Genomic DNA, 57,640 nt, shown 5'->3' with positions numbered 1-57,640 from the left:
GACCTTTATAAGTCTGGATTGCAGTATAGTTCACCCCTGCTTTTAAGGTTTCCGAATCAAAATTATCTCTTTTAAATAAAATTGAACAAACCTAAGGGATTGCAGTGGAAATACTTTTGAAATTCAGCTACCCTGAATAAGCTGTCATTCTGAGGTACTGCCTGTCCCGAAAATTCGGGAAAGAATCTGCTGCCTATGAAACAGATTCTTTCTTCCTCAGAAAAACAGAAGTTATTGAAAAAGATTGGAACAAAAAGCGGGGCTGCTGTTTCCGAAGAAATGCAAGCCCCGCTTTTCAAATTATTTAGTTTTTCTATTTGATGGAAGAAAATCAGAATCCAATGTTTTAAACCCCGATGCGTTGCTCTATTTTTTTCACGCATTTGTACGCTTCTTCCAAAATCACATCGTTTTCAATGGCTTTATCTGCATTTAGTGCATTCAACATTGAAATGGTTAAACAAGCAATAATGCCGTTGTTGTTGGCAATGCCGATGGGCACAGAAATATCGGTAACGCCAGAAACCGAATCACTATTTTTGAAATATGAACCCGTTTGCTGAATATCGGTTAGCGATGTTAAAAAATCTTCTTGTTGAGGCTTAGGATATTTCTTAAAAATGGCGTTATTTTTTAATACCGTACTACGCTCGTTCTCGGGCATGTAGGCCAATAAAACCTTTCCAGATGCCGTTAAAGGTAGTGGGAATAAATTTCCTTCTTCGATGGAAAGCGCAATTGGCCCAGGGCTTTTTGCGTGGATAATCACCATAACCTGGTTCATGTACAAAATACTCACATGGCAAGACTGCCGAATGGTATTAGCCAGTTCCTCCAACGGAAATTGTGCTGCTTTTCTAAGTTCGTCCATCGGAGAGTGGCGATGAGAAAGATAAAATAACTTTAGCGAGAGACGGTATTTTCCAGAAACTTCATCACGTAAAATGTAACCACGGCTCTCCAAGCTCATTAACATGCGATAAATTTCGTTCGGTGTTTTTTCGATACCTGTTGCAATTTCGGTTTGCGATAATGGCACCGATTGAGCAGATAAGTATTCAAGTATATCCAAGCCCTTATCTAAAGCGGGTGCCTGGTATTTCGATTCGTTATTCATTGATTAGAATTTAAACAAACTTAATGATTTGGATGAAAAAAAATAATTTATATATAAATAGAAATTTCATGGTAAAAGTTACATTCATATATGAAATATATATTTATATTTGAGATAGTCAGATGCTAGGGAAAAATTATGAGAATTTTATTCATCCTAACCAATGAATGATTTCGGGCACCTGAAAACAAAAACCAAATATTCACCCTTTAAAAAATCATTATCTATTCTTCATTACAACTCAGGTAATCAACATTGATTATCTATAATTAACCTAACCAAATAAAATTCGATTATGAACCCAATTAAATGCAAAAGCTATTGCCGATTTAGGCTACGCAATGTTTTAATCGCAAAACTCATTACTATAATGCTGTTTACTGCGATTACAGGATTTGCCCAGACTTTACCAAGTACATTTATTATTAAGGGGGAGGTAACAGCACAAACCGGAGAACCTATAGCCGGTGTAAGTGTTAAAGTGAAAGGCACAAATACTGGTGCAACAACCGATAACGATGGAAAATATTCAATTTCGACTACATCAGGAAATGTAACTCTTGTGTTTTCATTTGTTGGATATGCCAATCAGGAAATAGCAGTAGGTAATAGAAATACCATAAATGTTAAGTTAGCCGAAGAACAAAATGACCTAAATGAGGTAATTGTTGTTGGTTATGGCACACAAAAGAAAATAAATTTAACAGGTGCAGTTGCAACAGTAAGTGGTGCAACCTTGACCGAAAGACCAGCGCCAAACGCCGCAAACTTAATTCAAGGTCGTATAACAGGTGTGCAGGTAACACAGCCATCTGGCGAACCTGGCAGAGATAATCCAAATTTTTTAATTAGAGGACGTTCAACCTATGGCGGCAGTACCGACCCACTTATCTTAATCGATGGTGTTGCGGGCTCATTCAATAATTTATCACCAGATGATATTGAAAATGTAACAGTTTTAAAAGATGCTTCATCTGCATCAATATACGGCGCAAGGGCTGCAAATGGGGTAATTTTGGTTACAACAAAAAAAGGTAAAAGGGGCGAAACTGTTTTTAGTTATCGTACAAATTTTGCCCGCCATACGCCAACAGCATTACCAGATTTAATCACAAATTCGGCTCAGTACATGGAAATGTACAATACCGCTGCGGCACGTTCTGGAATCGCTTTTAGATATCCTCAAGCCGATATAGATTTATATAGAAATTCACCAAATAAGGCTCAGTATCCAGATTTTAACAGCATGGATTATTACATCAATCCGGCTAATGTGATGCAGCATAACCTTTCTATTTCTGGTGGAAGTGATAAAAGTACGTTCAATCTTTCTGCTGGTTATTTAGACCAAAATGCGGTTTTTAAAGGCTACAAATTTAAACGCTATAACGCTTTATTAAATTATAACAACAACTTAACGAAAAGTATCAGCGTGGGTACAATCATCAACATGACTTATAAGGATCGTAAGGAACCGCCTTTTACAGGTGAAAATATGGCTTTATTGGTTTATGCTGCCGGACCACTTTATGGTCCATTTCTACCCGACGGAAGCGGTAGAATCGTATCACGAGCTTACGCAAATGAAGGTAGAAATCGTAATCCTCAGGAAGCTTACGCAATGGGTGAGCAAACCACTAAGGAATACAATATTAATGCTCAGGCTTACATCGATATAAAACCATTTAAAGGCTTTACTTGGAGCTCAAAAGTTGCCATAAATTATGTTGATGAGTACTATAAAATGTATCAGCATCCATATTCAGCTTACTTATTGCAAGATAGAGCTGCAGGAACAAATGAATATGTGGCGAACTCTTTCGGTCCGGATATTTTGGGCGTTACAGACCAATATTCAAAGGTTTTAAATCCTACCGTTTACTCTACATTTACTTACGAAAAAACTTTAGGCACAAATCATAACCTTAAAGCATTGGCTGGTTTTGAGCAGCTATCTTACAAAAATCAAAATTTGAGAGGTAGGAGAATAAATACAGTTGCACCAATTTTAGAAGATTTAACTGGTTATTCGGCTTCTGGAGAATCATTGTATTTCACTCATCCACGTTTACCTTCATTAGCAGGTCCTTCAGAATGGGGTATGCGTTCCTTGTTTGGTAGACTTAACTACGATTTTAAAGGAAAATATCTATTAGAAGCCAATATTCGTTATGATGGAACTTCGAAAGTTTCTCCCGATTACAGATGGGGTGTATTTCCATCTTTCTCTGCTGGTTGGCTAGTTTCTGAAGAAAGCTTTTTGAAAGATAAATTAAGCTGGTTGAGTAGCTTTAAAGTTAGAGCATCTTATGGTACTTTGGGAAATCAGGATATTGGAACTTATTTATACCAGGATAACATCATCATTAATAACGTAAATTATCCATTTGGCAATGGCGCTTTGCAACAGGGCGGTGTAATTAACGATTTTAAAGATGTGAGTTTGAGATGGGAATCGACCAGAAGTATTGATGTTGGTTTTGATTTGAATATTAAAAATGGCCTATTTGGCGCTACTTTCGATTGGTTCAGACGTTCTACTTTTGATATTCTGGCAAGACCAACGGTGCCTTTGAGTTTAGGTTTAGGCGCTTCAACAGTGAATGATGGAAAAATGAGAAGTCAGGGTGTTGAATTAGCCTTGACACACCAAAATAAAATTGGCGAATTTACTTATGGCCTAAATGCATTAATATCTACCGCAAAAAATAAAGTTATTGAGCTTAGAACACCGGCAAAAGGTAGTACTATAAACGAAGTTGGTTTGCCATATTCTTCTTTTTATTTGTATGAGTGGGATGGTATTTTTCAGGTTGAAGATATCGGCAATCCAAATGTACCGGTACATGAGTTAAATCGCAACCCAAAAGCTGGCGATTTAAAAATGAAAGATGTTAACGGCGATGGTATTGTAAACGCAAACGATAGAGTAGTAGTTGATGGAGCATATCCGGATTTTAATTACTCTTTCGGCTTAAACATGGGTTACAAGAGATTTAGTTTCAGTGCATTTTTTCAAGGTGTTGAAGGCATTAAAAACCGCGTAAACAACTGGGGGATTGACCCTTTTATGCAAGGAACAGCTCCATCTACAAAATTCTTAAACGCCTGGACACCTGAAAATAGGAGTAACACTGTTCCGGCACTTTATGTAGCTGGTTATAGTGGCGTTGCACCTTACACGGCATCAACTTACTATTTACAAGATGCATCTTACTTAAGGTTGAAAAATGTAATGTTAGGCTATGATGTTCCGGTTGGGGCAATTTCAAAAATTGGCATTAAAAATCTGAATGTTTACGTATCGGCAGATAACCTTTTTACCATTACTAAGTACGAAGGAGGCGACCCAGAGCGAGCAAGTTCTACAGGTAACCTTGCGCAATATCCGCAAACCAAAATTTTTAATGTTGGTCTAAATGTTAAATTCTAAGCTGTATCTAATGAAAAATAAAAACATATTATTGTGTGCTGTATTCGGATTATTAACATTCGGATCATGCAAGAAAGATTTTTTAGATAAAAATCCATTAAATAGTGTTTCATCGCAAATTTTCTGGGCATCAGAAACTGATGTTCAAACCGCTTTAGCTGGTGTATATTCTCGATTGCAACAAAACTATTTAGGTTACGAGAGAGTGTACATGGATGCATTGAGCGATAATGCTTTTCCTTATCAAAATACCAATCAGGCAAATCTACTAGAAATGACAACCGGAAGTATTTCGCCAGCCTTAGGTGGTGTTTTGCCAAATCTTTATTCATCTCCATACAGAGCAATAACCTCTTGTAATTACTTTTTAGATAATGTTGATAGAGCACCAATAACCGATGCAAAGAAAAACCTTTACAAAGGAGAGGTTCGTTTCATCAGAGCATTAGCTTACTTTGATCTGGTTCAAAATTTTGGTGGTGTTCCCATTAATACAACCTACCCAAAAACGGTTGATGAAGTTAAAGTTCCTAAAAGCACCAAAGAACAGGTTTATGCTTTAATTCAGCAAGATTTAGATTTTGCAATTGCCAATCTTCCAAACGAAAAATATACCGGACATGCAGTAAAAGGCAGTGCTCAAGGTATTAAAGCTAGGGTTTTAATTACGCAGCAGAAATGGGGAGAAGCGGTTCCGGTTTTAAGAGAAATTATGACTGATGCCAAATTTGCATTATCAAACAACTATGCAGCTTTGTTTAGAACAAGCGGCCAAGCAACGGCTGCGGTGAACACCGAAATTATGTTTTCAACGCAATATCTTGCACCAACAAATCCGCAAAGAACTTCTCCAGGCGCAGGTGGTATGGATATCGAATTAGGCTGGTTTTCATTAATTCAGCCTTACAAAGATTTAGCTGATGATTATGAAATGACTGATGGAAAACCAAGCGCAGAATCTCCGCTGTTCAGTGCTGCGAATCCATACGCAAACCGCGACCCTCGTTTAGATCTAACAATGAAATTACCCAACGAAGTTTGGAGAAATTCTACAAATGTAGTATGGAGTGGTTTCATACAATCTTTTACAGGTTTTTTGATGGAAAAATATGTTGATTTATCTCGTGCACCGATAACTGCGGGTACAGCAACATTAACCGATCAGGATTATATTCATTTACGTTATGCAGATATTTTATTAATGTATGCAGAAGCTCAGAATGAAGTAAGCGGTCCTGATGCAACTGTTTACAAGGCGATTGATGATGTTAGACAACGTACCGGAATTGCAATGCCTGTAACTGACAGGACAAGATACAACACGCAAACGACTCTTAGAAATTATATTCGCCATGAAAGAAGGATTGAATTTGCGCTAGAAGGTCAGCGTTATAATGACTTAAAACGTTGGAATATTGCGCATATAAAATTGCCAACGTTAAAAACTCCTGCAGGTGTAGCCTTAATTTTTGAAACTAAAAATTATGTTTTGCCGTTCCCGGCTTCTGAGTTAGATAATAATCCGCAGTTGGTGCAAAATCCTAATTATTAAAAAAATAACTGTAGCGCTAGTAGCGTTACAGTTATTTTACAGTTCAATGTAAGTTAGTTTGAGTTCATATTTAAAAAAATAATTTATATTTGAATTTATTGAGGTAATTTTATTATTTCATAAAATGTCTACAATTGATATTTTTACAATCAAGATGTTAACCAAATTATAAACCTAAACAAGCATCAATAACGGTGTAGAACTTTTAATGAGCAAAATCGTATTTTTTTCTTGTCTGTTATTAATTAGCATTTCGCTGTTTGGGCAAAATATAAATGTTGCTGAAGTTCACTGTAATTATCGCGAAAATCCGATTGGTGTGGATATCACCACACCAAATTTGAGTTGGAAATTAAAATCTTCGAAACAAAATGTGATGCAAACAGCCTATCAAATTTTAGTTTCGAGCAGTGCGGTTAATTTAGAGAAGAATATTGGTGATGTTTGGGATAGTAAAAAAGTAAATTCAGCACAATCTATTCAAATACAATACAAAGGCGTAAAACTTTTATCAACCAAAACTTATTATTGGAAAGTTCGTGTTTGGGATAATTCTGGCAATCAATCCAGTTGGAGCAAACCTGCCTTTTGGCAAATGGGTTTATTAAATGCAGAAGATTGGAAAGGGGCAAAATGGATTGCTTATGAAAAATTGGCCGATTCTAATTTAAATATTCTCCCAACCGATGGTAAAAAGGATAAATACAATACAAACAATGTGTTGCCAATGTTTCGCAAAGGATTTTCGGTGGCAAAGCCGATAAAAAAAGCATCTGTCTTTATTTCTGGATTGGGTCATTTTGAAATGAGTTTAAACGGCGAAAAAGTTGGTGACGATTTCCTGGCGCCAGGCTGGACTAAATACGATAAAGAAGCCTTGTATGTAACCTATGATGTAACCAAGCAAATTAAAAAAGGCGCAAATGCCATTGGTGTAATGCTGGGCAACGGCTTTTATTATGTTCCTCCTGTAAAAAATAGATATAGAAAATTAAAGGTGGCTTATGGATATCCAAAAATGATATGCCGTTTGCAAATCGAATATATGGACGGAACTTTTGAAAATATCATCAGTAATCAAACTTGGAAAACGGATAAATCGCCGGTTGTTTTTTCGAGTATTTATGGTGGCGAAGATTACGATGCAAACCTGGAGCAAAAAGGTTGGAATGTTGCAGGTTTTAATGATGGCAAATGGAAATCGCCTATACTTGTTGATGGACCAAAATTAAGCGCACAAAAAGAAGAACCTGTTAAAGTTTTTGAAAATTTTTCTGCTCAAAAAATAAGTCAAGTCGGTAACGGAGAATGGGTTTACGATTTAGGTCAAAATTCTTCTGCTATTATCGAATTAAAAGTTCGCGGTAAAAAAGGCGATACCATTCGCATTACACCTGCCGAATTGATTAAGGAAGATGGTGCTGTAACGCAGAAAAATATCGGCGGTCCATCGTACTTTAGTTATATTTTAAAAGGTGATGGTTTAGAAACCTGGCAACCAAAATTCTTTTACACAGGATTTCGCTATTTGCAAGTAAAAGGGGGTGTTCCGGTAGGGAAAGAAAATTCATCCGGCAAAGCCGAAATAGAGAATTTGAAAGCCTTGCACGTTAGAAATGCAGCCCAAAAAGTAGGCGAATTTTCAACTTCCAACGATTTGTTTAATAAAACTTTTAACCTGATTGATTGGTCGATTAAGAGCAATATGGTTAGCGTTTTTACCGATTGTCCGCACCGCGAAAAATTGGGTTGGTTAGAACAATTACATTTAATGGGCAATTCTGTTGGCTACAATTACGATGCTGCGCCAATTTTCAAAAAGGCATTGCAGGATATGAAAAACTCGCAGTTGCCAAATGGATTAATCCCCGAAATTGCACCAGAGTATGTAAAATTTGAATGGGGCGGCGATATGTTTCGCGATTCGCCTGAGTGGGGAAGCAGCGGTATTTTATTGCCTTGGTATTTGTATCAATGGTATGGCGATAAGCAGGCCATGGTTGATTATTACCCGATGATGCAGCGTTATATAAATTATTTGGCCACCAAAGCCGATAACCACATTTTATCACAAGGTTTGGGCGATTGGTACGATTTGGGTCCAAAACCTCCGGGCGTTTCTCAACTTACGCCAATGGGTGTTACCGGAACAGCAATTTATCATTACGATTTACAAATCCTTGGAAAAATGGCAACCTTATTAGGTAAAAATGCTGATGCTTTGAAATATGAAAAGCTTGCCGCTGAAGTAAGAAAATCATTTAACAATAAATTTTTTGATGCGAAAACCAAGCAATATGCTACAGGTTCGCAGGCTGCAGATGCCATTGCAGTTTACATGGACTTGGTAGAAGATGCAGATAAAAATGCAGTTATCGATAATTTGGTAAAAGATATCAGAGATAGAAAAAATAGTTTAACTGCTGGTGACATTGGTTACAGATATGTGCTACGGGTTCTTGAAGATGCTGGTAAATCGGATGTGATTTTCGATATGAATAGTCGCTCGGATGTACCTGGATACGGAATGCAAATTGCCAAAGGCGCTACAGCGCTAACCGAAAGTTGGGCGGCTTTGCCAACGGTTTCCAATAATCATTTTATGCTTGGGCATTTAATGGAGTGGTTGTATAGCGGCGTTGGCGGCATTCGTCAGGCAGAAAATTCAATTGCTTTTAACCACATTAAAATTGAACCCGAAGTAGTTGGCGATTTGACTTTTGCCAATGTGAGCTACAACTCTCCTTACGGCAAAATATCTTCCTCATGGGAAAAAACAGATAAAAATTTTACGCTGGAACTTCATATTCCAGTAAATACAAAAGCGGATGTTTATTTCCCGGGCAGAATTCAGCAAACAGTATCTGATGAATTGAACCAAAAATTTGGTGCCTTGAGTATTGAAAATGGGAAGTTAAAAACTACCATTGGTTCAGGCCATTATAAATTTATATGCACAAATGAATAAGATGAAGTATATCATATTTCTAATGTTTTGTGCGATGAATTTGCAGGCTCAAAACACAAATCAAGTTTCTGTTGAAACGATGGAAAAGATTTATCAGGAAGTTAAAACGCCTTATAAATATGGTTTGGCTATGGTTCCGGGCGATAAAGACCATAAAATGGATTGCCCGACTATTTTTAGAAAAGGCAAAGACTGGTACATGACTTACCTGATTTTTAGCGGTCTTGGTTATGAAACCTGGATGGCGAAAAGTAAGGATTTGCTGCACTGGGAAAATCTGGGCAAATTAATGTCGTTCGAAGATTCTGGCAAATGGGATGATAACCAAAAAGCAGGTTACAATGCACTTTTAGATACGAAATGGGGCGGAAGTTACGCGGCGAAATCTTTCAATGGGAAATATTGGATGTCTTACTTCGGCGGAAAAGAAAAAGGTTACGAAGTAGAACCGTTGTCAATCGGAATGGCTTATACAAGTAAACATCCGTCAATTGTACAAGAATGGAATAGGTTTGATAAACCAGTTTTAAGTTCGCTGGATAAAGATGTACGCTGGTGGGAAAATCGCCATAAATTATTTAAAAGCACAGTAGTTGAAGATAAAAAAAGATTAACCGGACATCGTTTTGTAATGTATTACAATGCCGTAGGCGATTCGTTAGCAAATAACAAGAAAACCCGTTGGTACGAGCGCATTGGCATGGCAGTTTCTGATGATATGATTAACTGGCAGCGATTTAATAAAAATCCTGTGGTTCATCATCCGGTTGGGATTACTGGTGATGGCGTGATTCAGCAAATTGGCGACAATTATGTGATGTTTTATTTTGGTGCTTTTTGGCAGGATAGGAAGGGTTCGTTCAATCGCTTTGCGGTATCAAAAGATTTAATAAACTGGACCGATTGGACCGGCGATAATTTGATTGAATCATCTGAAAAATACGATGAATTGTATGCACATAAATCATTTGTGGTAAAATATAAAGGTGTGGTTTATCATTTCTATTGTGCGGTTAACAAGCAAGACCAACGCGGAATTGCTGTGGCAACATCAAAAGATTTAGGTACAAGTAAAGTGAATTTTGTGGAATGATTAGATATGAAGATGCAAGGTTATTTTAAGGTTTTAGTTCTTGTGATTGCTGCATTATCGGCTTCACGTCATTGCGAGGCACGAAGCAATCTTAATGCTTTCGCTAATGAAACCTATAGTGGTGAGATTGCTTCTTGCCTCGCAATGACGCACCCTTTATCGTCATTGCGAGGCACGAAGCAATCTGTTTCAGGTACTCGCACCCGAACCAGCTTCAACAAAGACTGGAAATTCTTTTTAGGTGATGAACCTGGTGCAAAATCGCCTGCTTTTATCGATACAAAATGGCGTAAACTAACCTTGCCTCACGATTGGAGCATTGAAGGGAAATTCGATGAGAAAAATCCTGCAAAACCAGAGGGTGGTGGTTTGCCAACGGGAATTGGTTGGTATAGAAAGGAATTTACAGCGCCCGCAAATTTTGCATCAAGATTAATCACCATCGAATTTGATGGTGTTTATAAAAACTCAGAAGTTTGGGTAAATGGCAAATATTTAGGCAAACGCCCGTATGGTTATATTTCTTTTGCTTACGAGATAAGCAAATACCTAAAAGCCGGAAAAAACATCATTGCGGTTAAAGTTGATAATTCACTACAACCAGATTCTCGCTGGTATTCTGGTTCGGGGATATATAGAAATGTGTGGTTAACATCAACAGCAAAAGTTGGAGTAGCAAATTGGGGAACTTTTGTTACATCTGATAAGTCTGGAAAAGTTCAGATTCAAACTCAGATTCATAACAAAACCCTGAAAACGCAAACTGTTTCTTTGGTAAATTCAATCTACGGTGGTGATGGAAAATTAATAGTTAAAAGTGCTCCACAATCATCGAAAATAGATGCTTCAGGCAAAACATTAAATGAAACTTTAGACATTAAAAATCCAATACTTTGGTCTGTAAAAAATCCTAATCAATACAAATTAGTTACGCAAGTTCTTCAAAACGGGAAAGTAATCGATTCTTACGAAACCAAATTTGGTATCCGTTCGTTTGATTTCGATGCTGCCAAAGGCTTCTCGTTAAACGGAAAACCAATGAAGATTTTAGGCGTTTGCCTACACCACGATTTAGGTGCTTTAGGCGCTGCGGTAAACACCAGAGCTATAGAACGCCAGCTGGAAATTATGAAAGAAATGGGCGTTAACGCCATTCGTACTGCTCATAATCCGCCATCGCCTGAGTTTTTAGATTTATGCGATAAAATGGGTTTTCTAGTGATGGATGAGGCTTTTGACATGTGGGCGAAGAAGAAAAATAAAAATGATTACCACCTGAATTTCCCTGAATGGCATAAACGTGATTTGCAAGATATGATTCTTCGCGATAGAAATCATCCATCAATCATTTTATGGAGTATCGGCAACGAAATTCGGGAGCAGTTCGATAGCACAGGTATTGCGCTTACAAAAGAATTGGTATCAATAGTTAAAAATTTAGATAAAACCCGTCCGGTTATCTCTGCTTTAACAGAAACCGATTCTACTAAAAACTTTATGTATCAGGCGAAAGCCCTGGATATGTATGCGCTGAATTATAACCACAAGAAGTACGCTGATTTTCCGAAAAATTACCCCGGCGTTAAATTTATTGCAGCTGAAACTACATCAGCATTAGAAACAAGGGGATATTACGATACCGCAGATACCATTCGCCGCTGGCCTAGAGATGGTAAAACAAAATTTACTGAGGGTAATAAAGAATGGTCGGCTTCATCTTACGATAATGTTTCTGCTTATTGGGGTTCTACACACGAAGAAACCTGGAAGGAAGCTAAAAAATACGACCATGTTTCGGGTTTATTCGTTTGGACAGGATTTGATTATTTAGGTGAGCCTTTACCTTACCCTTGGCCAGCCAGAAGTTCCTATTTCGGCATTGTAGATTTAGCAGGTTTCCCAAAAGATTCATATTACATGTACCAAAGTGAGTGGACAAACCAACCTGTGTTGCATATTTTACCACATTGGAACTGGGAGCAAGGTAAATCGGTTGAAGTTTGGGCCTATTATAACAATGCTGATGAAGTTGAACTATACCTAAACGGAAAATCCTTAGGCAAAAAATCCAAGCAAAATGATGATTTGCATATCCAATGGAACGTAAAATTTGAACCCGGAACCTTAAAAGCGGTTTCCCGCAATAATGGTCAAGATGTTTTGGTCCGCGAAATAAAAACCGCAGGTAAGCCTGCAAAAATTGAACTAATTGCCGATAGAAAAAACATTAAAGCCGATGGTAAAGATTTATCATTTGTAACCGTTCGTATTTTGGATTCAGCTGGTAATGTTGTGCCAAATTCGGATAATTTGGTTGATTTTAAAGTTGAAGGTGAAGGATTTGTCGCGGGTGTAGATAATGGTTTTCAGGCTAGTGTTGAGCCTTTTAAAGCAAATTACCGTAAAGCATTTCACGGTTTGTGTTTAGCCATTCTTCAATCAACAGAAAAAAATGGCACTATTAAATTAACCGCAACATCGACCGGTTTGGCTGCTTCATCAATTACGATTAATACTAGTAAATGATGAGAAAACTTAATTATAAAGAGATTGCTTTCCCGAAAAAACGGGACAGGCTGTGCCTTGCAATGACGTTCAAATTGTCGTCGTTGCAAAGCTGGGATTGAGCGAACTGAAGAAATCTAAAGAATGAAGATTAAAAATTGCCGTTTACTTCAGTCAACGGTTAAAAAATAAGATATATAAGTGGAAAATATCATAAATTTAAAAGGAATAAGCTGGAACCATAGTCGTGGATTATTGCCGATGCAGGCAACTGCACAGCGATTTTCTGAATTAAACCCAAATGTGAATATCACTTGGGAGAAAAGAAGTTTGCAACAGTTTGCCGATTTCTCCATCCAGGAATTAGCAGAGCAATTCGATTTATTGGTTATCGACCATCCTTGGGCAGGTTTCGCAGCCAAAACAAAATCAATTGTGCCTTTGGATTTTTACCTGTCGGATGAATATTTAAAAGACCAGCAAGAAAATTCAGTCGGTCAATCTTATGAAAGTTACTTTTACAATGAACATTTATGGGCTTTGCCGATTGATGCGGCGACACCTGTAGCCGCTTCTCGACCAGATTTACTTGCCGAAAAAGGATTAAACCTACCAAAGTCTTTTGAAAATTTATTAGCCCTAGCCGACAAAGGATTGGTTGCTTTTGCAGGCATCCCGATTGATGTTTTGATGAATTTTTACACGCTTTGTTGTTCTTTAGGTGAAGACCCTTGCCAAAATGATGAGGAAGTAATTTCGGCCGAAATTGGTGTAAAAGCTTTGCAAATGTATCGCGAATTGGCTTCGAAAATGGATAAAGCAAACTTTAACAGAAATCCGATTCAGATTTATGAAGCCATGACGCAAAGCGATGAAATTGCTTATTGTCCTTTTGCTTATGGTTACTCGAATTATTCAAGAAATGGTTATGCCCGCAAGGCATTACATTTTCACGATATGATTTCCTTAGATGGAAAAACCAATTTGAGAAGCACTTTGGGCGGAACTGGTTTGGCTATTTCTTCGAAATGCGAAGAATTGGAAATCGCAGCAAAATATGTAGAATTTGTTGGCGCTCCATCTTGCCAATCAACTTTGTTCTTCGAAAGTGGAGGCCAGCCGGGGCATTTAGCCGCCTGGAACAACGAAGAAGTGAATCGCCAAAGTCAAAATTACTTTTCGAATACACTACCTGCTTTACAAAGAGCTTTTCTTCGTCCGCGTTATCACGGTTCCATGTATTTTCAAGACCATGCAGGAGATGTGGTGAGAGATTATTTAATGAATGGTGGAGATGAAATGCAGGTTTTATCGAAAATGAATGAATTATATCAAAAATCTAAAACTTTGGTTTTATCATGAACAGACCATTAGAAGGACTTTTGGTTTTAGAGTTTTGCCAATTCCTGGCAGGACCATCGGCTGGATTAAAACTGGCTGATTTAGGTGCCCGTGTAATCAAAATCGAGCGACCAAATACTGGTGATGCTTGCCGACAATTATCCATTAAAAACCTATTTGTTGATGAAGATAGTTTGCTTTTTCATACAATAAACCGCAATAAGGAAAGTTACGCAGCCGATTTAAAAAATCCAGAAGATTTAGCAAAGCTGAAACAATTAATCGGCAAAGCGGATGTGATGACACATAATTTCCGCCCGGGTGTGATGGAGAAAATCGGATTGGATTATGCGAATGTTCAAAACATCAACCCAAAAATTATTTACGGAATGGTTACAGGTTATGGTAATGATGGACCATGGCGAAACAAACCGGGTCAGGATTTATTGGTGCAGGCCGTTTCTGGTTTAACGTTTTTATCTGGTTTAGATACCGATGGACCCATTCCTTTTGGTTTATCAGTTTCTGATATCATGTGTGGAAATCACTTGGCGCAAGGTATTATGGCTGCTTTAATCAAACGGGCAAAAACCAATAAAAGCGTTTTGGTTGAGGTAAGTTTGCTGGAATCTATTTTGGATGTTCAGTTCGAAGTAATTACCACTTACTTAAATGATGGCGGAAAACTGCCCGATAGAAGTGGGGCAAAAGGTAGTGCACATGCTTATTTAAGTGCGCCTTACGGTATGTATGAAACCCGTGATGGCTACATCGCAATGGCCATGGGTAACCTTCCAAATATTTGCAATATCATAAAATGTGATATAAGCGATTTGTATGTGGAAGCAGGCTCAGCTTTTGATAATCGGGATAAATTAATTGTGCGTTTGGCCGAAAGATTTTTGCAAGATGATACCAATAATTGGGTTAATCTTTTAGAAAGTAATGGGGTTTGGTGCGCCGAAGTGTTAAATTACAAAACTGCAACAGAACTGAATACTTATAAAAAATTGCAAATAGAGCAAGAATTGGATTTAGGTAATGATGTGAAAATTAAGACAACCGTAAGCCCGATTCGTTTGGATAATGAAAAGTTATTTGCGGCAAAACCAGCGCCGAAGTTGGGTTTTAATACGGAGCAAATTAATAAAGAGTTTGAAATAAGTTAATAAACAGTTCTCGTCATTGCTAGGCACCAAGCAATCTTTTTTGCTGAAAATTGCTTCTTGCCTCGCAATGACGGAATGCTTAAAGAAATAAATGTCACATTGAGCCTGTAGAAACGTTTAAAAAGTTCTTCGCTGCGCTCAGAATGACAAAATGAAATATAATATTGGTTCGTGGAGACACGAAACAAGACTAGATGCCAAGGTACGTGTCTTCACGTACCTCAAAAAAAAAATAAAACTATGCGACCGCTTGAAGATTATTTAGTCATCGATTTCAGTCAGTTCCTTTCGGGGCCATCGGCAAGTTTGCGCTTGGCCGATATGGGTGCTCGTGTAATCAAAATCGAGCGTTTAGGTGTTGGCGATATTTGCCGAACACTTTACACCTCTAATTTGATTATGAATGGCGAATCATCGGTTTTTCATGCCATAAACAGAAATAAAGAGAGCTTTGAAGTCGATTTAAAAAGTGAGGAAGATTGCGAAATGGTTCGCGAACTGCTTAAAAAAGCAGACGTCATGATTCATAATTTCCGCCCTGGCGTAATGGAACGTTTGGGTTTCGATTACAAATCAGTTACCGCTTTAAATCCAACCATTATTTATGGCGAAATTTCTGGTTATGGAGCTGAAACAGAGTGGAAAAATAAACCTGGTCAGGATTTACTGCTGCAATCGGTTACCGGACTTACTTCCTTAACTGGAAATGCGGATAGCGGACCTGTAGCTATGGGTTTATCTATTGTAGATATGCTTGCAGGCGCACATTTGGCGCAAGGTCTTTTAGCTTGTTTGTATCGCAAAGCGATAAAAAATGAGGGCGGTTTTGTGCAGGTAAGTATGATGGAATCTGCTTATGATTTTCAGTTTGAAACCATTACCACTTTTATGAATGATGGCGGAAGCTTGCCAGAGCGTTCAAAAAAGAACAATGCCAATGCTTATCTGGGTGCGCCTTATGGTATTTATCAAACAGAAAATGGATATTTAGCTTTAGCAATGGGGTCAATTCCCCAACTGGGAAATTTGCTTGGATGCGATAAACTTCTAGATTATATCGCCATTGAAGAAGCCTTTGATAAACGCGATGAAATTAAAACCATTTTAGCTGAACATTTGCTAACTGAAAGCACCGAGAAATGGCTTTCCAAATTAGAACCAGCAGATATTTGGTGTTCTGATGTATTGAATTGGAATGCTTTGATGGCTCATGATGGCTTTAAGGTTTTGAAAATGATACAAGAAGTAGAAATGGTTGATGGCTATAAGTATGAAACCACGCGTTGCCCGATTCGTATTGATGGAGAATTATTAACTTCACCAAAAGGTTCGCCAAAATTAGGGCAGGACAACGAGAAAATCATCAAAGAATTTATTACTCAGAATACAACCGCAAATGCATAATCAAGCCGATACTTTCAGAATAGCCGTACGCAAATTTGCCCCTTTTGAGTCTGCAATGCAGAAATTTTGGGACAAATTTTGTGCATTTTCTGACTGTAAGCTGAAACTCGAAATGGTTGTGATGGATTTGCATGAACTTTACGAAAGCACCATTACTAGTAGAGGCTTAGAGAATGGTGATTTTGATATAGCCCACATCAATACCGATTGGATTTATGAAGGTTATTTAAGCAATGCTTTCGAAGTTTTAAATCCATATATCAATAATAATAAGCCAGTTGATTTTCCAAAAGGATGGAGTAAATCGCTATTAGGTTTACAGGGTTTTGGATGGGAAGTGGTAGGTTTACCTTTCCACGATGGACCAGAATGTTTCATTTACAGAAAAGATTTATTTGAAAGCGAAGCAGAGCAGGCCAGCTATTTAAAGCAATTCGGAAAAGCTTTAGAGGTGCCAAAAACCTGGGAAGATTTTCATCAGGTTGCGCAATTTTTTAATCGCCCTGCGGATAATTTATATGGAAGTATTTTCGCTTGCTATCCTGATGGACATAATACGGTTTTCGATTTTTGCCTGCAACTTTGGACCAGAGGTGGAACTTTAGTCGATAAGGATGGAAACATTCAAATCAATACTAAAGCCGCAATTGATGGCTTGGATTTTTACCGCAACATCGTAAATGATGAGTCTGCGATTCATCCAAAATCTGCCGAATTCGAATCTGTAGCCGCAGGAATTGCCTTCTCACAAGGTGAAGCGGCGATGATGATAAATTGGTTTGGCTTTGCCGCCATGTGTGAAGTAGATTCCAACTCAAAAGTTAAAGGCAAAGTCGCAGTAGATTTATTGCCGGCAGCATTAGGAAAGGAGTCCGCATCTTTGAACGTATATTGGCTTTATACCATCGCCAAAGGCAGTAAAAATAAAAATCTGGCTTACGATTTTTTAAGGTTTGTAACAGATGTAGAACAGGATAAAATGCTAACGCTGGAGGGTGGAATTGGCTGCCGAATTTCGACCTGGAAAGATGCAGAGGTGAACGAAATTATTCCATATTACCATAAATTGGAACAGTTGCATGAGGTGGCAAACATGCTGCCACAGCATAAAAACTGGACTTCGATAGCCAAAATAATTGATGAAATGGTTTTGAAAGCGATGAATACAGATGAGCAATCAGTAATTTTAATTGAAGAAGCACAAAGCCAAATTAACAAATTGAATTAAATGAGTATCGACATTAAATATAAACCAGAATTACCCGAAACCAAGCAGCCCATCATTATTATTGGTGCTGGCGGAATTGTTGCAGATGCACACTTGCCAGCTTACAAAATAGCAGGTTTTGAGGTTTTTGGAATCGTAAACAGAACAAAAGAAAGGGCACAAAAATTAGCTGATGCTTTTGGTATTCCGAATGTATTTAATACGGTTGCAGAAGCTGTAGCAAATGCGCCAGAAAATGCCATTTACGATTTAACCACCATGCCTGCGCAATATATCGATGCTTTAAATCAATTGCCAGATGGAAGTGCGGTTTTGATTCAGAAGCCAATGGGCGATGATTTTGAACAGGCTAATGAGATTTTAGCACTTTGTAAATCCAAAAATTTAAAAGCAGCAATTAACTTTCAACTGCGTTTTGCACCATTTGTAAGTGCGGCCAGGTTTTTAATTAATAAGGGCCTAATTGGCGAGTTGTATGATATGGAAGTTCGGGTGACAATTAAAACACCTTGGGAGATTTTTCCGCATGTAATCATTCATCCGCGTTTGGAAATTCAGTACCACAGCATCCATTATGTTGACTTAATTCGTTCATTTTTAGGTAATCCACAAAGCGTTTTGGCAAAAACTTTAAAGCATCCTGCCAAAACTTTATCCTCATCTCGTTCTACAATTTTATTCGATTACGGCGATACGATGCATGCAGTAATCAATACCAACCACGACCATGATTTTGGACCAAATCACCAGGAAAGTTACATCAAATGGGAGGGAACCAAAGGCGCAATTGTGGCGAAGATTGGTTTGCTAATGGATTATCCTCATGGTGTACCTGATGTTTTTGAATATTGCATTGTTGAAGAAGGGAAATCGCCAGAATGGCAAACGGTAAAATTGGATGGTTCTTGGTTTCCAGAGGCTTTTATTGGTACGATGGCAAATTTAATGCGCTATAATGAGGGAAGTGACCAAGTATTGCATACGAGTGTGGAGGATGTGATTCAGACGATGGCGGTTGTGGAAAGTGCGTATAAATCGAGTGATATTGGAGGGGTTAAGGTTGAATAGGAATATCGTCATTGCGAAGTACGAAGCAATCTTTTTAATTTGTCTTGGCCAGACGGGCTTTTTTCTTTTGACCGCAAAAGAAACAAAACTCCTGGCTTAAAATTTTTCTTTTGAAGTTTCTGCTTTGGCTTGGAAACTACATTCCGAAAAATTTGTTAGGCCAGATTTGAGTAGAACGAAGATGTAGTGAGCTGGCTTAGTTGGGCGGCATTTCAAATTAGAAAATAGCGCATGATTTTAATCATGGCAATAAAATTTAAAAAATAATTAAAATGTATTTCAAATCAACATTTTTTGAAGATTATCAATTACAAGATAAACGTGTAACCTTAGGTCGCACGATAACGGAAACAGATTTTGTGGTTCACGCTGGTCATACGGGCGATTTCTTTCCGCACCATATGGATGCAGAATGGTGTGCAACGCAACCTTTTAAACAGCGTATCGCCCACGGAACCATGATTTTTAGCATTGGGATTGGATTAACAGCATCAGAAATTAATCCAGAAGCAATGTCGAAAGGTTATGATAAATTGCGTTTTGTAAAGCCTGTTTTCATTGGCGATACCATTCATTCAGAAATTACCATATCTGAAAAAGGAGAAAGCAAAAGACCAGAATACGGAACCGTTACCGAACATGTAGAAATAATTAACCAGCATAAAGAAGTGGTTCTAGTTTGCGACCATTTACTTGTAGTGAAGAAGAAATAGTTCACTCGTTCATTGGTTCACTCGTTCATTAGTCAAAACGCCTAATAAACTTCTGAACTAAACCACTATCTAATACAATTGCTAACCAATGAACTAATGACTAATGAACCATTGAACCAATAAAACCAAATATAATGAACCACAACACACAACCCGAAATCATCACAGAGAGCGACCCGGCCTCAGAAAAGAAGTATTTATTGCCATTTATCTTGGTGGTAAGTCTGTTTTTTCTTTGGGGGATGGCACATAACTTAGATTCTATTTTAATCCCACATTTAAAAAAGGCATGTAATTTAAGCAATAGCCAATCTACGCTGATTGATACCTCTGTATTTCTTGCATACTTTTTAATGGCAATTCCTGCGGGAATTCTATTAAAGCGTTTCGGCTATAAATCAACCATGATTACAGGTTTACTTGCGTTTGCGTTTGGGGCATTTTTATTTGTTCCAGCGGCTAATAATTTATCTTATATTACTTTTTTGGTGGCTCTATTCATAATTGGTTGTGGTTTAACCTTGCTCGAAACATCTGCAAATCCTTATGCAACTATTTTAGGAAGCCCGGATAAAGCGGCTTGGAGAATTAACTTAGCGGCTACTTTCAATGGTTTGGCAGCTCCGTTGGCTACAGTTGTTGGTCGGTTTATTCTTTCAGGTAAATCTCACACACAAGAAGAATTAGCTGCAATGACGGAAACGGTTAGGAACAATTACTTTTTAACAGAAGCATCAACAGTAAAAACACCATACATCATTTTAGGAACGGTACTGGTTTTAGTGGCGATTCTATTTTACTTTATGAAACTGCCCGAAGTTAAAACAGCCAGTAAAGATGGGATTTCGCAAGGCAGTTTTTTGGGTGCTTTAAAACATAAACATTTACGCTGGGCAGTAATTGCGCAATTCTTCTATGTAGGTGCACAGGTTTGTGTGACGAGTTTCTTCATCAGGGCAGCGCAACAGGCAGGCGGTTTTGACGAATATACAGCACTCTATTATTTGGGTTTATACGGTACATTATTTTTAGTAGGGCGTTTTGTGGGTACAGCCTTACTTCGTTACATCGCCTCAAATAAACTCTTGGCTATTTACGCTGTGGTTTGTGTGCTCTTGAGCATCGTTGCCATTACTTCAACAGGTGTAATCGTAGTTTATGCGCTCGGCGGATTAGGTTTTTTTATGTCAATTATGTTTCCAACCATTTTTGCTTTAGGTATTGATGGAATTGGCGATGACACCAAACCAGGTTCATCGTGGTTAATCATGTCGATAGTTGGTGGCGCAATTTTGCCTTATGCAATGGGCAGTTTGATCGATGCTTATGGAGATAACATTCAAATCGGTTATAGCATTCCCTTCGTTTGCTATTTGATTATTTTATTCTTCGGATTGCGAGGATATAAAATCGTTCATAATTAATAAAAAATGGCCGTCATTGCGAGGTACGAAGCAATCTTACAACTCTAGTTTATAGCGAGTACTTTAGGATTGCTTCGTACCTCGCAATGACGAAAAAGAATAATAATGAAACCAATACTTAAAAAAATCTTCTTGTTTTTTCTGCTTTCTGCTTTCTGCTTTGAGCTTCATGCTCAAAAAAATGATAGTGCGAAGCCTTGGGTTTTCTGGTATTGGGTGAAAGGTGCCGTTTCGAAAGAAGGAATTACCTCAGATTTGGAAGCCATGAAAACCAACGGAATTGCAGGGGCTTACTTAATGAGTATTCAAGGGCCAGACAAAACACCAGTTTACAGTCCGCCCGCGGTGCAACTTACGCCAGAATGGTGGAAGTTGGTTGAGTTCGCCATGAACGAAGCAAAGCGTTTGGATTTGAAAATAGGCATGCATGTTAGCGATGGTTTTGCTTTGGCTGGTGGTCCGTGGATTACTCCAGAACTATCAATGCAAAAGGTAGTTTGGTCTAAAATAAATATCAGTAAATCAGCTACTAAAATAAATTTACCTAAACCAAAACATAAAGAAAATTATTACAAAGATATCGCGGTTTATGCTTATCTATCACCAGCTGGTGAGGGAATTTCAACCCGAGCAATTATTCCAAAAATTACTGCTAGTAACGGTGCTGATGCGAGTGGTTTGGTTAAAGTTGGGAATAAAATAAGCTTCGGTTCAAACGAGCCTTGTTACATTCAGTACGAATTTGATAAACCATTTACTTGCAGAACGATAACCATTAAAATCAGTGGTAATAATTATCAGGCGCAAAGATTGGCCATCGAAGTTAGCGATGATGGTAAAATTTTTCGCTCTGCGGGAAGATTGGAAGCACCACGACATGGCTGGCAAGATACTGATGAAGATGTAACGCATTCCATTACGCCAACCACAGCAAAGTATTTCAGGTTTATTTATGATAAGAAAGGCTCAGAACCTGGCTCCGAAGATTTAGATGCTGCGAAATGGAAACCCTCTTTAAAATTAGTAAATCTAGAATTATCTTCAGAAGCGCAAATTAATCAATTTGAAGGTAAAAATGGCTCTGTTTGGAGAGTTAGTAAGCGAAGCACAGAAGAACAAATCGCTCAAAACCTTTGTGTTCCATTAAATAAAATCATCAACCTAACGGATAAATTAAATCCTGATGGTAGTTTAAACTGGAAAGCAACAAAAGGAAACTGGACAATTTTAAGGGTCGGACATACATCAACAGGGCATACCAATGCTACGGCTGGCGCTGGTAAAGGCCTAGAAAGCGATAAATTTAATCCTGCAGCAGTTAAACTGCAATTTGATAGTTGGTACGGTGAAGCATTAAACCATGGCGGACCAGAAATTGCCAAGAAAGTTTTGAGCACTTTTCATGTAGATAGTTGGGAGTGCGGAAGTCAGAACTGGTCGCCGTTGTTTAAGTCGGAATTTTTAAAACGCAGAGGATATGATTTAACGCCTTATTTGCCAATTATGACTGGGTTGCCAGTTGAGAGTACAAAAGTATCTGAGGATTTCTTATACGATGTAAGAAAAACAATTTCAGAATTGGTTGTTGACCAGTTTTATAAAACCTTAGTCACGCTTGCAAAAGAAAAAGGCGTAACCTTTACGGCAGAAAGTATTGCACCAACCATGATGAGCGATGGTTTGTTGCATTACAAAGCGGTTGATGTGCCAATGGGCGAATTTTGGTTAAATAGTCCAACACACGATAAGCCAAATGATATGCTAGATGCCATTTCTGGCGCTCATATTTACGGTAAAAATATCATTCAGGCAGAAGCTTTTACAACCGTTCGTATGGATTGGAACGAAAGTCCTGCCAATATGAAAACCCTGCAAGACAGAAATTACGCTTTGGGGATTAATAAATTGGTGTATCATGTTTTTACGCATAATCCGTGGATGGATAGAAAGCCTGGGATGACTTTGGATGGTGTTGGTTTATACTTCCAACGCGACCAAACCTGGTGGAAACTGGGTAAAGCCTGGATAGATTACGCAGAGCGAACACAAAATCTTTTACAACAAGGCAAGCCAGTAGTTGATATCGCTGTTTTTACAGGCGAAGAATTGCCCCGTCGGTCGGTTTTACCTGATAGATTAGTAGGGACTTTGCCTGGCATTTTTGGTGATGATGTTGTGGAAGCTGAACAGAAACGCCTGGAAAATGTAGATGAACCTTTAAGGCAAATTCCCGCCGGCGTTACACATTCTGCAAACATGGCCGACCCAGAAAATTGGGTGAATCCGCTTCGTGGCTATGCTTACGATAGTTTTAACCCCGATGTATTGAGCACAGCAACTGTTGAAGATGGTAATGTGGTTTTTGAAAGTGGTGCAACTTACAAGGTTTTAGTTTTTACAGGGAAGTTAAAACTAAACCCTAACTATGAATACATCAGTTACGAAACCGTAAAGAAACTTTCAGAACTAATTAATGCAGGTGCAAAGGTAATTGTTGCAGAAAAGCCTTCGTTTCAAAATGGAATTAAACAAGTTTCAAATTCGGAATTTAATCAGCTAGTGGATGAAATTTGGGGTGGAAATTTTGATTCATTTAAAAGTGGCGGTAAACCAATTTACAATAAGAAATTAGGTTTAGGACAGATTTTTAGAGCGCCTTTTGAGGGAAATGATTTCAATAGTTTGGGAATAGAGAAGGATTTGCAGGTAAACATGCTACAGGACATTTTAAGTTCAACAATTACACCTGTAAAGCATATCGCGTTTGCGCACAGAAAAACTTCAGATTCAGATATTTATTTTATTGCTAATCAAAAAGATAAAGAACAAGATTTTCTATTCTCATTTAGAGTAAACGGGAAAATTCCTCAAATATATGATGCGGTTTCTGATGATACTTTAACCTTAAAAAATTGGTCGATTAAGGATGGAAGAACAAATTTTCATTATCGATTGGCAGCGAAGGGTTCGGTGTTTGTGATTTTTAAGGAAAAGGCAAATGCAACAAAGCTAAGTCTCGGCGCTAACTGGAATAAGTTGAAACCAGCTCAAGATATTTCCAAAAACTGGACTGTACAATTCGATGCAGCGTATGGTGGGCCTCCAAAACCCATAATTTTTAATGAATTAATCAATTGGACAAAACATCCAGACAGTGCAATTAAATATTATTCAGGTACAGCTATCTATACCAAAACCTTTAATCACAATGGTGATACTAAAAACATTTGGATTGACTTAGGCGGTTTTTCGAGCATGGCAGCTGTAAAAATTAACGGAATAGATTGCGGCACTTTGTGGACGGCGCCGCACCGCCTCGATATTAGTAAAGCCATCAAAAAAGGTAAAAATGAAATCACAATCGAAGTAGTAAATACCTGGGCTAATCGTTTAATTGGTGATAGTAAATTACCTGAAGATAAAAGGCTTACAAAAACGACAGCGCCATTCAGATTAGAAGGGAAGCCATTAAATCCTGCAGGTTTATTTGGGCCTGTGGTTATACAATTGGAGGAGAAATAACCGTCATTGCGAGGCACGAAGCAATCTATTTCGATAATTCAGATTGCTTCGTACCTCGCAATGACGTCAAGAAAATTAATAGCAAGTAATATGATTAACAGATTCGCATTCATTATAATCTTAGCTCTATCATGTATGGAGGTAAACGCTCAAGACAAAGCTTTAGTTAATACTTCGAATAGTAAATTTGCAAAGCTTCACAGCCTAAACATGAGCGATGTAACCTGGACAAAAGGTTTCTGGGCAGACAGATTTAAGGTTGCAACCGAAACAATGGTGCCAAATATGTGGGCCATTTACAACGACCCGAAAATCAGCCATGCGTTTAAAAACTTTGAAATTGCTGCAGGTTTAGATACAGGTTCGCATAAAGGTCCATCTTTTCATGATGGCGATTACTACAAAACTTTAGAAGCGGTTGCTGTACTTTACGCCTCAACTAAAAATCCAAAATTGAATGAAATGATGGATAAAGCTATTGTGGTGATTGGGAAATCGCAGCGTGAAGATGGTTACATCTACACAAAAGCAATGATTGAGCAACGTAAAACTGGCTCTAAAAATCAATTTCAGGATAGATTAAGCTTCGAATCTTATAATATTGGACATTTAATGACGGCTGGTTGCATTCATTACCGAGCAACTGGAAAAACCACCTTGCTTAACATCGCTAAAAAGGCAACTGACTATTTATACAATTTCTACAAATCGGCTTCGCCAACATTAGCGAGAAATGCCATTTGTCCATCGCACTACATGGGTGTTGTAGAAATGTATCGCACCACGAAAGACCCTCGTTATTTGGAATTAGCCAATCATTTAATCGCCATAAAAGGCAAAATTGATGATGGAACGGATGATAATCAGGATAGAATTCCATTTTTACAGCAGAAAAAAGCAATGGGGCATGCGGTGCGGGCGAGTTATTTGTACGCAGGTGTTGCAGATTTGTATTCTGAAACTGGAAAAGATTCGCTTTTAAATACATTAAACTTGATGTGGGATGATGTGCAAAACCACAAAATGTACATTACAGGTGGTTTAGGCTCTTTATACGATGGGACTTCTCCAGACGGAACTTCATACAATCCCGTTGATGTTCAAAAAATCCATCAGGCTTTCGGTCGTGATTACCAATTGCCAAATTTTACGGCACACAATGAAACGTGTGCAAACATTGGAAACGTACTTTGGAACTGGCGAATGCTACAAATTACGGGCGATGCAAAATACGCAGATGTAATGGAATTGGCTTTACACAACAGCGTTTTATCAGGCATTAGTTTAGATGGGAAGAAGTTTTTGTATACCAATCCACTTGCACAATCTGATGATTTACCTTTCAAGCAACGTTGGTCAAAAGATAGACTGCCTTACATTGGTTTATCAAATTGTTGTCCGCCAAATGTGGTAAGAACCATCGCAGAAGTTAGCGATTATGCTTACAGTATTTCTGATAAAGGTTTGTGGTTCAATTTGTATGGGGGTAATAACTTAAGTACAAAATTAGCTGATGGAACAAAAATTTCTCTTGTGCAGGAAACCAACTATCCTTGGGATGGAAAGATTAAAATCTCCGTAAATGAAGTCGGGAATAAAGCATATTCCATGTTTCTTAGAATTCCTGCATGGACTCAAAATGCAAAAATCAGCATCAACGGAAAACTAGAGAATATTAAAACCATTTCTGGAACTTATGCCGAAATCAATCGGGTTTGGAAAAAGGGCGATGTTGTGGAATTAAATCTTCCAATGGATGCCACTTTAATTGAAGCCAACCCATTAGTTGAAGAAAATAGAAACCAAATTGCGGTTAAACGTGGTCCGATTGTGTATTGCTTAGAATCGACCGATTTACCTGGTAAAAGTATCTTCAATGCCTTTATTCCAACCTCTACCAAATTTGAAGCTAAATCAATGAATATTGATGGTGCAGAAGTGATGAGTTTAGTTGGCAACGCTAAAATTGTAGAGCCAAATAGCTGGAAAAACGTATTGTATCGCCCTGTAAATGATAATAATAGCCAAACAGAAATAAAACTCGTACCGTATTTCACTTGGGGCAATCGTGGGCATTCGGAAATGTCGGTTTGGTTACCCGTAAGCAAATAATTATGGAAAGAATTACAGCAACATATTACATTGAAACGCCACTCGATTTAGAAAAATCGGCTCAGGTATTGGCTGGAGAGCAATCTTCGGGAACATTTATAGCCGTACCTGGAGAAACAGAAGAATTAAAAGCAAGGTTTGCAGCTCGGGTTGAATCCATTGAAAAACTGGATTCTTCTACAGAACCATCTATTCCGAGTGTAAAATTAAACGCAGGGATTTATCAAAGAGCGATTGTAAAGGTTTCTTGGTCGATAGAAAATTTTGGCTATAACTTACCTGTCCTTATCTCAACCTTACAAGGCAATTTATACGAATTAACACAATTCACCGGCTTAAAATTAATGGATATTGGTTTCCCTGAATCGTTTGCAAATGCATTTAAGGGACCTCAATTTGGGATTGATGGTTGTAGAAAATTAACCAATGTGCACGGAAGACCGCTAATTGGAACCATCATTAAACCAAGTATTGGGATGAGTCCGGAACAAACAGCCGAACTGGTAAAAACTTTAGCAGAAGCTGGAATCGATTTTATCAAGGATGATGAATTGCTTGGCTCATCGGCTAATTCTCCGTTTGATAAGCGTGTTGATGCGATTATGAATGTGATTAATGCACACGCAGATAAAACTGGGAAAAAAGTGATGTATGCTTTTAATTTGAGTGATGAGTTAGACCAAATGCAACGTAACTATGAAAAAATTGTATGCAGTGGCGGAACATCGGCTATGATAAGCTTAAATAGTGTTGGTTTGGCTGGCGTTAAAAAGATATGTGATAACCGAGAATTGGCCATTCACGCCCATAGAAATGGTTGGGGCATGTTAAACAGGCACCCACTTTTGGGTATTGAATTTCCAGCTTATCAGAAACTTTGGCGTTTGGTAGGCGTAGACCAAATTCATGTAAATGGCATTCAGAATAAGTTTTGGGAATCTGATGATTCTGTAGTTACCTCAATCGAATCTTGCTTAAAACCATTTTTAGGTGGATTCTCTGTACTTCCGGTTGTATCATCAGGGCAATGGGGTGGACAAGCTGTTGAAACTTACAGACGTACAAAAACTGTTGATTTACTTTATATGGCAGGTGGCGGTATTATGGCACATCCAAGTGGTCCAACTGGTGGCGTAATTGCTTTGCAACAGGCTTGGCAAGGTGCTGTAGATGGTTTATCAGTAGAAGATACGGCAAAAAAATATTCAGAATTTAATCAATCAGTTTCCGTTTTCGGTAAAAAATAAAATGGATAATACAGAAAATAAACGTTTGTTAATGGCTTATTATGGCGATGATTTCACTGGCTCTACCGATGCCTTGGAATTTTTGTGCAGGGCAGGAATTAAAACGGTTTTATTTATAGATGTGCCTTGTGAAGAACAATTAAAGCAATATCATGATATACAAGCCATTGGCATTGCAGGCATGACGAGGGCTTTATCGCCAGAAAATATGGAAGACGTTTTATTGCCCACATTTACGGCTATAAGACAACTTAACCCAAAGCATGTTCACTATAAAGTTTGCTCCACATTCGATTCCTCCCCAAAAATTGGCAGCATTGGCAAGGCAATAGATGTTGCGCAAACGATATTCAAAACAGCATTTGTTCCATTGGTCGTGGCCGCACCAGCATTGGGTAGGTATTGCTTATTCGGTAATTTATTTGCCCGAATGGGCATTGGAAGCGATGGCGACATTTATCGTTTAGATAGGCATCCATCAATGCGCAAACACCCGGTTACGCCTGCTGATGAAAGTGATATTCGCTTGCATTTAGCGAAACAAACCAATAAAAAAATCGGCTTGTTTAACATCACAAATTTACACCAGTTTGCAGATAAACCGTTTGAATTAAATTTTGCTGATAATGAAATAATGCTTTTTGATGCCTTAACCAATGCTGATTTAAAGCCTGTTGGCGAAATTATTGAAAGACAATCTAACGCTGAAAATATTGTTTTTTCTGTGGGTTCATCGGGCATTGAAATGGCTTTAGGTGCTTATTGGGCAGAAACTGGAATTGTGAATGAAAAATCAACTTGGGATAAAGTAGAACTTTCAAAACCTGTGTTGATTATATCGGGGAGTTGCTCACCAGTAACTTCGGCACAAATACAACATGCGTTGGATAATGGTTTTGCGGAGGTTGGCATAGATACAGTTACCCTTGCCAAACAATACCGTACGGACTCAGAACTAAAAGAATGCATTGTTGATGATTATGTTCTGAAAGTCTCGGAAATTATCAAATCAGGTAAAAGCGTTTTGGTACATACCAGTCTTGGTCACGATGATATTCGTGTAATTGAAACGGATAAAATATTTAATAACAGAGATTTACAGAAGTCAATTGCATCAAAAATTTACGGTGGTTTGCTTGGTGAAATCGCTAAAAAAGTGGCTGAGCAAACCGATTTGGAGCGGATAATAATTGCTGGAGGTGATACTTCTAGCTATGCAGCCAGAGCCATGGATATTGAAGCGGTTGAAATGATTTTACCGCTTGCACCAGGTGCGCCATTATGCAGGGCAAGTTCAAAAAATATCAAAATAAATAATTTACAGGTCGTTTTTAAAGGCGGCCAAGTTGGTAAACCTGATTTTTTTGTTCAGGCATCAACCAATAATTTCAATTAAAAACCTATTAAACAACCAAATATGAAAGCTAAAACACTCGGTCTTGTACATACTTCAGCAACATTAGTTCCTGTTTTCCAACAGTTATGTGCTACGCATTTACCAAATATTAATGTTTTTAACATTGTTGATGATAGTTTGATAAAAGATGTGATTGCCCGTAATGAACTCACTAAACTAACGGCTAGAAGAGTTGTAGACCATGTTGGTTCAGCTGCTTTGGCGGGCGCCGATTATATTTTAGTAACCTGTTCTTCAATTGGTGCCGCTGTAGAAGCGGCAGCCGAGTTAACTGGCGTTCCTGTTTTAAGGGTAGACCAACCAATGGCTGATTTAGCCGTGCAAACGGGGAAAAAAATAGGTGTTATTGCAACATTACCTACAACATTAGGACCAACAAGCGATTTAGTAAAACGTAGAGCTGCCGCTGCTGGTAAAGAAATTGAACTAACTTCTAAATTGTGTGAAGGTGCTTTTGAAGCTTTAATGAGTGGAAATCCTGAGCAGCACGATGAAATGGTTTCGGCAGCTTTAAAGCAGCTTTCTACAGAGGTTGATGTAATCGTTTTAGCTCAGGCTTCTATGTCTAGAGTGGTGGATGGTTTGCAGGAATCTGAAAAACGCATTCCAATTTTATCAAGTCCTGCTTTAGCAATTCAACATATTGCCTCACTATTAAAGGATTAGGGGCATGTATAAAATCCGAAAAATTTGCCTCGGCATTGCCGCAATTGCATTGGCAATATTACTGTTCGGCTGTATTACTCAAAACGCGGCTTTGTGGCAGCCTGCCTTAGTTACAACCGCTGTAAGTTTTGCAATTGGCATTGGTGCAATCGAAAGTTTAAAAAGTTATCAATACACCATGTGGATTATCGTTGCAGTTGTTGCAGGAATGGTTTATCCGTCAGCATTTTTAAAATGGGGCAGCTTCGATTTAAGAAATAAATGGCTTGTTTTAGTGGTGGTGCAATTTGTAATGTTCGGTATGGGCATACAAATGGGTTTAAAGGATTTTTCTGGATTAGCAAATTCGGGTAAAGGAATAATTATTGGTTTGCTTTGCCACTTTTCTATCATGCCTTTAATGGGGTTACTGCTGGTTAAAGTATTCAATTTTGAACCTGAAATTGCCGCAGGCATTATTTTGATAGGTTCTTGTTCAAGTGGTTTGGCATCGAATGTTATGGTTTACATTGCAAGGGCGAATTTGGTTTTATCAGTTGCTGTAACGGCAATCGCAACTTTAGTGGCACCAATTATGACACCGCTGTTGATGAAACTTTTGGCTGGAACACTTATCGAAATTAAGTTTTTGAACATGATGATGGAAATTATCAAAATTGTTATTGTTCCGATTGGAGCAGCATTAGTACACGATTATCTGAAAAAAGCATCACCAAAAGGCATCAATATTATAAAAGTTATTGTTGGCTTTAGCATACTGTGGCTTACCGCAATATATTTTGGATTATGGAATAGTTTAGCACAAACTTTACCAGAAGATGCCATGCAATCTGTTGAGATTTTCAGTTTTTTTGCAGGCGCATTTTTGGTTGGCGTAATTTATCATTTGCTCACCTATAAAATCAAAAATTTAGATGATTTGATGCCTTACGTTTCCATGTTTGGGATTGTTTATTTTACAACGGTAACTACAGCGGCTGGTCGCGATAACCTTTTGAAGGTTGGTTTTTTACTGTTTTTGGCTTCAGTTATTCATAATGGAGCAGGTTATTTATTTGGATATATGTTAAGTCGAGTGTTTGGTTTGGACAAAAAATCATCGAGAACCGTAGCGTTTGAAGTTGGTCTGCAAAATGGTGGCATGGCTTCTGGTTTGGCTGGTGGAATGGGTAAATTAGGAACAGTAGGTTTAGCGGCCGCTGTTTTTAGTCCGTGGATGAATATTTCGGGCTCTATCTTGGCAAATTATTGGAGAAGAAAAGCATTAAAAGTAGAAGAAAATGAAAAGAAAGTTTCTTAAAATCATATTAATATTAAATTGCTTTGCAAATGTGTTCATTGCGAATGCAACGGTTAAACCTGCATCAATTTTTACCAACCACATGGTTTTACAGCAACAAAGCAACGTTGCCATTTGGGGTTGGGCAAAGCCATCTTCCAAAGTAAAAATCATCACTTCGTGGAATAAGGAAAACTATTCGGTTACGACAGACCAAAATGGTAAATGGAAGGTTAAAATTGCTACTTCGTCAGCTGGAGGACCATATAATATCGAATTTAATGATGGTGAAAAGCTAATTTTAACAGATATTTTAATCGGCGAGGTTTGGTTTTGCGGTGGACAATCGAACATGGAATTGCCAATGAAGGGATATAAAGGTCAGCCAAATATTGGTAGTAATGAAGCAATTTTGAAATCTAAAAATCCGAACATCAGATTATACACGGTTCCACGTTCATCTACAACAGAGCGACAAGAAAAAAGCAAACCATCCGAATGGAAATTGAGTGAGCCAGAAGTTGTTGCTAATTTCAGTGCAACGGCCTATTATTTTGGTTCGCTTTTAAGTGAGATTTTAAATGTACCTATCGGGATAATTAACGATAGTTATAGCGGTTCTTCCATTGAAGCCTGGATGTCGCCCGAAGATTTAAAAGCATTTCCAGAAATTAAAATTCCATCAAAAGGCGATTCGATTAAAGACGTGAGCAGAACGCCAACCACTTTATACAATGGAATGCTTTATCCAGTGATTGGATATGGTATAAAAGGCGCAATTTTTTATCAAGGCGAATCTAATTACGAACGGCCAGACCGTTATGAAGATTTGTTTCCTGCAATGGTTTCGAGTTGGCGGAAAAACTGGGATAATGGCGAATTTCCATTCTATTATGCACAAATTGCGCCTTACAATTATTCGCAATTAGCGCCATTTCATAAGGGCGGAAAATATAATTCAGCTTTTTTAAGAGATGCGCAACGTAAATCCTTAGACAAAATCCCAAACTCAGCAATGGCTGTTTTAATGGATATTGGTGAAGAAAATATGATTCATCCTTCGAGAAAAAAGCAGGGTGGAGAGCGTTTAGCTTTTCTGGCTTTGGCTAAAACATACGGTATTAAAGGTTTTAGTGCAACAAGTCCGTTATATGAATCTTTAACCATCGAAAAAAATACTGCAATTGTTAAATTTAAAGACGTTCCGAATGGATTAACTTCGTTTAGTAAAGAGTTAACCACGTTTGAAATTGCTGGCGCAGATAAGAAATTTTATCCCGCGAAAGCGATAATTAAAGGAAGCAGCATTGCGGTTTCGGCAGAACAAGTGAAAGTTCCAGTTGCGGTACGTTATGCTTTTAAAGATTTTATAGTTGGAGATTTATTTGGAAATGACGGCCTGCCAGTTTCCTCTTTCCGTACAGATGATTGGGATAATTAAACACACCCCTCATTGCGAGGTAAGAAGCAATCTCTTGTATTAAGATTGCTTCGTACCTCGCAATGACGTAATAAAGAATAAACACAAATAAAAATAATGATATATTTTACCACTGAGACACCAATAACACCAAGTAATTTGGCTAAGAACTTAAATGTTCTTAAATGTCTTATATGGTCAAAATTTATTCGATTAAAACTACTTAATCTTTTCTTTCTGTCTTTGTGGTTCATCCCAACAACCCAAGCTCAAGAAAACGTTATTTGGACTACCCAAAGCCTTAATTCAGCAGAATCGATGCCTGTTGGTGGTGGCGATATTGGTCTAAATTTATGGGTTGAAAAAGGAGATGTTTATCTTTATTTATCGCGTAGCGGAACTTTCGATGAAAATAATACCTTACTCAAACTCGGTCGTATAAGGTTGAAATTTAGCTCGAATCCTTTTGACGGAAAAACCTTCAAACAAGAATTGATTTTAAATGATGGTTATGCTCAAATCAATGGTCCAGGAATTCAAATTAACGTTTGGGTTGATGTGTTTAATCCTGTTGTTCATTTGGACATAAAATCAAACCAGAAGATTATTACCGAAGCAAGTTACGAAAGCTGGCGTTACGAAGATAGAATTACAAAAGGTAAAGAAAATAACCAGAATTCTTACAAATGGGCGCCGCAAGGCATTGTTAAAACTGCGAAAGATGTAATTGCTTTTAAAAATAATAGTATTCAATTTTATCATCAAAATAAAGCAGAAACTGTTTTCGATGTTGCGGTTAAACAGCAAGGTTTGGAAGATAGGAAAGCCGATTTTTTCAATCCTATAAAAAACTTAATTTTCGGCGGTTCGATGCAAGGAAAAAATATGATTCCAACTGGAAATGATACTGGAATTTATTTAAGTACTCCTTTCAAATCTTGGAAGTTGAAAAGCAAAACCCCAACTCAGTCGCAAGAAATAACGATTAGCTTAAATACGAGCAAAGCTGATGTCCAAAATTGGGAAAAGGAATTGTATTCGATTAAACAGCATTCAACCCAAAAAGCAAGTATAAAATGGTGGAACGATTACTGGAAAAAAAGTTTCATTTACATCAATTCTAAAAACGAGCAAGCCAATCAATCCTCAAAAAATTATCAGTTGTTTCGATATATGTTGGGTTGCAATGCCTTTGGTAAATATCCAACCAAATTTAACGGTGGTTTGTTTACATTCGACCCGCAACTTACGGATTCGACATTGAAATACACACCCGATTTTAGAAATTGGGGCGGCGGAACACATACGGCTCAAAACCAGCGTTTGGTTTATTGGCCAATGCTAAAAAGCGGCGATTTTGATATGATGAAACCGCAGTTCGATTTTTATCTGGACTTGCTGAAAAATGCTGAAATCAGAACGGAAGCCGCTTGGGGGCATAAGGGCGCAAGCTTTACCGAGCAATTGGAGAACTTTGGCTTACCAAATCCTGCTGAATATGGCTGGAAACGTCCTGCCGATTTTAATAAAGGAATGGAATACAATGCCTGGTTAGAATATGAATGGGATACAGTTTTGGAGTTTTGTATGATGATTTTGGAAACTGAAAGATATGATAACCGCAACATCGAAAAATATTTTCCGTTGATTGAAAGTTCATTGACTTTTTTCAAAGAACATTATACTTATCTGGCTAAACAACGTGGCGCAAAAGCTTTGGATGCCAACGGACATTTAGTTTTGTATCCAGGTTCGGGAGTTGAAACGTACAAAATGGCTTATAATGCTACTTCAACAATCGCGGCTTTAAAAACAGTTTTACAGCGGTTGATTGAGCAACCTAATTTATCAGAAGTTAAAAAGAAAGAATGGACTGAAATGCTGAAAACCATTCCTGAAATCAGTTTTAGAAGTTTCGATGGTAAACCAACCATTGCACCAGCTAAACTTTGGGAACGTATTAATAATACAGAAAGTCCGCAGTTGTACCCGGTTTACCCATGGGGAATTTATGGCGTTGGAAAAAAAGGCCTGGATACCGCCATCAATACTTTTAAATTTGATACTGATGTTTTGAAATTTAGAAGTCATGTGGGTTGGAAACAGGATAATATTTTCGCAGCAAGATTAGGTTTAACGGAAGAGGCAGCAAATTTAACAACGGCTAAACTGAAAAATTCAGAAAGAAGATTTCCTACCTTTTGGGGGCCAGGTTTTGATTGGACACCCGACCATAATTGGGGAGGCTCTGGTATGATTGGTTTACAGGAAATGTTAATGCAGGTTGATGGGAAAAAGATTTATCTATTTCCAGCATGGCCAAAAGATTGGGATGTACATTTCAAATTACATGCGCCTTACCAAACTACAGTTGAAGTACAATTAAAAAACGGAAAAATAGAAAGCTTAAAAGTTTTGCCAGAATCAAGAAAGGCAGATGTAGTTAGAATGATGGAGTAATAGAATGAGTGAATGATAGAATTAATGAATGATTGAATCAGCAAATTTATGGCATTCACTCATACAATAATTAAGAAATAAAATTGACTGAACGGATGAGGGCTTGACGAAATATAAATAGGAATTTGCCTAGCACATTCACTCATTCAAAAATCAATCATTCAATAATTTAAAAAAGACATGGATTTAAATTTAAAGGAAAAAGTTATCATCATCACTGGCGCTGCAAAAGGCATCGGTAGAAGTATTGCAGAAGTATTTGCTAAAGAAAATGCAATTGCAGTTATCGTTGGTAGAAAAGCAGCAGACAACCAAAAAGTTGTTGAAGCGATTGAAGAAAACGGTGGAAAAGCAGCTCAGTTTGTAGCCGAATTATCGAACCCAAAAGATTGCGAAAAAGTAGTTGCAGAAATTGTGGCGAAATTTGGTAGAATCGATGGTTTGGTAAACAACGCTGGCGTTAATGATGGTGTTGGTTTGGAAAGCGGTAATTATGAAGATTTCATGGCTTCTCTACATAAAAACGTGGTTCATTATTATTTAATGGCACATCACGCTTTGCCAGAATTAATTAAAAGCAAAGGCGCAATTGTAAACATTACCTCAAAAACAGCAGAAACTGGACAAGGAAATACTTCAGCTTATGCTGCCGCAAATGGCGGTAGAAATGCTTTAACCCGCGAGTGGGCTGTAGAATTACTAAAATACGGAATTCGAGTAAATGCAGTGGTTGTGGCAGAATGTTGGACGCCTGCCTACGAAACCTGGATTGAAACTTTATCCGATGCACAGGCAAAATTGGATGAAATCACGTCTAAAATCCCATTGGAAAATAGAATGACAACCGCAGAAGAAATTGCAAACATGACGGCTTTTTTAATGTCTGATAAATCTAGCCACACCACAGGGCAAATTATTCATGTTGATGGTGGATATGTGCATTTAGATAGGGCTTTGGCAAACGCGTAGTTTAATTAGAGAATGACAGATTTAGTCAATGATAGAATGAGAGAATGGTCTTTACTAATCTGCTATTCAATAATTCATTCATTATTTTCTTGATTTTTTTACTATCGCTATAAAACATTCAATAATTCACTCATTCAAAATTCACTCATTCTCGCAAATCAATCATTATAAATGAAAACCCTTACCTGTACAACACCCGGAGCATTTGAATATTCAGAAACTGAAAAACCTGAATTGAAAAAAGACCACGCCATTATAAAAATAAAAAGAATCGGTATTTGTGGAACTGATTTACACGCTTTTGAGGGCACACAACCCTTCTTTAATTATCCACGCGTTTTAGGACACGAACTTTCTGGCGAATTGGTGGAAGCTGATTGTGCAACAGATTTTAAAATAGGAGAGGCGGTAACTTTTATCCCATATTTTAATTGTGGCGAATGTATTGCCTGCAGAATGAAAAAGCCAAATTGCTGTGTAAAAATGCAGGTTTGTGGTGTACATGTGGATGGAGGCATGCGTGAATATCTGCAAGTGCCAACGCGTACACTTTTGCATGGCGAAGATTTAAGTTACGATGAATTAGCATTAGTTGAACCTTTGGCTATCGGTGCTCATGGTGTTCGCAGAGCGGATGTAAAACCTGGAGAATTTGTTTTAGTAATTGGTGCTGGTCCGATTGGTTTGGGTACAATGGAGTTTGCCCGCATTGCTGGTGGAAATGTGATTGCATTAGATATTAATGATGACCGCTTGGCTTTTTGCAAGAACAAGTTAGGCGTTGCACATACCATTAATGCATTGGCTCCAGACGTTATTGAACAATTAAGCAAAATTACCAATGGCGATATGCCAACGGTTGTTATAGATGCAACGGGAAATCAAAAGGCGATAAACAATGCCATTAATTATATGGCTCATGGTGCAAGGTTTGTACTAATTGGTTTGCAAAAAGGAGATTTAATTTTCAATCATCCTGAGTTTCACAAAAGAGAATCTACCTTAATGAGTAGCCGAAATGCCAATATCGAAGATTTTGAGCATGTAATTAAATCAATGAAAGCTGGATTGGTAAAACCGACAACTTATATTACGCATCAAGTTTCTTTTGAAGAGGTTAAAGACAATTTCGAAAGTTGGTTAGACCCGAAAAGTGGAGTGATTAAGGCGATGGTTAAAATAGAAGATTAGAAGCACAAGCCATTTCCGTCATTGCGAGGCACAGTTCATCCCGAAAATTCGGGAAAGCAATCTCTCAAAAATGCGACGTCATTCTCGCGTATGCGGGAATCCTAAAGCGCAAAACAAATAGCTTTAGGATTCCCGATTGGATTTGGAACGACGAACGTTCATATTGTAACTCCATCGTCATTCTCGCGTATGCGGGAATCCTAAGCGGATAAAAAATATTACGAGGCTTAAAGAACCAAAAAAGGCAATTTTCATCAAGAAAATTGCCTTTTTTCATTTAAATCAAATTCCGCTTTACCAGAACTTCACATAAATAAGTGTAATTAAAAGTAGCGTGATAACTATTAACACCAGTGTAGATGGTGCAACTTTAAACATTGCTTTATCCAATTCGAATGCTTTAGGGTTAACTTTCGGACCTAATAAACTTAATCCAACCATTACAATCATGGTAAATAAGAACGATAAACCCATACAGATTAAGAATGGAATTTCGTAAATGCCATCTTTGTTTAAGTATGCAGTGTATAAAAAGTTATCGTGACCAAACCAGGTTGGTGCATAGTTATTGAAAACCACCGAAAGCAAGAATCCGGTTACTAAACCTGCAATTGCAGCAGTTCCAGTAGTGCGTTTCCAAAACATACCTAAAAGAAACATAGCAAACACACCAGGGCTAATAAAACCGGTATATTTCTGGATAAAGGTAAACCCACCTTCACCACCAATGCCCAATAAATCATCCCAAGTTAAAATTACCGACAGTACAATTGCTACTAAAATACTTATGCGACCAACAACTACTAATTTACTTTCATCAGCATCTTTGTTGATGTATTTTTTGTAAATGTCCAAGGTCCAGATGGTAGAAATACTGTTTGCCTTACCCGCTAAAGAAGCTACAATTGCAGCCGTTAATGCCGCTAGCGATAAACCTTTTAATCCGGTAGGTAAAAATGTTAAAACAGCCGAATATGCATTATCTGCAATTACTTTACCATCAGGTGCCATTTCGGCTTGTAAAGCACCGTTTCGATGTAAAACGTAAGCCGCAATACCTGGTAACATCACAATAATCGGCATACCAAGTTTTAAAAAACCTGCAAATAAAATACCTGTTCTTGCGGTTTTTAAATCGGCTCCAAGCGCTCTTTGTGTAATGTATTGGTTGCAACCCCAGTAATTCAAATTCACAATCCACTGACCAGCAAAATACATGGCGATACCCGGCAAAGCCAAATATTTGTTTACGTATTCTTGCGATGAATTTGCATCTGGTTTATCCAAAATCATTTTAAAATGGTCTGGTGAATCCTTCATCAACATTTTAAAACCTGCAATTGCATCTTTACCTAAACCAAAATGGTCGCTCACCATCGTTAAGGCAATGTACGTAGTAACCAAACCACCGGCAATTAAAACAATAACCTGAATAACATCTGTAAAACCGATTACCTTCATCCCGCCAAGGGTAATAATTAAAGAGAAAGCGGCCAAACCGATAACGATGTATTTAAAATATTCAGGGTTTATCATGCTGCTAATGGCGATAGAACCCAGATAAAGAATTGAGGTTAGGTTAACGAAAATGTAAAGGAACAACCAGAAAATTGCCATAATTAAACTTACCGTTTCGTTGTACCTCGTTTGCAAAAACTGAGGCATGGTAAAGATTTTATTCTTCAGGTAAACTGGAATAAACCAAACGGCAACAATAATTAAGGCAATAGCTGCAACCCATTCATAAGCGGCAACGGCCATACCCACTTGAAAACCCTGACCACTCATGCCGATAAATTGTTCGGCAGAAATGTTCGATGCGATAAGTGAGGCACCTATTGCCCACCAGGTTAAAGAGCCTTCGGCAAGGAAGAAGTCGTGACTTCCTGATGTACCTTTATTTTTCTTTTTGCTGTAAATCCAAAATCCGTAAGCGGAAATCAGAATAAAGTAAAAGATAAAAACGGCGTAATCAACCGTCGAAAAATTGTTCATAATTCAGTTTAATTTGGTTATAGTTTATTATTTATAGAATACTTCATTCCACTGCAATTCATTTCTGAACTGGTTTATTTTAGTTTCAGCGCCGATGTTAATATACTCCAATCCTGCAATATTTGCAAAATCTGATAAATGTTCGGTAGTTAAATTCTGACTATAAGCGGTGTGGTGCGCTCCACCCGCATAAATCCAAGCTGCACAACCTGTCTTCATATCAGGAAGTGGTTTCCAAAGTACTCGGGCAACAGGTAAATTTGGTAATTCATTTTCCGCTTCAACAGCTTTAACTTCGTTAACCAATAAACGGAAACGATTGCCCATATCAATTAATGAGGCATTTAAAGCATCGCCGCCCGCAACATTAAAAACCAAACGAGCTGGGTCTGCCTTGCCGCCAATGCCTAAAGGATGAATCTCTAAACTTGCTTTTCCTTTAGCCAACGAAGCATCAACCTCTAGCATGTGCGAACCTAAAACCATAGAATTTGCAGGGTCGAAGTGGTAAGTATAATCTTCCATAAAAGCATTGCCACCGGCTAAACCAGCACCCATTACTTTACAAGCACGTACTAAGGCTGCGGTTTTCCAATCGCCTTCGCCAGCAAAACCATAACCATCGGCCATTAATCTTTGCGCAGCAATTCCTGGTAATTGAACCATACCGTGCAGGTCTTCAAACGTATCAGAAAAACCTTTAAAATTTCCATCCTCTAAAAATTTTCTTAAACCTAATTCAATTTTAGCGGCCTCATACACAGAACCGTGTCTTTCGCCGCCAGCTTTTAAATCATCGCCCATTTCATACGTTTCCTCGTATTCCTTCAATAAGTTTTGAATTGCATCTTCACTTATCGAATTAATTACCGCAACTAAATCGCCAATGCCGTAGGTATTAACAGCGAAACCAAATTTCATTTCAGCTTCAACTTTATCGCCATCGGTTACGGCAACATAACGCATATTATCGCCAAAACGGGCAAATTTAGCGCCTTGCCAATCGTTCCAACCAGCGGCAGCTCTTGCCCAAACATCAATTTGCTTTGCAACTTCTTCATCTTGCCAATACCCAACAACAACCTTTCTATCTTTACGCATTCGCGAAACCATAAAGCCAAATTCTCTATCGCCATGGGCACTCTGGTTAAGGTTCATAAAATCCATATCAATTGTATTCCATGGAATATCACGATTAAATTGGGTATGCAAGTGCAATAAAGGCTTTTGTAAAACATTTAAACCCCTAATCCACATTTTAGCTGGAGAAAAAGTATGCATCCAGGTTACAACACCAATACAATTTTTATCGGTATTGGCACTTTGTAAGGTTTCAAAAATCTCATCTGTATTTTTAACAATTGGCTTAAAAACCACCGAAACCGAAATCTTTTGATTGTCGTTTAATGATTTAGCAACTTGTTCTGCGTGTATTGCAACTTGTTTTAAGGTTTCCTCGCCGTACAAATCCTGCGTACCTGTAATAAACCAAACTTGTAATTTTTTTAAATCAATCATTGCTCTTATATTTTTAGTTAGAATATTTTTTGCCTGTTATTTACAGGCGTTTTTTATTTTTTTTGAAAAGCAGGCTTCGGTGTTTATCGGTTCCGATAGTCCTGCTTTCCGTTATTACTCAGCCGATAAAAAAACGGCTTTCGTGTTCACTCCAATCAGGTTTATTTAACTTAGCTAAACCTTACTATTACAATTTTTCCTTTTCACCTGTCGTCATTGCGAAGCAGGGTTGTGTGAGCTGAAGCAATCTTATTTTCTGCAATTTTTTAAAATGAGATTGCTTCGTGCCTCGCAATGACGAGTCCCTTAGTTAATAGTCTATGTCTTTTCACTCCATTACTTCGAACGCCTAACCGCCTTTACTTTGCTAAACCCTGCCATCTAAACCCGACAGAAGCGGCAGCCCCGAGTTTTTTACGAGGGCTATAGCGAATGGCTCCAAAGGAGTGCCTTTGGTACGGGACTGTATTTTCCTAAGTACTACTGCAATTGCTTTCCAAATTATTCTGCTTTCTTCTGCCCATAATAGGCATCAGCACCATGCTTACGGTCGTAATGTTTTTTTATTAACGAATCTTTTAATCTCGGTGCGTTCGCATTTATTTGTTCAGTTAATAAAGCCATTTGCGCTACAGCTTCTAAGACTGCGCTATTGTAAACAGCCTTATCGGCAGTTTTGCCCCAGGTAAAAGGAGCGTGGTTGCCAACTAAAATCATTTCAACCTCTTTGTGGCTTAAGCCTAAATCTTTGAAATGATTGATAATTTGAAAACCAGTTTCATACTCGTAATTTCCCTTAATCATCTCATCATCCATTGGCGGTGCACAAGGAATATCAACCGTTAAATGGTCGCCGTGTGTGGTGCCAAAAATTGGAATTGCCCTTTGCGCTTGTGCCCAGGCGGTGCCATAAGTAGAATGTGTGTGTACAATTCCACCGATTTCTTCCCAATGTTTGTACAGTACAGCGTGGGTTTTCGTGTCAGATGATGGTCGCAAATTTCCTTCAACAGTATTGCCATCAAAATCTACAATTACCATGCTGTCAACCGTTAAATCATCGTATGGAACGCCACTTGGTTTAATGGCAAAAATACCTTTGTTTCTATCAGCAGCACTAACATTACCGAAGGTAAAAAGCACTAATCCCAACTTGGGTAATTGCATATTTGCGGCGTAAGCCTGTTCTTTTATATCTTGATAGTTGCTCATGATATATATGGTTTTACATCTTTTTTGTTATATTTTTCAAGGTATCTGCCAAGGCTTAAATATTGCTGGTAATGCTGACGATAAAGTTTCTGCATTTTGATGTTTGGTTTATATTCTTTCTCGAAACCTGTACCCATAGCTGCCATTGCACTCTCAACATCAGGATAAATGCCGGCAACAACTGCTGCAAACATGGCTGCACCCAAGGCGCAAGTATGTTCGAAACGGTGAATGCGAATCGGCATTTCTAATACATCGGCCATCATTTGCATAATATAGGCCGATTTTTTAGCCACACCACCAATACCAATAATACCCTTAACTGGTACACCTTCTTCCTTGAACCTATCTACAATTGCTTTTGCGCCAAAGCAAGTTGCGGCGGCTAATCCTCTGAAAAATCTTGGCGCATCGGTACCCAAACCTAAGCCGGTAACTGCACCTTTTAACTCCTGATTTGCATCTGGTGTTCTTCTGCCGTTTAACCAATCAACAGCAAGTTCAGAATAATCATCATCAGGTAATTCTGAAGCCTGTTTAGCTAAGTTGGTTAAGATTTTTTGCTCAAGTTCTGCTCTTAAAGCAATCGCTGTTGCTTCATCAATTACGGCAGATTCGGTTAGCAAATTATCGATTGGCCAGCTGATTAGTTTTTTAAACCAGGCGTAAGCATCGCCAAAGGCAGATTGACCAGCTTCTAAACCAGCCATGCCAGGAATAACCGAGCCATCTACTTGTCCGCAGATGCCGTTAATGAGTTTGCCTTCCATGTCAGTATTTGGTGCAACTAAAATATCACAAGTGCTTGTGCCCATTACTTTACTCAAATAGTAAGGCTCAATTTGCCCGCCAACGGCACCCATGTGTGCATCAAAAGCACCGACACCAATAACTACATCTGTGCTAAGTCCAAGCTTTTCAGCCCATTCTGCACTTAAATTTCCAGCAGAAACATCAGATGTGTAGGTATCTTTAAATAGTAAATCTCTGTATCCTTTTAATAATGGGTCTAAGGTTTTAAAAAAATCTTCAGGAGGTAATCCATCAAATTCTTCAGCCCATAAAGCTTTATGCCCAGCTGCACAACGACTGCGTTTCATCTCTTTTACATCAGTTTTACCTGACAGTAAAAATGGAATCCAATCGCAATGCTCAACCCAAGAAACCGTATTTTTTCTAACCTGTGTATCTACTCTTAAAATATGAAGCAGTTTAGACCAAAACCATTCCGATGAATAGATGCCACCTACATATTTTAAGTAATTAACAGGAAATTTTTCGGCGTGTTTATTAATTTCAGCGGCTTCTTTAACAGCAGTATGGTCTTTCCATAATACAAACATGGCATTCGGATTCTCTGCAAATTCAGCTTTCAAAGCCAATGGTGTTCCTTGCTCATCAACAGCTACAGGACTTGAACCAGTTGTATCAACAGAAATTCCTTTAACAAGTGCTGCGGCAGATTCGCCTCCGGCTTTTGCAATACAATCTTTAATGGTGTGGGTTAATCCTTCAATATAATCTAAAGGATGTTGTCTGAATTGGTTAAGTGATGGTTTACAATATAAACCTTTTTGCCATCGTGGATATAGGAAAACGGAAGAGGAGATTTCTTTTCCGTTGGCGGAATCAACCAAAACCGAACGGACAGAATCTGTCCCGTAATCTACACCGATTACATAGTTTGCTGTGCTCATAACAATAAATAAATGTCTAATTAACGTTTATTTATTTACAAATAAAAATTTTTAATGTGTTTTTGACGTTTATAAATTTCAACAATTGTTTTTAAGAGTGTTTTGGCTGTTTTTCAGGTGGATAGGGAAATGTCATCAATACTGACAAGCAGACAAAAATCTCCTTTAAATTTGAGCTAAAAATCTGCGGGAAAAATATACCTACAGCGATTTCCTTAAATTCAAATAAAAAGGCACCTGAATTTTCTCAACAATGTTATTTAAAATACAATTTGCGGTTTCTGTTCCGAGCATGGCAAAATCAGTAGATATAGTTGTGATACCGTTTAATATTATTCTTTTCAATGGCGTTTCGTTGTAAGAAATTACGCCAACATCAGTACCAACAGTTAAACCCTGAGCAATTATTTTTTCGATTAGGTAAACCAAATCATCTTCCATTAAGCTGATGTAAACTTCGCCAGCATTAATTTCTTCTTCGGCAATCTTATCTACTACTTTATGGTTAAAAGCATATTGCTGGCAAAAACGATAAAAGCCATCTAAAATCTCCTTCGGAAAATAACTTCCCTTTGGGAAAATAATTTTTAAGGTATTGTATTTAGAAAGCGGAGTAAGTGCTTGTTCTAATGCATTGTAAATATCAAGGGCAAAATTTTCGTAAACAGCGGCATAATCACCAGAAATTCCTGGTAAAAGTTTATCTAAAATAACCAGTTTCTCCCTCGGTATGGCATTTATAATATCCTGTGCTTTTTCATCGCCCTCGTTAAAATGTGGAATGATTACGTAATGTGTGTAATCGTCCTTTTTGTTATTTAATAAGCTTTTAAAAAGTGTAAAATCATTGTTATATACATACAAATCGATAGCTGCACTTTCGCCGATGGCTTTACTAAACGAATCGTAGATGATTTTTTTATGCGTGCTAAGTTTATTAAACAGCAGGCAGATTTTAAGTTTTCTGGAGAAATCGGTGTTGATTACAAAATAACCTTTACCCGGAATAGATTCGATAACACCTAATTTACGCAATCTGCGGTAACCTTTTTCGGCGGTATCTCTAGAAATTTCTAAAGCAAAACTGAGCTCGTTTATCGATGGTAAAAGATTACCCTTTTCAATTTTTCCGATTTCTATTGCGTACAAAATTGCATTAACTAACTGCTTGTATTTTGGAGTTGCAGAGTATTCATCAATAACAATGTGGCTTAATAAATCTTCAGATTTCACGGTTTCGGGCTTAGATTTTCCAAATATAGCAAACACATTTATTATTTATTGGTGGTTGGCATAACAGTACATAACAGTTAAGTTTGAATCAATCGATACTTTCGAAAACCAAATATAAAACCAATAATATGCAAGCAATACTAGGTGTACTATTCCATTTTATCGGGGGCTTTGCCTCGGGCAGTTTTTATATTCCTTATAAGAAAGTTAAGGGTTGGGCCTGGGAAAGTTATTGGATAGTTGGTGGCATATTCTCGTGGTTAATTGTTCCGCCTTTGGCTGCATTTTTAACCATCCCGAACTTTACAGATATTATTGCCAGCACCAGCGGAAGTATCCTTTTGCTAACTTATTTTTTCGGCATTCTTTGGGGTATTGGCGGTTTAACATACGGTTTAGGCGTTCGTTATCTTGGAGTTTCCCTTGGAAGCAGCATTATTCTGGGCCTTTGTATGGTTCTGGGTTCAATTCTTCCATCTATTTATTTCGATTTTTTTCCGCAAGAAGGTAAAGACACTTTCAGCATGTTTATTCATACCGACTGGGGAAGAATGGTTTTACTTGGCCTTATTGTGTGTGTGTTGGGAATTGTAATCTGCGGAAAGGCAGGTATGATGAAAGAAAAAGAAATTAAAGCTGATGTTACCGACCCGCATGGAATGGAAGTTAAAACCGAGTATAAATTTGGATTAGGCCTGTTTGTTGGGATAGTTTCAGGCGTTTTAAGTGCTTGTTTTAATTTTGGTATCGAGGCAGGAAAGCCAATGGCTGATGCTGCAAATGCAATTTGGAAAGCTGCAAATCCTGCGGAAACTGGAAATTTCCTGTTTCAAAATAATGTAACCTACGTTGTTGTGCTTTGGGGAGGTTTATCAACCAACTTTATTTGGTGTATGATTCTTAACGCTCGTAACAAAACCTTCGGCGATTACACAAAAACAAGTACCCCATTATTAAAAAATTACATTTTTTCTGCACTTGCAGGTACAACCTGGTTTCTTCAGTTTTTCTTTTACGGTATGGGAGAAAGTAAAATGGGTAATGGCGCAAGCTCGTGGATTTTACACATGGCCTTTATCATCTTAATCGCCAACGTTTGGGGCTTAATTTTAAAGGAGTGGAAAGGTGTATCCAAAAAAACAATGTACACCGTATTGGCTGGTATTTTAACCATCATCGTATCTGTTTTAATTGTCGGCTACGGTAATTCAATTAAATAAATTTTAAAAAAGAAAAATATTAATATACATGTCTGTTAAAGAAACAAATTATAAGTACGTAAGTTACTTATGGGATGAAGAAGAGGCCGCAAAATTGGCTGGCGATGAAGTCGCATTACTTATTTATCGCTCTAATTTATTAGGCGCAGATTTACGCTTAACCAATTATGGTGGTGGAAATACATCATGCAAATTATTAGAAAAAGACCCATTAACAGGTTCAGAAACTGAAGTTATGTGGGTTAAAGGTTCTGGTGGCGATTTAGGCACATTAAAGAAAAGCGGTTTAGCAGCACTTTATGTGGATAGACTTCGCAGCTTGAAAAATATTTACCGTGGTGTAGAACATGAAGATGAAATGGTTGAATTATTTAACCACTGCATTTTCGATTTAAGTTCAAAAGCACCATCTATCGATACACCATTACACGGATTTTTACCTTTCGCACATATTGACCATTTACATCCGGATGCAGCCATCGCAATAGCGGCAGCAAAAGATGGTAAAAAAATAACTGAAGAGTTATTTGGTGGAACAATTGGTTGGGTAGAATGGAAAAAACCAGGCTTCGAACTAGGCTTAACTTTAAAGAAATGTTTGGATGAAAATCCGGGCATTCGTGGCATTATGTTAGGTTCTCATGGTTTATTTACCTGGGGAAACACGGCTTACGAAAGTTATGTAAATACCTTAGATGTAATCGAAATCTGTTCTGCTTATCTGGAAGAAAATTATGGTAAAAAAGCTCCAGTTTTCGGCGGTCAAAAAATATCTAGTGCAGAAGCGGATAATCGTAAAAAACAAGCAGCAGCTTTAGCGCCAGTTTTACGTGGATTGTGTTCTTCAAAACAACACATGATTGGTCACTTTACAGATGATAGCCGTGTTTTAGAATTTATAAACTCAAATGATTTGGCTCGTCTTGCACCAATGGGCACAAGTTGTCCAGACCACTTTTTGAGAACGAAAATCAGTCCTTTAGTTTTAACTTTAGCTGCTGATGCCGATTTATCGGATACAAAAGCTTTAAAAGAAACTTTAGAGCCGGCATTTGAGGCTTACCGTAAAATGTACACCGAATATTACGAAAACTGCAAGCATTCAAATAGTCCTGCCATTCGTGATACCAACCCTGTTGTAATTTTATATCCAGGAATTGGAATGTTTACTTTTTCAAAGGATAAACAAACTGCAAGGGTTGCGGCAGAATTTTACATCAACGCAATTAATGTAATGAAAGGTGCAGAAGCCGTTTCAGAATATACTTCATTGCCTCATCAGGAAGCTTTTAACATCGAATATTGGTTGTTGGAAGAAGCTAAATTGCAACGTATGCCTAAACCTAAACCTTTAACAGGTAAAATTGCCTTAATTACGGGCAGTGGTGGTGGTATTGGTAAAGCAATTGCTAAAAAGTTTGTTGCAGAGGGTGGCGTTGTAATTTTAAACGACATGAATGCTGAACGTTTAGAAGCCGCAGGCGAAGAATTTAAAGCACAATTCGGTAAAGATTCTTACGCTACAGCAATTCTAAATGTAACCAGTCAGGAAGATATTAATGCGGCTTTTGATGCTGCTGCATTGGCTTTTGGTGGTGTAGATATTATTGTAAACAACGCGGGCTTATCTATTTCAAAAACAATTGGCGACCACACCGAAAAAGATTGGGATTTGCTTTATGATGTTTTGGTAAAAGGCCAATTCTTTATTACGCAGGCTGCAACAAATACCATGCAAAAACAAAATATTGGTGGCGACATCATTAATATTGTAAGTAAAAATGCATTGGTTAGCGGACCAAATAACGCTGGTTATGGAAGTGCTAAAGCGGCTCAACTTCACTTAAGCAGATTAAACGCGGCAGAATTAGGTGCAGATAACATTCGCGTTAATGTTGTAAATCCAGATGCGGTGATTAGTGATAGTAACATTTGGGCAGGCGGATGGGCCGAAGGCAGAGCAAAAGCTTATGGCGTTACCGTTGCCGAGTTGCCTGCTTATTACGCAAAACGTACCTTGTTAAATCAAATTATCTTACCAGATGATATTGCAAATGCATGTTTCGCTTTTGTTGGCGGTTTGCTTCAAAAATCAACAGGAAATGTTTTAAATGTTGATGGCGGCGTTGCAATGGCATTTGTGAGATAAGATTTTTGCTTGATAAGCAGACTAAACCATGATTATGCTGTCAGTCTGAGCTTCCCGAAATATCGGGACAAGTTGTCGAAGACCTTTATACATTGACCTGTGTTTTCACAGACAATAGAAAAGTTTTAAATTTAGTTTTAGTAAGTTGTTTCAAGTGCCCGTAGCTCATTGCGGGCCGAAATAACTTTTAAAATGATTAATTTTCACCACGAGGTAAAATAAAATAATATCATAACCTAACCTCAGTTTTTTAAACTGTATAACCGAATAAAATAATGAATATTGAGCAGAACCATATAGAAAAACACAACGATGCACTTATAACTTCACATCATCGTAAGCTTAATTTTTTAAAAGAAGAATGGAGCCATGTTGATTTAGAAAGCGTAATCCAAAAACTGGTTGATTTCCAGATTGCAATACCGAGTTGGGCATTAGGCACTGGTGGAACACGTTTCGGCCGTTTTGCAATTACTGGTGGCGAGCCACGTACCATCGAAGAAAAAATTGAAGATGTTGGTTTATTACATGCTTTAAACGGTGCAAGTGGAGCAATTTCATTACATATTCCTTGGGATATTCCACAAAATGCAGAAGCGTTGAAAAGCCTTGCAAGTAGCTATGGCTTAACATTCGATGCCATGAACTCAAATACTTTTCAAGACCAGGCTGGAAGTGCGCACAGCTATAAATTTGGTTCGCTTCAAAACGTAAATAAAGCAGTTCGTAAACAGGCGATTGAGCATAATATCGAAGTAATTAAACAAGGAGTTGCTTTAGGTTCTAATGCCTTAACCGTTTGGTTGGCAGATGGTTCTTGTTTTCCAGGTCAGTTAAATTTCCGTAAAGCTTTTGAAAATACTTTAGAGAGTTTACAAGAAATTTATTCGGCTTTGCCTGAAGACTGGAAAATGTTTGTAGAATATAAAGCTTTCGAGCCGAACTTCTATTCAACAACCGTTGGCGATTGGGGACAATCGTTACTTTATGCGAGTAAATTAGGAAGAAAGGCTTACACGCTGGTTGATTTAGGTCACCACTTACCAAATGCAAACATCGAACAAATTGTTGCCCTGCTTTTAATGGAAGGTAAATTGGGCGGCTTCCACTTCAATGATTCTAAATACGGCGATGATGATTTAACAGCAGGCAGCATTAAACCTTATCAATTGTTCTTAATTTTTAACGAACTGGTTGAAGGTATGGATGCAAAGGGCATGAATCATGCTAAAGATTTAGGTTGGATGATTGATGCATCTCACAATGTGAAAGACCCGTTAGAAGATTTATTACAATCGGTAGAAGCCATTATGATTGCTTACGCTCAGGCTTTATTGGTCGATAGAAAGGTTTTAAATGCTGCACAGGATAATAATGATGTAGCTGCTGCGCAGGAAATTTTACAAAATACTTTCCGTAGCGATTTTAGAGCCTTGGTTGCCGAAGCGAGATTAAGAGCAAATGCGGCATTATCGCCAATTGGCTTATACCGCGACCTTAAGGTAAGAGAAAATTTAGTTAAATATCGTGGTTTAGAAACCGTAGCAACAGGATTATAAGAGGAGAATAGAAATGCCAAAAACTGTTGCAGCCATATTTGATGTAGGTAAAACGAATAAAAAATTGTTTCTCATTGATGAAAATTACAACATCGTTTACGAGCGTTCGGCTCGTTTTGTAGAAACAAAAGATGAAGATGGCGAGGTTTGCGAAAATCTGGAAAGCCTTCGTTCATCGGTTTTCGATTCCCTGAATCAGGTTATGCAATTAAAGGAATACGATATTAAAGCCATTAATTTTTCATCATACGGCGCAAGTTTTGTTTATCTAGATGAAAAAGGAACGCCTTTAACGCCACTTTACAATTACCTAAAAGAATATCCCGAAGATTTAAAAAAAGAATTTTATGCTAAATATGGAGGCGAAGCAAAAATTTCATTAGAAACCGCATCGCCGATTTTAGGTAGCTTAAATTCAGGGATGCAATTGTATCGCCTAAAAAAGGAAAAACCCGAAATATTTGCAAAAATAAAGTACGCCCTACATTTACCACAATATTTAAGTTACCTGATTTCTAACAAAGCGGTGGCCGATATTACCAGTATTGGCTGCCATACACAATTATGGGATTTTAGCAAAAACGAATACCATAAATGGGTTGCAGAAGAAGGTTTGGAAGAAAAATTCGGCGCTTTTACACCAGCAGATTCGGTAATTGATGCCAAATTTGAAGGCAGAAATTTTGAAGTTGGCGTAGGTTTGCATGATAGTTCTGCAGCATTAATTCCTTATTTGGCAAATTTTTCTGTGCCATTTGTTTTATTGTCTACAGGAACCTGGTGCATCAGTTTAAATCCGTTTAATCAGGAAGTATTAACTGAAGAAGAATTGAAACAAGATTGCCTTTGCTACATGCATTTTAAAGGCAAGGCAGTAAAAGCATCGCGGATTTTTGCAGGTTATGAACACGAAATGCAATTAAAAAGAATTGCCGAACATTTCGACAGGGCAGCTTATTTGTTTAAGCATCTGCAGTTTAACCCTGGCATGATTTTAAAACTAGCGAATAAAGTTCCCGAAAATCAATTTCCACAGAATGGTTTTTATGAAAAATCTGCTTTTTCTGAACGAGATTTGAATCTATTTCAAACCGCTGAAGAAGCTTATCATCAATTAATATTTGATTTGGTAAAGCAACAACTATATTCTTTAAAATTAGTGCTTAACGAAGGCGTGAAAAGAATTTTTGTGGATGGTGGTTTCGGGAAAAACGCCATTTACATGAATCTACTTGCAACTTCCATTCCTGATATTGAAGTTTACGCATCTTCTGTATCTCAGGCAACTGCAATTGGTACGGCGCTGGCAATCCACGATTCATGGAACCCAAATCCGCCACCAAGCGATATCATTCAATTAAAATATTATTCTGCAATACAACGCAGTATGCAATTCTAAAATACAATTACAATGAGCTGGAAATACAATGCTGATTATCCATCAGTTGATGATTTAAGAAATAAAGCAAAATCTAAAATACCGAGATTTGCCTTTGAATATCTGGATGGGGGCTGCAATGAAGATGTTAACCTTTTTCGCAATACAGATGACATAAGGGCATTGGAACTTTTGCCTTTTTACATCCGCGATTTTAAAGAAGCATCCTTAAAAACAAACCTTTTCGGACATACTTACGATGCGCCTTTTGGAATTGCACCAGTAGGTTTACAAGGTTTGATTTGGCCAAATGCACCAGAAATTTTAGCGAAGGCATCTTTCGAACATAATATTCCTTTTATTTTGAGTACAGTAAGTACTTCATCAATAGAAAGAATCATGCAAATTACCGAAGGAAATGCCTGGTATCAGCTTTATCATCCAGCTGAAGAATTAATAAAGGACGACATTATTAATAGGGCAGAAGCTTCTGGTTGTAAAGTTCTAGTTATCCTTTGCGATGTTCCAAGTTTTGGTTTCAGACCGAGAGACATTCGTAATGGTTTGGCAATGCCGCCTAAAATGTCGGTGAGAAATATGCTTCAAATTATGGGCAGACCAGAATGGGCACTAAGAACATTATTCCATGGACAACCGGCTTTCGAAACCATGAAACCTTATATGCCAAAAGGTTTAAATATGAAACAGTTGGGTTTATATATGAACAAAACTTTTTCTGGCAGATTAAATGCCGATAGAATTTCTGCTATTCGCGATAAATGGAAAGGTAAATTGGTTCTAAAAGGGGTTGCTACGGATGAAGATGCGCAATTGGCTGTTCAACTTGGTCTGGATGGAATTATTGTTTCCAATCATGGCGGCAGGCAGTTAGATGCGGGTCAGTCTTCGATAAAACCATTGGTACAAATTGCGCCAAAATACAAGGATAAATTAACGGTGATGATGGATAGCGGCCTTCGCTCTGGTCCGGATATTGCCCGCAGTATCGCCGCAGGCGCAGATTTTACCTTCCTAGGTAGAAGTTTTATGTATGGAGTTGGCGCTTTAGGTAGCGAAGGTGGAAACCACACAATTGGTATGCTTAAAACGCAGCTAAAACAAGTTATGGATCAGGTAGGCTGTGAGCGTGTTGAAGATTTACATCAACATTTATCATAGCGTTTTTAAGGTTTATAAATATCTGATTAGATGCCCATTTCGTAATAGAATGGGCATCTTTTGTGTAGTATGAATCTACTTCGCCAACTATTTCGTTAATTTACTGTTGAAAAGAAAAATCTTTTTTATGTTCAGAAACCTATTTCTAATAATGCTTTTGTTTCAAACCATCATTTCATCTGCTCAGGTAAAAACGGCTAAAAATATTAATTACGCTGGCAATACTGAAGTTAAAAATACCCTCAATATTTTTTACAAAAATGATGGAATAGCCGATAAGCCTGTGCTGGTTTTTATTCATGGTGGCTCGTGGAGCAGTGGAAAAAAGGAAACTTATTGGTGGTTGGGCAGGAATTTTGCTAAAAAAGGTATTGTTACGGTAATCATTAATTATACTTTAGCGCCAGATGTGCAATACGGTAAAATGGCAGAAGATTGTGCTTTGGCAGTAAAATGGGTGAAGGAAAACATCGGCAGCTACCAAGCCAGTGGCGATAAATTATTTGTAATGGGGCATTCTGCAGGGGCACATTTAGGTGAGCTAATTAATGCCGACCCGCAGTACTTTAAAAAGGTTGGCATTGCAAATCCAATTAAAGGCGTAATTTTAAACGACCCCTTTGGCTTAGACCTTTATGAATATTTAACCACTGCAGAAAAGGATAATTTTTATTTCGACTTTATCAGGACCTTTACCACTAAGCCTGAAGTTTGGAAACTAGCCTCACCAATGGATTATGTTAATAATGTAAAGAATCCACATTTACTTTTGTATGGGGGTAAAACCTATGGTGCTATTCGCATTCAAACACCAAGATTATACGAAAAATTAAAAGCAAACCATGTCCCGGTAGAGATAATGGAAATTAAGGGAAAAAGCCATGTGCCGATGATTAGTCAGATGATATTTGGAGGGAATGATTTGTACAAGGAGATTGTGGCTTTTATTAATAAGTAGGATTTATCGATTGCATAGCCATTTTTATAGGCCAATTTGCTAAACATACTTTAATAGTAGCATTGCAAAAAGTAAATTAAACCCGATTGACGTGAATGCCGATTTTTCTTCGGCAGAAACAAAAAGCGGGTCTATCGGAATCGATAAGCATTGAAATTGCTTTCCAAAATTTAATTCGTGGGTTTGGTTTTATCCAATAAACTATAATCCAGCACAGTTTTACCCTGTTCGTTATGGTAATGCATAATTTCGAATTTGGCATTTCGCTCAATATCTTCATCCTGATAACTGGTTCGGGCATGTATTGTTTGGGCAAAGGTATCGTCGAAAGCCTTTAAAATTACAAAAACCTCTACTTCAGCAACTTTTAGCTCTGCTAAGCTTTTTTCAAAAAGTGGACTATCTTCGGTTATGGGGTGCACAAGCGTCCAGTTTAAAGAGAGTACACTGATTTTATCTCTTTCCAAAACAAGTGGATAGAAGCTGCGTTTGAGTTGGCCATCAACAGTTTCGTTAAAGGTCATAAACATTTGTACTTCAATATCAATAAGCGAATTTCGTCTTAAATTAACCAGCCTGCACATTAACCCTGTTTGATTTTTATAAGGTGCAATAACCATTTTTTTACTGAAAGATACCTTCGATGTTGGCCTGCTGAAACGACCATAAAGTAATCCTGTAGCTAAGGCAAAGGCCAACAAGCCCAACATACTTTCAAAAGCAGCAAGTACACTGGTAATAAAGCCTTGGGGAGAAATATGGCCATAACCAACTGTAGAAATGGTTTGGGCCGAAAAGAAAAAGGCGTCGAAAAACTGGTCGCGGAGGGTTAAACCATTTGCGCCATTTAAATTTTCGATGCCAATAATATTATACGCAATTGCAAAAAGTGTATTAACAATAAGGTATGCAATTAATATTACGGCGAAAAAACGTGGCCAACTCATAGTAACCAAACGGGTGTAAGTATCATCAAATTTAAACCAGGGCAAGCCTGTACGTTCAATATTTGGAGAGCCATCTGTATTTAAAACGCGTTGATTTTTGATAACGGGTACAGAGCCGAAACCTAAATCATCATTAAATTGTACTTTTCTTTTAAAGAAAGCCATATATTTTTAGAAAGATTTTGGAATTATAAAAAACTATATCAATATTTGTTAATACAAACATGATAATTAAAAACTTAAATAACAATTGGTGGTGGCATAACGAAATTCGTTAGGCAAATTCTATTGTTATATATTTTAAAATATTTTATAAACGATGAAAAGGATTGCCCAAAAAGCAATCCTTTTTTTATGCGCAATTGTCATGCTGAATTTATTTCAGCATCAACTTATATCAACGCCTCGGTTCGTGTCCTCACGAAACGGAATGATAAACATTAAAATGAAAAAGATATTAAACCATTTATTTGAAAATAAGAGTTTTAGCAGGGAAGAAGCAAAAAACATCCTTATTTCTATCACGCAGGGCGAATTTAATTCATCGCAAATTGCCGCATTTATTACCGCCTATGCCATGCGTAATATTACGGTTGATGAATTGCAAGGTTTTAGAGACGCGATGTTGGATTTGGGTATCAAAACTGATTTTGCAGATTACGAATTAATCGACCTTTGCGGTACGGGCGGCGATGGAAAGGATACATTTAATATTTCTACACTTTCATCTTTTGTGGTTGCTGGCACCGGACATAAAGTGGCTAAACATGGTAACTATGGCGTTTCTTCGGGTTGTGGTTCTTCTAATGTGATGGAATATTTGGGTTATAATTTTACAAACGACCAAAGTATTTTGAAAAGTAATTTGGATGATGCAGGAATTTGCTTTTTGCATGCGCCATTGTTTAATCCGGCAATGAAAATTGTAGCGCCAATCCGTAAAGATTTAGGTATAAAAACCTTTTTTAATATGTTGGGTCCGATGGTAAATCCTTCTCAACCTAAATATCAAATGGTAGGTGTTTTCAGTTTAGAGTTGGCACGTCTTTATAATTATTTATATCAGGATACAACAAAGAATTATACCATTGTACATGCGCTTGAGGGTTATGATGAAATATCGTTAACCTGCGATGTAAAAACCTTTAATAACAAAGGAGAAAGCATTTTAACCTTAAATGATATGGGTTTTGAAAGGGTTTCGGTTAACGAAATTAAAGGAGGCGATACCGTAGAATCATCAGCAAAAATATTTATGGATGTTTTAAATGGCGAAGCAACTGATGTGCAGAATAATGTAGTGTTGTGTAATTCTGCTTTGGCCATAAAAACCATTAAGCCAACGGCCACATTTGCCGATTGTTTTTACGAAGCAGAAGAATCTTTAGTAAGTAAAAAAGCCTTGGAAAGCTTTAAAAAATTGGTGGCTTAATGAATCAGTTAAAATTAAAAATTTGTGGGATGAAATTCGCAGCGAATATTGCAGCAATTGCTGAGCTGCAACCCGATTATTTAGGCTTTATATTTTATGATAAATCGCCACGTTTTATAAGTGATGTTTCAGCAGAGCTGATAAAATATATTCCGGCAGAAATTAAAACGGTTGGTGTTTTTGTGAATGAGGATTTGGAAACCGTTAAGCAAAAGGTAAAATTTCATCAGCTAAAAGCTGTTCAGTTGCATGGAAATGAAACACCAGATTATTGCCAGCAATTGAAAGATAATTTCAATGATTTGGAAGTGATTAAAGCTTTTGGACTCGATGAAGATTTTGATTTCAGCATTTTGGATGTTTATGTAGCAGCAGTTGATTACTTTTTATTCGATACTAAAACAAAAGCACATGGTGGTTCGGGTAAAACTTTCGATTGGCAAATTTTAAAACAATATCGCTTAGATAAATCTTACTTTTTAAGTGGAGGCATTGATTTGGAACATGCTGCTTCAATAAATGAAATTAAAGATGAGCGATTGTATGCTTTAGATATTAATAGCCGATTTGAAATTGAACCTGGTTTTAAAAATGTGGAAAAGGTTATAGAGTTTGTAAAGGAAATTAGAAGATAGTTTCTGCAATCATGCCATCACCCTTTTGAGGGGGTAGGGAGAGGATTTAGATTTTGTTTTGTCCTGGCCGGACTGGCTTCTTTCTTTTTGATGTCAAAAAGAAACAAAAAACACCGGCTGAAAATTTTTCTTTTGAAGTTTGTACTTTGGCTCGGACAGTGTTTTCCGAAAAATTTATTAGGCCGGATTTGAGTAGAACGAAGATTTTGTGGTAAGGCTTAGCAGGATGGAATTTTAAGTGGCGAAATATTGGTTGAAAAATAACCCATGATTTCAATCATGGGTAAATAAAACGGCCATTGGCTTCAACCAATGGATAATTAAAAAAATATGAAATACAAAGTAAACGAAAAAGGATATTACGGAGATTTTGGTGGAGCATACATCCCGGAGATGCTGTACCCGAACGTAGAGGAATTGCGTCAAAACTACTTTAAGATTATTGATGATGCCGATTTTCAAAAGGAATTTCATCAGTTACTAAAAGATTACGTTGGTCGCCCTTCGCCATTGTATTTGGCAAACAGGTTATCAGAAAAATATGGCGCTAATATTTTCCTCAAAAGGGAAGACTTAAACCATACCGGTGCACATAAAATTAACAATACAATCGGCCAGATTTTACTGGCAGAAAAGTTAGGTAAAAAGAGAATCATTGCCGAAACCGGTGCAGGTCAGCATGGTGTTGCAACCGCAACCGTTTGTGCCTTACGTAACCTGGAATGTGTAATTTACATGGGCGAGGTAGATATCGAGCGACAAGCGCCAAATGTTGCCCGTATGAAAATGTTGGGCGCAAAGGTTGTTCCGGCAAGTTCTGGTAGTAAAACTTTAAAAGATGCAACCAACGAAGCTATGCGTGATTGGATTAACAATCCGGTAGATACGCATTACATCATTGGTTCGGTGGTTGGTCCACATCCTTATCCGGATATGGTGGCGATTTTTCAATCCATCATTTCAGAAGAAACTAAAAAACAATTAATTGAGCAAACCGGAAACGACCAACCCGATTATGTTTTGGCTTGTGTAGGTGGTGGAAGTAATGCAATGGGTATGTTTTATCATTTTATGGAAGATGAAAATGTAAAACTTGTTGCTATAGAAGCTGCTGGCAAGGGCGTATCAAGTGGCTTTTCTGCGGCCACAACTTATTTAGGTAAAGAAGGCGTTTTACATGGTAGTAGAAGTATTTTAATGCAAACCGAAGACGGGCAAGTGGTAGAGCCA

At 37.8% G+C, this 57,640-nt stretch carries 39 protein-coding genes (1 of these 39 only partly in view); 32 read left to right on the top strand and 7 right to left on the bottom strand.

Features of this window, described 5'->3' with window-relative positions:
- The first annotated feature begins 195 nt into the window (after positions 1 to 195).
- On the top strand, positions 196 to 321 hold the full coding sequence (locus tag QWY86_RS13335; RefSeq protein ID WP_290242825.1) for a hypothetical protein: 126 nt from the start codon (positions 196 to 198) through the stop codon (positions 319 to 321).
- A 25-nt stretch (positions 322 to 346) separates the two neighbouring features.
- Here the strand turns inward: QWY86_RS13335 and QWY86_RS13330 are convergent, their stop codons facing one another.
- The gene (locus QWY86_RS13330; RefSeq protein ID WP_290242824.1) at positions 347 to 1,117 is read right to left on the bottom strand and encodes an IclR family transcriptional regulator; all 771 of its coding nucleotides are present in this window, start codon (positions 1,115 to 1,117) and stop codon (positions 347 to 349) included.
- A 370-nt stretch (positions 1,118 to 1,487) separates the two neighbouring features.
- Between QWY86_RS13330 and QWY86_RS13325 the strand changes: the two genes are divergently transcribed.
- The 22 genes from QWY86_RS13325 to QWY86_RS13220 all read left to right on the top strand — a co-directional run bounded on the left by QWY86_RS13325 (position 1,488) and on the right by QWY86_RS13220 (position 37,298).
- Entirely contained in the window at positions 1,488 to 4,550 is a 3,063-nt protein-coding gene (locus QWY86_RS13325; protein ID WP_290242823.1) for a SusC/RagA family TonB-linked outer membrane protein, read from the top strand.
- 10 nt (positions 4,551 to 4,560) lie between these two features.
- Positions 4,561 to 6,102 carry a RagB/SusD family nutrient uptake outer membrane protein gene (locus QWY86_RS13320; protein WP_290242822.1) on the top strand — a complete coding sequence of 514 codons (1,542 nt, stop codon included), beginning with the start codon at positions 4,561 to 4,563 and terminating at the stop codon, positions 6,100 to 6,102.
- Between the two features lie 208 nt (positions 6,103 to 6,310).
- Positions 6,311 to 9,070, top strand: a complete 2,760-nt coding sequence (locus QWY86_RS13315) for a family 78 glycoside hydrolase catalytic domain (protein ID WP_290242821.1) — start codon at positions 6,311 to 6,313, stop codon at positions 9,068 to 9,070.
- 1 nt (position 9,071) lies between these two features.
- Positions 9,072 to 10,163, top strand: coding sequence for a glycoside hydrolase family protein (locus QWY86_RS13310; protein ID WP_290242820.1), 1,092 nt, complete (start codon positions 9,072 to 9,074; stop codon positions 10,161 to 10,163).
- Between the two features lie 6 nt (positions 10,164 to 10,169).
- Positions 10,170 to 12,689 (top strand): beta-galactosidase GalB, encoded by a 2,520-nt coding sequence (gene galB, locus QWY86_RS13305; RefSeq protein WP_290242819.1) that lies wholly within the window; start codon positions 10,170 to 10,172, stop codon positions 12,687 to 12,689.
- Positions 12,690 to 12,869: 180 nt separating this feature from the next.
- Positions 12,870 to 14,030, top strand: a complete 1,161-nt coding sequence (locus QWY86_RS13300; protein ID WP_290242818.1) for an ABC transporter substrate-binding protein — start codon at positions 12,870 to 12,872, stop codon at positions 14,028 to 14,030.
- Positions 14,027 to 15,178 carry a CaiB/BaiF CoA transferase family protein gene (locus tag QWY86_RS13295; protein WP_290242817.1) on the top strand — a complete coding sequence of 384 codons (1,152 nt, stop codon included), beginning with the start codon at positions 14,027 to 14,029 and terminating at the stop codon, positions 15,176 to 15,178. The genes QWY86_RS13300 and QWY86_RS13295 overlap by 4 nt, the downstream gene beginning before the upstream one ends.
- Before the next feature lie 240 nt (positions 15,179 to 15,418).
- Positions 15,419 to 16,582: a CaiB/BaiF CoA transferase family protein gene (locus QWY86_RS13290; protein ID WP_290242816.1), complete on the top strand. Its 1,164-nt coding sequence runs from the start codon at positions 15,419 to 15,421 to the stop codon at positions 16,580 to 16,582.
- Complete coding sequence (locus tag QWY86_RS13285; RefSeq protein ID WP_290242815.1) at positions 16,575 to 17,810, top strand: extracellular solute-binding protein; 1,236 nt, start codon at positions 16,575 to 16,577, stop codon at positions 17,808 to 17,810. Before QWY86_RS13290 ends, QWY86_RS13285 begins: the two co-directional genes overlap by 8 nt.
- On the top strand, positions 17,811 to 18,878 hold the full coding sequence (locus tag QWY86_RS13280) for a Gfo/Idh/MocA family protein (protein ID WP_290242814.1): 1,068 nt from the start codon (positions 17,811 to 17,813) through the stop codon (positions 18,876 to 18,878).
- 272 nt (positions 18,879 to 19,150) lie between these two features.
- Complete coding sequence (locus QWY86_RS13275) at positions 19,151 to 19,591, top strand: MaoC/PaaZ C-terminal domain-containing protein (RefSeq protein ID WP_290242813.1); 441 nt, start codon at positions 19,151 to 19,153, stop codon at positions 19,589 to 19,591.
- 134 nt (positions 19,592 to 19,725) lie between these two features.
- Positions 19,726 to 21,015: an L-fucose:H+ symporter permease gene (gene fucP / locus QWY86_RS13270; protein WP_290242812.1), complete on the top strand. Its 1,290-nt coding sequence runs from the start codon at positions 19,726 to 19,728 to the stop codon at positions 21,013 to 21,015.
- 105 nt (positions 21,016 to 21,120) lie between these two features.
- A complete protein-coding gene (locus QWY86_RS13265; RefSeq protein WP_290242811.1) occupies positions 21,121 to 24,537 on the top strand; it encodes a glycosyl hydrolase in 3,417 nt (1,138 codons plus the stop codon).
- 90 nt (positions 24,538 to 24,627) lie between these two features.
- Entirely contained in the window at positions 24,628 to 26,649 is a 2,022-nt protein-coding gene (locus tag QWY86_RS13260) for an aceric acid hydrolase (protein WP_290242810.1), read from the top strand.
- Positions 26,650 to 26,651: 2 nt separating this feature from the next.
- Positions 26,652 to 27,896 carry a ribulose-bisphosphate carboxylase large subunit family protein gene (locus tag QWY86_RS13255; RefSeq protein ID WP_290242809.1) on the top strand — a complete coding sequence of 415 codons (1,245 nt, stop codon included), beginning with the start codon at positions 26,652 to 26,654 and terminating at the stop codon, positions 27,894 to 27,896.
- Between the two features lies 1 nt (position 27,897).
- Entirely contained in the window at positions 27,898 to 29,292 is a 1,395-nt protein-coding gene (locus QWY86_RS13250; RefSeq protein WP_290242808.1) for a four-carbon acid sugar kinase family protein, read from the top strand.
- 21 nt (positions 29,293 to 29,313) lie between these two features.
- A complete protein-coding gene (locus QWY86_RS13245; RefSeq protein ID WP_290242807.1) occupies positions 29,314 to 29,979 on the top strand; it encodes an aspartate/glutamate racemase family protein in 666 nt (221 codons plus the stop codon).
- A 4-nt stretch (positions 29,980 to 29,983) separates the two neighbouring features.
- Positions 29,984 to 31,279 carry a bile acid:sodium symporter family protein gene (locus QWY86_RS13240; RefSeq protein WP_290242806.1) on the top strand — a complete coding sequence of 432 codons (1,296 nt, stop codon included), beginning with the start codon at positions 29,984 to 29,986 and terminating at the stop codon, positions 31,277 to 31,279.
- The gene (locus QWY86_RS13235; protein WP_290242805.1) at positions 31,260 to 32,699 is read left to right on the top strand and encodes a sialate O-acetylesterase; all 1,440 of its coding nucleotides are present in this window, start codon (positions 31,260 to 31,262) and stop codon (positions 32,697 to 32,699) included. Before QWY86_RS13240 ends, QWY86_RS13235 begins: the two co-directional genes overlap by 20 nt.
- A gap of 222 nt (positions 32,700 to 32,921) precedes the next feature.
- The gene (locus tag QWY86_RS13230; RefSeq protein WP_290242804.1) at positions 32,922 to 35,138 is read left to right on the top strand and encodes a DUF5703 domain-containing protein; all 2,217 of its coding nucleotides are present in this window, start codon (positions 32,922 to 32,924) and stop codon (positions 35,136 to 35,138) included.
- A 180-nt stretch (positions 35,139 to 35,318) separates the two neighbouring features.
- Positions 35,319 to 36,107, top strand: coding sequence for an L-fucose dehydrogenase (locus QWY86_RS13225; protein WP_290242803.1), 789 nt, complete (start codon positions 35,319 to 35,321; stop codon positions 36,105 to 36,107).
- 171 nt (positions 36,108 to 36,278) lie between these two features.
- Complete coding sequence (locus tag QWY86_RS13220; RefSeq protein ID WP_290242802.1) at positions 36,279 to 37,298, top strand: zinc-binding alcohol dehydrogenase family protein; 1,020 nt, start codon at positions 36,279 to 36,281, stop codon at positions 37,296 to 37,298.
- Between the two features lie 294 nt (positions 37,299 to 37,592).
- Here the strand turns inward: QWY86_RS13220 and QWY86_RS13215 are convergent, their stop codons facing one another.
- From QWY86_RS13215 to QWY86_RS13195, 5 genes are all read right to left on the bottom strand, one after another.
- Positions 37,593 to 39,293, bottom strand: coding sequence for a sodium:solute symporter family transporter (locus QWY86_RS13215; RefSeq protein ID WP_290242801.1), 1,701 nt, complete (start codon positions 39,291 to 39,293; stop codon positions 37,593 to 37,595).
- A 27-nt stretch (positions 39,294 to 39,320) separates the two neighbouring features.
- Positions 39,321 to 40,811, bottom strand: coding sequence for an L-arabinose isomerase (araA, locus tag QWY86_RS13210; protein ID WP_290242800.1), 1,491 nt, complete (start codon positions 40,809 to 40,811; stop codon positions 39,321 to 39,323).
- A gap of 501 nt (positions 40,812 to 41,312) precedes the next feature.
- Entirely contained in the window at positions 41,313 to 42,023 is a 711-nt protein-coding gene (locus tag QWY86_RS13205) for an L-ribulose-5-phosphate 4-epimerase (RefSeq protein ID WP_290242799.1), read from the bottom strand.
- The gene (locus tag QWY86_RS13200) at positions 42,020 to 43,720 is read right to left on the bottom strand and encodes a ribulokinase (protein WP_290242798.1); all 1,701 of its coding nucleotides are present in this window, start codon (positions 43,718 to 43,720) and stop codon (positions 42,020 to 42,022) included. Before QWY86_RS13200 ends, QWY86_RS13205 begins: the two co-directional genes overlap by 4 nt.
- A 201-nt stretch (positions 43,721 to 43,921) precedes the next feature.
- The gene (locus QWY86_RS13195) at positions 43,922 to 44,953 is read right to left on the bottom strand and encodes a GntR family transcriptional regulator (protein WP_290242797.1); all 1,032 of its coding nucleotides are present in this window, start codon (positions 44,951 to 44,953) and stop codon (positions 43,922 to 43,924) included.
- A gap of 128 nt (positions 44,954 to 45,081) precedes the next feature.
- Here QWY86_RS13195 and rhaT point away from each other — a divergent pair, with 128 nt between their 5' ends.
- From rhaT to QWY86_RS13165, 6 genes are all read left to right on the top strand, one after another.
- On the top strand, positions 45,082 to 46,173 hold the full coding sequence (rhaT, locus tag QWY86_RS13190) for an L-rhamnose/proton symporter RhaT (protein WP_290242796.1): 1,092 nt from the start codon (positions 45,082 to 45,084) through the stop codon (positions 46,171 to 46,173).
- Positions 46,174 to 46,201: 28 nt separating this feature from the next.
- A complete protein-coding gene (locus QWY86_RS13185) occupies positions 46,202 to 48,322 on the top strand; it encodes a bifunctional aldolase/short-chain dehydrogenase (RefSeq protein WP_290242795.1) in 2,121 nt (706 codons plus the stop codon).
- Between the two features lie 275 nt (positions 48,323 to 48,597).
- Positions 48,598 to 49,881, top strand: coding sequence for a sugar isomerase (locus QWY86_RS13180; RefSeq protein ID WP_290242794.1), 1,284 nt, complete (start codon positions 48,598 to 48,600; stop codon positions 49,879 to 49,881).
- 13 nt (positions 49,882 to 49,894) lie between these two features.
- Positions 49,895 to 51,280, top strand: coding sequence for an FGGY-family carbohydrate kinase (locus QWY86_RS13175; RefSeq protein ID WP_290242793.1), 1,386 nt, complete (start codon positions 49,895 to 49,897; stop codon positions 51,278 to 51,280).
- 12 nt (positions 51,281 to 51,292) lie between these two features.
- Positions 51,293 to 52,438, top strand: a complete 1,146-nt coding sequence (locus tag QWY86_RS13170; protein ID WP_290242792.1) for an alpha-hydroxy acid oxidase — start codon at positions 51,293 to 51,295, stop codon at positions 52,436 to 52,438.
- Between the two features lie 127 nt (positions 52,439 to 52,565).
- Positions 52,566 to 53,396 carry an alpha/beta hydrolase gene (locus tag QWY86_RS13165; RefSeq protein ID WP_290242791.1) on the top strand — a complete coding sequence of 277 codons (831 nt, stop codon included), beginning with the start codon at positions 52,566 to 52,568 and terminating at the stop codon, positions 53,394 to 53,396.
- A 170-nt stretch (positions 53,397 to 53,566) separates the two neighbouring features.
- On the opposite strand, the gene QWY86_RS13160 is transcribed toward QWY86_RS13165, so the two are convergent.
- Positions 53,567 to 54,508 (bottom strand): ion channel, encoded by a 942-nt coding sequence (locus tag QWY86_RS13160; RefSeq protein WP_290242790.1) that lies wholly within the window; start codon positions 54,506 to 54,508, stop codon positions 53,567 to 53,569.
- Between the two features lie 280 nt (positions 54,509 to 54,788).
- Here QWY86_RS13160 and trpD point away from each other — a divergent pair, with 280 nt between their 5' ends.
- The 3 genes from trpD to trpB all read left to right on the top strand — a co-directional run.
- Positions 54,789 to 55,775, top strand: a complete 987-nt coding sequence (gene trpD, locus QWY86_RS13155) for an anthranilate phosphoribosyltransferase (RefSeq protein WP_290242789.1) — start codon at positions 54,789 to 54,791, stop codon at positions 55,773 to 55,775.
- A gap of 29 nt (positions 55,776 to 55,804) precedes the next feature.
- Positions 55,805 to 56,410: a phosphoribosylanthranilate isomerase gene (locus QWY86_RS13150; protein ID WP_290242788.1), complete on the top strand. Its 606-nt coding sequence runs from the start codon at positions 55,805 to 55,807 to the stop codon at positions 56,408 to 56,410.
- Between the two features lie 330 nt (positions 56,411 to 56,740).
- Positions 56,741 to 57,640: the 5' portion of a tryptophan synthase subunit beta gene (trpB, locus tag QWY86_RS13145; RefSeq protein ID WP_290242787.1), read on the top strand. It continues 282 nt past the right edge of the window; the window shows 900 of its 1,182 coding nt (coding positions 1-900); it begins with the start codon at positions 56,741 to 56,743; its stop codon lies beyond the right edge, outside the window.

It is taken from the genome of Pedobacter aquatilis, from assembly GCF_030409415.1.
Classification (GTDB): Bacteria; Bacteroidota; Bacteroidia; order Sphingobacteriales; family Sphingobacteriaceae; genus Pedobacter; species Pedobacter aquatilis.
Note: the sequence above shows the minus strand (reverse complement) of the source record. Positions and strands in the feature narration are given on the sequence as shown.

What these genes read in the sequence shown, in the direction of transcription:
- QWY86_RS13260 (WP_290242810.1), top strand. Translation starts at nt 24,628, where the DNA reads ATGATTAACAGATTCGCATTCATTATAATCTTAGCTCTATCATGTATG.
- galB (WP_290242819.1), top strand. Translation starts at nt 10,170, where the DNA reads ATGAAGATGCAAGGTTATTTTAAGGTTTTAGTTCTTGTGATTGCTGCA.
- QWY86_RS13215 (WP_290242801.1), bottom strand. Translation starts at nt 39,293, where the DNA reads ATGAACAATTTTTCGACGGTTGATTACGCCGTTTTTATCTTTTACTTT.
- QWY86_RS13245 (WP_290242807.1), top strand. Translation starts at nt 29,314, where the DNA reads ATGAAAGCTAAAACACTCGGTCTTGTACATACTTCAGCAACATTAGTT.
- QWY86_RS13285 (WP_290242815.1), top strand. Translation starts at nt 16,575, where the DNA reads ATGCATAATCAAGCCGATACTTTCAGAATAGCCGTACGCAAATTTGCC.
- QWY86_RS13185 (WP_290242795.1), top strand. Translation starts at nt 46,202, where the DNA reads ATGTCTGTTAAAGAAACAAATTATAAGTACGTAAGTTACTTATGGGAT.
- QWY86_RS13315 (WP_290242821.1), top strand. Translation starts at nt 6,311, where the DNA reads ATGAGCAAAATCGTATTTTTTTCTTGTCTGTTATTAATTAGCATTTCG.
- QWY86_RS13320 (WP_290242822.1), top strand. Translation starts at nt 4,561, where the DNA reads ATGAAAAATAAAAACATATTATTGTGTGCTGTATTCGGATTATTAACA.
- QWY86_RS13290 (WP_290242816.1), top strand. Translation starts at nt 15,419, where the DNA reads ATGCGACCGCTTGAAGATTATTTAGTCATCGATTTCAGTCAGTTCCTT.
- QWY86_RS13255 (WP_290242809.1), top strand. Translation starts at nt 26,652, where the DNA reads ATGGAAAGAATTACAGCAACATATTACATTGAAACGCCACTCGATTTA.
- QWY86_RS13235 (WP_290242805.1), top strand. Translation starts at nt 31,260, where the DNA reads ATGAAAAGAAAGTTTCTTAAAATCATATTAATATTAAATTGCTTTGCA.
- QWY86_RS13170 (WP_290242792.1), top strand. Translation starts at nt 51,293, where the DNA reads ATGAGCTGGAAATACAATGCTGATTATCCATCAGTTGATGATTTAAGA.
- QWY86_RS13165 (WP_290242791.1), top strand. Translation starts at nt 52,566, where the DNA reads ATGTTCAGAAACCTATTTCTAATAATGCTTTTGTTTCAAACCATCATT.
- QWY86_RS13180 (WP_290242794.1), top strand. Translation starts at nt 48,598, where the DNA reads ATGAATATTGAGCAGAACCATATAGAAAAACACAACGATGCACTTATA.
- QWY86_RS13240 (WP_290242806.1), top strand. Translation starts at nt 29,984, where the DNA reads ATGTATAAAATCCGAAAAATTTGCCTCGGCATTGCCGCAATTGCATTG.
- QWY86_RS13250 (WP_290242808.1), top strand. Translation starts at nt 27,898, where the DNA reads ATGGATAATACAGAAAATAAACGTTTGTTAATGGCTTATTATGGCGAT.
- QWY86_RS13310 (WP_290242820.1), top strand. Translation starts at nt 9,072, where the DNA reads ATGAAGTATATCATATTTCTAATGTTTTGTGCGATGAATTTGCAGGCT.
- fucP (WP_290242812.1), top strand. Translation starts at nt 19,726, where the DNA reads ATGAACCACAACACACAACCCGAAATCATCACAGAGAGCGACCCGGCC.
- araA (WP_290242800.1), bottom strand. Translation starts at nt 40,811, where the DNA reads ATGATTGATTTAAAAAAATTACAAGTTTGGTTTATTACAGGTACGCAG.
- QWY86_RS13295 (WP_290242817.1), top strand. Translation starts at nt 14,027, where the DNA reads ATGAACAGACCATTAGAAGGACTTTTGGTTTTAGAGTTTTGCCAATTC.
- QWY86_RS13265 (WP_290242811.1), top strand. Translation starts at nt 21,121, where the DNA reads ATGAAACCAATACTTAAAAAAATCTTCTTGTTTTTTCTGCTTTCTGCT.
- trpD (WP_290242789.1), top strand. Translation starts at nt 54,789, where the DNA reads ATGAAAAAGATATTAAACCATTTATTTGAAAATAAGAGTTTTAGCAGG.
- rhaT (WP_290242796.1), top strand. Translation starts at nt 45,082, where the DNA reads ATGCAAGCAATACTAGGTGTACTATTCCATTTTATCGGGGGCTTTGCC.
- QWY86_RS13225 (WP_290242803.1), top strand. Translation starts at nt 35,319, where the DNA reads ATGGATTTAAATTTAAAGGAAAAAGTTATCATCATCACTGGCGCTGCA.
- QWY86_RS13205 (WP_290242799.1), bottom strand. Translation starts at nt 42,023, where the DNA reads ATGAGCAACTATCAAGATATAAAAGAACAGGCTTACGCCGCAAATATG.
- QWY86_RS13220 (WP_290242802.1), top strand. Translation starts at nt 36,279, where the DNA reads ATGAAAACCCTTACCTGTACAACACCCGGAGCATTTGAATATTCAGAA.
- QWY86_RS13175 (WP_290242793.1), top strand. Translation starts at nt 49,895, where the DNA reads ATGCCAAAAACTGTTGCAGCCATATTTGATGTAGGTAAAACGAATAAA.
- QWY86_RS13150 (WP_290242788.1), top strand. Translation starts at nt 55,805, where the DNA reads ATGAAATTCGCAGCGAATATTGCAGCAATTGCTGAGCTGCAACCCGAT.
- QWY86_RS13160 (WP_290242790.1), bottom strand. Translation starts at nt 54,508, where the DNA reads ATGGCTTTCTTTAAAAGAAAAGTACAATTTAATGATGATTTAGGTTTC.
- QWY86_RS13280 (WP_290242814.1), top strand. Translation starts at nt 17,811, where the DNA reads ATGAGTATCGACATTAAATATAAACCAGAATTACCCGAAACCAAGCAG.
- QWY86_RS13275 (WP_290242813.1), top strand. Translation starts at nt 19,151, where the DNA reads ATGTATTTCAAATCAACATTTTTTGAAGATTATCAATTACAAGATAAA.
- QWY86_RS13200 (WP_290242798.1), bottom strand. Translation starts at nt 43,720, where the DNA reads ATGAGCACAGCAAACTATGTAATCGGTGTAGATTACGGGACAGATTCT.
- QWY86_RS13335 (WP_290242825.1), top strand. Translation starts at nt 196, where the DNA reads ATGAAACAGATTCTTTCTTCCTCAGAAAAACAGAAGTTATTGAAAAAG.
- QWY86_RS13325 (WP_290242823.1), top strand. Translation starts at nt 1,488, where the DNA reads ATGCTGTTTACTGCGATTACAGGATTTGCCCAGACTTTACCAAGTACA.
- QWY86_RS13330 (WP_290242824.1), bottom strand. Translation starts at nt 1,117, where the DNA reads ATGAATAACGAATCGAAATACCAGGCACCCGCTTTAGATAAGGGCTTG.